Source organism: Capnocytophaga sp. oral taxon 336 str. F0502 (assembly GCF_000411575.1).
Lineage (GTDB): Bacteria > Bacteroidota > Bacteroidia > Flavobacteriales > Flavobacteriaceae > Capnocytophaga > Capnocytophaga ochracea.
In genome coordinates, this window is record NZ_KE150490.1 from 1 (window position 1) to 57,671 (window position 57,671).

General features: G+C 41.0%; 43 protein-coding genes (1 of these 43 running past the window's edge). 24 read left to right on the plus strand and 19 right to left on the minus strand.

What is annotated here, in order from left to right:
* Positions 1 to 3,872: hypothetical protein (locus tag HMPREF1528_RS05900; protein ID WP_157464893.1), on the minus strand; the 3,872-nt coding region annotated here is incomplete at its 3' end.
* A 564-nt stretch (positions 3,873 to 4,436) separates the two neighbouring features.
* Between HMPREF1528_RS05900 and HMPREF1528_RS05905 the strand changes: the two genes are divergently transcribed.
* Entirely contained in the window at positions 4,437 to 5,231 is a 795-nt protein-coding gene (locus HMPREF1528_RS05905) for a DUF2797 domain-containing protein (RefSeq protein ID WP_016479024.1), read from the plus strand.
* 40 nt (positions 5,232 to 5,271) lie between these two features.
* Here HMPREF1528_RS05905 and yaaA read toward each other — a convergent pair whose 3' ends face one another.
* Positions 5,272 to 6,030, minus strand: a complete 759-nt coding sequence (yaaA, locus tag HMPREF1528_RS05910; RefSeq protein WP_016479025.1) for a peroxide stress protein YaaA — start codon at positions 6,028 to 6,030, stop codon at positions 5,272 to 5,274.
* Between the two features lie 314 nt (positions 6,031 to 6,344).
* Between yaaA and HMPREF1528_RS05915 the strand changes: the two genes are divergently transcribed.
* The 8 genes from HMPREF1528_RS05915 (at position 6,345) to rsgA (ending at position 19,210) form a co-directional block, all read left to right on the plus strand.
* Entirely contained in the window at positions 6,345 to 8,216 is a 1,872-nt protein-coding gene (locus tag HMPREF1528_RS05915) for a glycoside hydrolase family 13 protein (protein WP_016479026.1), read from the plus strand.
* A gap of 12 nt (positions 8,217 to 8,228) precedes the next feature.
* Positions 8,229 to 8,474, plus strand: a complete 246-nt coding sequence (locus tag HMPREF1528_RS05920) for a hypothetical protein (protein WP_009417563.1) — start codon at positions 8,229 to 8,231, stop codon at positions 8,472 to 8,474.
* Positions 8,461 to 9,273 carry a zeta toxin family protein gene (locus HMPREF1528_RS05925; RefSeq protein WP_016479027.1) on the plus strand — a complete coding sequence of 271 codons (813 nt, stop codon included), beginning with the start codon at positions 8,461 to 8,463 and terminating at the stop codon, positions 9,271 to 9,273. The genes HMPREF1528_RS05920 and HMPREF1528_RS05925 overlap by 14 nt, the downstream gene beginning before the upstream one ends.
* Positions 9,274 to 9,276: 3 nt before the next feature.
* On the plus strand, positions 9,277 to 12,303 hold the full coding sequence (locus HMPREF1528_RS05930; RefSeq protein WP_016479028.1) for a reprolysin-like metallopeptidase: 3,027 nt from the start codon (positions 9,277 to 9,279) through the stop codon (positions 12,301 to 12,303).
* 68 nt (positions 12,304 to 12,371) lie between these two features.
* The gene (locus HMPREF1528_RS05935; protein ID WP_016479029.1) at positions 12,372 to 14,705 is read left to right on the plus strand and encodes a reprolysin-like metallopeptidase; all 2,334 of its coding nucleotides are present in this window, start codon (positions 12,372 to 12,374) and stop codon (positions 14,703 to 14,705) included.
* A gap of 50 nt (positions 14,706 to 14,755) precedes the next feature.
* Positions 14,756 to 17,734, plus strand: a complete 2,979-nt coding sequence (locus HMPREF1528_RS05940; protein ID WP_016479030.1) for a reprolysin-like metallopeptidase — start codon at positions 14,756 to 14,758, stop codon at positions 17,732 to 17,734.
* Positions 17,735 to 17,758: 24 nt separating this feature from the next.
* Positions 17,759 to 18,268: a CvpA family protein gene (locus tag HMPREF1528_RS05945; protein ID WP_016479031.1), complete on the plus strand. Its 510-nt coding sequence runs from the start codon at positions 17,759 to 17,761 to the stop codon at positions 18,266 to 18,268.
* A gap of 3 nt (positions 18,269 to 18,271) precedes the next feature.
* Positions 18,272 to 19,210, plus strand: coding sequence for a ribosome small subunit-dependent GTPase A (gene rsgA / locus HMPREF1528_RS05950; protein WP_016479032.1), 939 nt, complete (start codon positions 18,272 to 18,274; stop codon positions 19,208 to 19,210).
* Between the two features lie 211 nt (positions 19,211 to 19,421).
* On the opposite strand, the gene HMPREF1528_RS05955 is transcribed toward rsgA, so the two are convergent.
* Positions 19,422 to 20,417, minus strand: a complete 996-nt coding sequence (locus tag HMPREF1528_RS05955) for a glycosyltransferase (protein WP_016479033.1) — start codon at positions 20,415 to 20,417, stop codon at positions 19,422 to 19,424.
* Between the two features lie 101 nt (positions 20,418 to 20,518).
* Here HMPREF1528_RS05955 and HMPREF1528_RS05960 point away from each other — a divergent pair, with 101 nt between their 5' ends.
* Together HMPREF1528_RS05960 and recJ are read left to right on the plus strand one after the other, a co-directional pair.
* Positions 20,519 to 21,382: an RNA polymerase sigma factor RpoD/SigA gene (locus HMPREF1528_RS05960; protein WP_002673542.1), complete on the plus strand. Its 864-nt coding sequence runs from the start codon at positions 20,519 to 20,521 to the stop codon at positions 21,380 to 21,382.
* A 93-nt stretch (positions 21,383 to 21,475) separates the two neighbouring features.
* Complete coding sequence (gene recJ / locus HMPREF1528_RS05965) at positions 21,476 to 23,170, plus strand: single-stranded-DNA-specific exonuclease RecJ (RefSeq protein ID WP_016479034.1); 1,695 nt, start codon at positions 21,476 to 21,478, stop codon at positions 23,168 to 23,170.
* Positions 23,171 to 23,225: 55 nt separating this feature from the next.
* Here recJ and tpx read toward each other — a convergent pair whose 3' ends face one another.
* The 15 genes from tpx to HMPREF1528_RS06035 all read right to left on the minus strand — a co-directional run bounded on the left by tpx (position 23,226) and on the right by HMPREF1528_RS06035 (position 40,544).
* Positions 23,226 to 23,723, minus strand: coding sequence for a thiol peroxidase (gene tpx / locus HMPREF1528_RS05970; protein WP_016479035.1), 498 nt, complete (start codon positions 23,721 to 23,723; stop codon positions 23,226 to 23,228).
* Positions 23,724 to 23,795: 72 nt separating this feature from the next.
* A complete protein-coding gene (locus tag HMPREF1528_RS05975; protein WP_016479036.1) occupies positions 23,796 to 25,025 on the minus strand; it encodes an NAD(P)/FAD-dependent oxidoreductase in 1,230 nt (409 codons plus the stop codon).
* A 2-nt stretch (positions 25,026 to 25,027) separates the two neighbouring features.
* A complete protein-coding gene (locus HMPREF1528_RS05980) occupies positions 25,028 to 25,462 on the minus strand; it encodes a PepSY-like domain-containing protein (protein WP_016479037.1) in 435 nt (144 codons plus the stop codon).
* A 1-nt stretch (position 25,463) separates the two neighbouring features.
* On the minus strand, positions 25,464 to 25,910 hold the full coding sequence (locus HMPREF1528_RS05985; protein ID WP_016479038.1) for a PepSY-like domain-containing protein: 447 nt from the start codon (positions 25,908 to 25,910) through the stop codon (positions 25,464 to 25,466).
* 76 nt (positions 25,911 to 25,986) lie between these two features.
* On the minus strand, positions 25,987 to 26,430 hold the full coding sequence (locus HMPREF1528_RS05990; protein WP_016479039.1) for a PepSY-like domain-containing protein: 444 nt from the start codon (positions 26,428 to 26,430) through the stop codon (positions 25,987 to 25,989).
* Positions 26,431 to 26,471: 41 nt separating this feature from the next.
* The gene (locus HMPREF1528_RS05995; RefSeq protein ID WP_016479040.1) at positions 26,472 to 27,152 is read right to left on the minus strand and encodes an ABC transporter ATP-binding protein; all 681 of its coding nucleotides are present in this window, start codon (positions 27,150 to 27,152) and stop codon (positions 26,472 to 26,474) included.
* On the minus strand, positions 27,153 to 27,698 hold the full coding sequence (locus tag HMPREF1528_RS06000) for a Smr/MutS family protein (RefSeq protein ID WP_016479041.1): 546 nt from the start codon (positions 27,696 to 27,698) through the stop codon (positions 27,153 to 27,155). It lies immediately after the preceding gene.
* Between the two features lie 58 nt (positions 27,699 to 27,756).
* Complete coding sequence (locus HMPREF1528_RS12230) at positions 27,757 to 27,957, minus strand: hypothetical protein (RefSeq protein ID WP_002673515.1); 201 nt, start codon at positions 27,955 to 27,957, stop codon at positions 27,757 to 27,759.
* Between the two features lie 32 nt (positions 27,958 to 27,989).
* The gene (pncB, locus tag HMPREF1528_RS06005) at positions 27,990 to 29,162 is read right to left on the minus strand and encodes a nicotinate phosphoribosyltransferase (RefSeq protein WP_016479042.1); all 1,173 of its coding nucleotides are present in this window, start codon (positions 29,160 to 29,162) and stop codon (positions 27,990 to 27,992) included.
* 179 nt (positions 29,163 to 29,341) lie between these two features.
* Positions 29,342 to 30,535, minus strand: coding sequence for an aspartate aminotransferase family protein (locus HMPREF1528_RS06010; protein WP_016479043.1), 1,194 nt, complete (start codon positions 30,533 to 30,535; stop codon positions 29,342 to 29,344).
* Between the two features lie 30 nt (positions 30,536 to 30,565).
* Positions 30,566 to 32,971, minus strand: a complete 2,406-nt coding sequence (locus HMPREF1528_RS06015; RefSeq protein ID WP_016479044.1) for an FtsK/SpoIIIE family DNA translocase — start codon at positions 32,969 to 32,971, stop codon at positions 30,566 to 30,568.
* Between the two features lie 105 nt (positions 32,972 to 33,076).
* The gene (locus HMPREF1528_RS06020) at positions 33,077 to 34,843 is read right to left on the minus strand and encodes an ABC transporter ATP-binding protein (protein WP_015781661.1); all 1,767 of its coding nucleotides are present in this window, start codon (positions 34,841 to 34,843) and stop codon (positions 33,077 to 33,079) included.
* Positions 34,844 to 35,072: 229 nt separating this feature from the next.
* Positions 35,073 to 35,552 (minus strand): DUF5018-related domain-containing protein, encoded by a 480-nt coding sequence (locus HMPREF1528_RS06025; protein WP_009417582.1) that lies wholly within the window; start codon positions 35,550 to 35,552, stop codon positions 35,073 to 35,075.
* A gap of 21 nt (positions 35,553 to 35,573) precedes the next feature.
* The gene (locus HMPREF1528_RS06030; protein WP_016479045.1) at positions 35,574 to 37,451 is read right to left on the minus strand and encodes a RagB/SusD family nutrient uptake outer membrane protein; all 1,878 of its coding nucleotides are present in this window, start codon (positions 37,449 to 37,451) and stop codon (positions 35,574 to 35,576) included.
* A gap of 12 nt (positions 37,452 to 37,463) precedes the next feature.
* Positions 37,464 to 40,544, minus strand: a complete 3,081-nt coding sequence (locus HMPREF1528_RS06035; RefSeq protein ID WP_016479046.1) for a SusC/RagA family TonB-linked outer membrane protein — start codon at positions 40,542 to 40,544, stop codon at positions 37,464 to 37,466.
* Between the two features lie 782 nt (positions 40,545 to 41,326).
* Here HMPREF1528_RS06035 and HMPREF1528_RS06040 point away from each other — a divergent pair.
* The 7 genes from HMPREF1528_RS06040 (at position 41,327) to rpe (ending at position 48,580) form a co-directional block, all read left to right on the plus strand.
* Entirely contained in the window at positions 41,327 to 41,806 is a 480-nt protein-coding gene (locus tag HMPREF1528_RS06040) for a Dps family protein (protein WP_016479047.1), read from the plus strand.
* Positions 41,807 to 41,936: 130 nt separating this feature from the next.
* Entirely contained in the window at positions 41,937 to 42,791 is an 855-nt protein-coding gene (locus tag HMPREF1528_RS06045) for a hypothetical protein (protein WP_009410596.1), read from the plus strand.
* Entirely contained in the window at positions 42,784 to 45,072 is a 2,289-nt protein-coding gene (locus HMPREF1528_RS06050; protein WP_016479048.1) for a DUF5682 family protein, read from the plus strand. The genes HMPREF1528_RS06045 and HMPREF1528_RS06050 overlap by 8 nt, the downstream gene beginning before the upstream one ends.
* A gap of 4 nt (positions 45,073 to 45,076) precedes the next feature.
* Positions 45,077 to 45,550: a DinB family protein gene (locus HMPREF1528_RS06055; protein ID WP_002676733.1), complete on the plus strand. Its 474-nt coding sequence runs from the start codon at positions 45,077 to 45,079 to the stop codon at positions 45,548 to 45,550.
* A 119-nt stretch (positions 45,551 to 45,669) separates the two neighbouring features.
* On the plus strand, positions 45,670 to 46,224 hold the full coding sequence (locus HMPREF1528_RS06060; protein ID WP_002673497.1) for a TlpA family protein disulfide reductase: 555 nt from the start codon (positions 45,670 to 45,672) through the stop codon (positions 46,222 to 46,224).
* Positions 46,225 to 46,384: 160 nt separating this feature from the next.
* A complete protein-coding gene (sufB, locus tag HMPREF1528_RS06065) occupies positions 46,385 to 47,854 on the plus strand; it encodes a Fe-S cluster assembly protein SufB (protein WP_016479049.1) in 1,470 nt (489 codons plus the stop codon).
* A gap of 75 nt (positions 47,855 to 47,929) precedes the next feature.
* Complete coding sequence (rpe, locus tag HMPREF1528_RS06070) at positions 47,930 to 48,580, plus strand: ribulose-phosphate 3-epimerase (protein WP_016479050.1); 651 nt, start codon at positions 47,930 to 47,932, stop codon at positions 48,578 to 48,580.
* Between the two features lie 75 nt (positions 48,581 to 48,655).
* Here the strand turns inward: rpe and topA are convergent, their stop codons facing one another.
* Positions 48,656 to 51,133, minus strand: coding sequence for a type I DNA topoisomerase (gene topA, locus HMPREF1528_RS06075; protein ID WP_016479051.1), 2,478 nt, complete (start codon positions 51,131 to 51,133; stop codon positions 48,656 to 48,658).
* A gap of 1,086 nt (positions 51,134 to 52,219) precedes the next feature.
* Between topA and HMPREF1528_RS06080 the strand changes: the two genes are divergently transcribed.
* The 6 genes from HMPREF1528_RS06080 to HMPREF1528_RS06105 all read left to right on the plus strand — a co-directional run.
* Positions 52,220 to 53,008, plus strand: coding sequence for a tetratricopeptide repeat protein (locus HMPREF1528_RS06080; RefSeq protein WP_016479052.1), 789 nt, complete (start codon positions 52,220 to 52,222; stop codon positions 53,006 to 53,008).
* Positions 53,009 to 53,011: 3 nt separating this feature from the next.
* A complete protein-coding gene (ribH, locus tag HMPREF1528_RS06085) occupies positions 53,012 to 53,497 on the plus strand; it encodes a 6,7-dimethyl-8-ribityllumazine synthase (protein ID WP_016479053.1) in 486 nt (161 codons plus the stop codon).
* A gap of 94 nt (positions 53,498 to 53,591) precedes the next feature.
* Complete coding sequence (locus HMPREF1528_RS06090; protein WP_012797063.1) at positions 53,592 to 54,305, plus strand: DUF4294 domain-containing protein; 714 nt, start codon at positions 53,592 to 53,594, stop codon at positions 54,303 to 54,305.
* A gap of 55 nt (positions 54,306 to 54,360) precedes the next feature.
* A complete protein-coding gene (locus tag HMPREF1528_RS06095) occupies positions 54,361 to 55,665 on the plus strand; it encodes a cation:proton antiporter (RefSeq protein WP_016479054.1) in 1,305 nt (434 codons plus the stop codon).
* 14 nt (positions 55,666 to 55,679) lie between these two features.
* Positions 55,680 to 57,515, plus strand: coding sequence for a GNAT family N-acyltransferase (locus tag HMPREF1528_RS06100; protein ID WP_016479055.1), 1,836 nt, complete (start codon positions 55,680 to 55,682; stop codon positions 57,513 to 57,515).
* Positions 57,516 to 57,528: 13 nt separating this feature from the next.
* On the plus strand, positions 57,529 to 57,671 hold the beginning of the coding sequence (locus tag HMPREF1528_RS06105) for a hypothetical protein (RefSeq protein ID WP_016479056.1). It continues 604 nt past the right edge of the window; only the first 143 of its 747 coding nucleotides appear in the window; the start codon lies at positions 57,529 to 57,531; the stop codon falls past the right edge of the window.

Genomic DNA, 57,671 nt, shown 5'->3' on the forward strand with positions numbered 1-57,671 from the left:
GTTGGTGTATGACCGTTTAGGCTATCGTTAGCCAAAACGCTGGTGGTAGTTTGAGTAGCTAATCCGTCAGGTATGTTAAAGGTATCGTCTTTCACTACTAAAGGAGTTACTCCTAAATGAATAGTAGAAGTACCTGTTTTTGTGTTACCAAAAGTGTCTTTGGCTACAAAAGTAACTGTAATAATACCGCCTGGTACTGTACAAAGGTCAGCGGGAGTTGTATAGTTATTTGTAATAGTAGCTATCGCACCACAAGTATCGGTGGCGGTAGCTGTGCCGAGCCAATTGTTGATAGCCGTAGTAGCCGTAGTTGAGTTGCACACTATATTTAAAGGAGTAGGTGCTGTGAAAGTAGGAGCAGTAGTATCGTCTACTGTTAAGGTAACGGTTACGATACCGCTAGTACAGCCCGCAGTGCTAAGAGCGCGTACATAAGCCGTTTGGGTAGTGCGAGTGGTTACTTGAGTATTGATAACAGGTGCCGTAGTGCTTGAAACAGTAGCTGCAGGGGCAGTGTACCAAAGCAAGGTAGTACCCGTAGGGGCAGTTACATAGTTAGCAAACGATACTGTATTGTTAGTTGCTGTTGGACAAAGAGTTTTACTGCCGGTAATAAGTGTAGGTAAGGCTACAGGAGGTAATTTGGTAAGCGTTGCTTCTTGAGAAGTAGCTGTAACTACGATGCCTTGTGCAAACTGGTAACTATACACAACTCTATATTTATAGTTAGTAGTTCCAGCTATTGTTAAAGAGGCAGTTCCTCCACTTGCGATAGATCCCGTAGAAGCAAGGATATCTGTCCAATTAGTTCCGTTATCAGACTTTTGTTGCCATTTGTACTGAATATCACCTGTAGCATCTTTCAATTGAGCTTTAGAGGTGAAAGTAACTTTCTTATCAGCACAAATAGTTTGGCTTTGCGGTTGTGTAGTGATACTAATAGTCTCAGCAGGAGTGATAGAAGTAGGACAGAGTTCTACTAATACCCCTGAAGAACCTGGATGAATATCTTCTACTATCAGTTGAGTAAAAGGAGTATTAGAGGTTACGCGCACCGCCACATCAGTTACAATGTGAGGTTGTGAGGTAACTACTCCCGTATTACTTAAGGTAGCTCCTGTTAGTCCTTTCCCTTCGGCACAATCGTACACTTTAGTAAAAGTAGGTGTACCATTATTAATTGAAAGTCTTACTTCATCATTCACAGTTGAAGGGCTACCCATTACCATTAGCCATACTTCAGCATTAGTAACTGGCTGACTAAAAGTGTAAATTACTTTAGGGCTAAAGTTAGGTTTCGTATGTATAATTGTATAATTGTGATAAGGAGTTCCACTGCAGTAACCATCATTATCTATAGTGCCATATACTAAAGTAGCTGTTGTAGAAGGGTTCGAATAGGTACGTGTTACCGTAACACCATTCATTACCGCTGTTCGTCCGTTAGGAGAAGAGGTAGGGAACTGAGGAGCAGGTTTAGTGGTACAATCGGCTAAAGAGGTAAGTACTTTAGCTTTTTTATCGGTATAAAAATATTCACAAGCACCTAATTTTACTTTACTTACATTGATTTCGGTAGTTTGAGTAGTGGTTATTGTTACAATGTGTTTTCCTGCGCTATTGAGGGTAGCTGTTTTTGTAGTGCCTCCTGTGATCGTATAGGTAATCTCGGCATCAGGAGTACCCGTAATTGTAAAGGTTACCGTAGTATTTGTACCTTGTCTAAATACAAGAGGAGTAGCCGTAACTGAGGTTACTTCAGCCACAGGATTTATAGTAACGGTTTGTGTATGGGTACAAATATCCGCTTCTTGGGTAATTAAGATATCATCAATGGCAAAGTCGTTTGCACTTTCTTCATTAGTAAGATCTTTAAAACGCAATTGTAAATTGGTTGCATTTCCTGGGTTAAAAGTGTGAGTTACTTCTCTCCAATCATTAGTATTTGCGTGCCCTTGAATACCTCCAGTTACTTTTGTAGCAGCTGATACTACTGAATTAGTTGCTTTATTGACAAAAGTAACTTCTATATTAGGATAGTACTTATTTTGATTAGGTCCTGCAACAAATTTATTAATGTTATATATATAATACTTTATAGTAACAGGCTTGTTAGGCTCAACTTTTATATCTTGTAAATAGAAATGATGAGCTGCATTAGCTCCATAATTGAAAGCTAAATAACGCCCTTGTGGATTAGAGCCATTAGAAGTATGATCTATAGGAGCTTCCCAATTCCAAACATTTCTTTGGATTATAGGGTCATTCATTTTTGTCAAATTCTTTATATTTGCTACCTGATAATGATTTTCTGGTAACACATCAGCAGGATATCCTAATAGAGATGCTTTACACACAAAAGGATTAGGGACTACTGAAGTAGGTAACAAATAGGGAGCACCTGAACCAAAATCTTCTTTAAAAATAACTTTATTTGCGATATCTTTATAAGTGATTGTAATAGTATGAATTCCTACATTTACATTATCAAATATATTAGAAGACTGAGGAGTTCCATTATTTAAAGTATAAGTATAGGTATATCCTGAAGTAACTGAAGGATTTACCGTGATTTTTGCAGTTTTATTAGTACAATTATAAGCTACTGTTGTTGTGAAAGTATTAGGGTTGGCTACTACATTAATAGGTACTTCTTGTGAAATAGGACAACTTTGTGAAGATTGAGTAACTAAAATATTATCTAAGGCAATGTCATTACCTATCAGCTGAACAGTAGAACTTCCACTACTTGGTACATATCCCCATCTATTGAACATTCTCACTACAAAAATTAGTTCTGTATAATTACCCGTATTTGCAGTAAGACTAAGAGGGTACCAATCATCTCTACCATTATCCTTTACTCTAGGAACATCTAAAACGTAAGATTTAAACAAAGGTGTTTTTGCTGTTACCTGAGCTTCATTTGCATAAATTTCAAGTACAAGAGAAGGAATAGCTCTCTCATAACCATTCCCTGAAGAAACTTTTACTGTGTTAAATACAAAAGCTGAAAAATCTACTTGTGAATTCTTTCTAACAGCTTCTTTGCGTTTATATAGAACTTCTCCTTTATCTATCAAACTGTTGTAGTACATCACTCGACCATTAGGGTCATTATCTTTATCATTAGGCAGTAACCAAATGTTGTGATTTTTAGCATTATCATAATCAGCATCTATCATTCTTGCTACTGTATAACAATAGTCGTCTGCCAATGTTTTTCCTGTTTGGATATTTCCAGCTAATACGTGGGTTTTATTCAAAGGAGCAAAATAGATATTAGGATTAGCATAAGGGCTTTTTACAGCTTTAGGTTGTCCTGTTTTCCATTTACCAAAGTCTTCATAAAAAACTACCGATTTAGTTGTAGGAGGAGCTATATAGTTTACTGTAAGGGTATGTTGTCCAATAGAAAGTGTTGAAAAATATGGACTGCTATTAGTCACCCCTTTATAAGTATAACTATACTGATAAGAAGGCTGATTATTAGTAAGGTTTACATTACCTGTTCCATTACAGTTATAAATAATTTTAGAATTATAGGTAGGTGCAGTAGCTTTTGCAGGGACTGTAATAGATAACGTATAATTCTCAGTTCCTCGCTTTACTTGAACAGTATGATTCCCTGCTGTAAGCCAAGCTTTATTGGCATTTCCCCAGCCTCCTCCAAAATTATATTGGTAACCCGATAGACTTTCATCTACACTTACAGTTACCTCTGCCTTATTAACATTATTACCTGTTCCACAGCCTATTAATTGAGTAATTCCCACTTTGGGAGTACTTTGCGCATTCAGGTGGTTTACAGCAAATAAAAATGCTACCACAAAAATAATCTTATAAGCCATTTTCGCTATTAAATTATTCATCTTCTCTGTAAAAAACATCGTTAGTGATTTATTTTGGGTGCAAAATTAGTAAAGATTTTTTACATCTCTCTACACTGATATAATAATTAACACATTTTTAACAAGTTTAGGGATAAAAATAACCGTTTTTAATTCTTTTTAAATCTCTTTTTCTTTACACTTTCTAGTCTTTACCTTTCCTTACTTGTGTAAAAAATAACACTGTTATATCTTCTGTTTCTGCTGTAATCTGTTTTTTCTTTCAAAGGTAGGTACGAGCTATAAGAAACGCACCAGCGGAGAGGGAAAAGGTAGCTTCGCTACAAAGAGTCTCGCACAGATTTCACGGAACACACGGATTTTTCACAGACAAATTTTAGATGCTATTCATTTTATCCACAGAATTTAGCAACAAGTTGCTTAGATTTCACAGAAGTATACTGTAAAAAGGAACTGTAAATCAGAATTATATATTGAACGGACATTAACTCTTAATTTTGTGCGTTTGCTCTATTTGCTAATCGTTTTGCTTGTTGTGTTACGACTTTTTTTGTATCTTTGTCCCCTCATTTCACTGTTAAAACTATGTTTCAAGGAGTACTTCAAAAAATGCTTACCGAATGGGCTGACCCCATACGATATTATTTGCCAATGGAAGGCGATTTTGTGCTGATGAACCAACTCATCGGAAAGGATATAACACTCCAATTTGTGCGCTTTCAGTGTATGAATTGTGGGGAAAACAAGCCTATTTTCCGTCAGGGTTATTGCAAAGAGTGCTTTTTTGAAGTCCCTCAAACCGCCGATTGGGTGATGCACCCCGAACTTAGCAAAGCGCATTTAAACATCGAAGAGCGCGATTTAGGCTATGAGCAACAAATGCAGTTGCAACCGCATTATGTGTATCTTGCCAATTCCAGCGACGTAAAAGTGGGGGTAACACGCAAATCACAAGCTCCAACACGCTGGATCGACCAAGGGGCGCACGAAGCCCTTATACTTGCCGAAGTACCCAATCGCTATTTGGCAGGCATTGCCGAAGTCGCCCTTAAAGCTCATATAGCCGATAAAACTAACTGGCGCAAAATGCTTACCAACCAAATCACCCCCGTAGATTTATTGCGAGTAAAATTAGAGGTGCGCGACTTTGTGCCCGACCAAGTACAGCCCTACATCACCGAAGATATCACCCCCTTGCACATTCATTTTCCCGTAGAAAAATACCCTACCCAAGTACGTTCTCTGCAACTGGTGCAAACCCCTACGTATAGTGGTAAACTAATGGGCATCAAAGGGCAATACCTTATTTTTAGCGACAACACCGTCTTTAATGTGCGAGGTAACGAAGGACTCGTAATCCAATTGACAATTAACAATTGACAATTGATAATTTAAAAAAAGCTCAGTGGGCTTGTTTTTTTTATCTAATAAAAACAAGTGTATTTCCTTTCGAGAACTTTTCTGAAAACGCATATCCATCAGTGTTAAACCCTTTTAAATCTTCTACTGAACGAATCTCATTTTCTGCTAAAAAACGCACCATACGACCCCGCGCTTTCTTCGCATAAAAGCTAACGACTTTCAGCGTGTCTCCTTTATAATCTTTGAAGATAGGTGTAATCACGGGTACTTTTAGCTTTGTGGTATCAATTGCTTTAAAATATTCTTCACTGGCAAGATTGATAAACAATTCTCCTTCTTGCAATTCGTCGTTCAATGCCTGAGTGATTTTGTCTTTCCAAAAAGCATATAGATTTGTAGCCTTCCCTACGGGTAGTTTGATGCTCATTTCCAACCGATAAGGCGCGATAAGGTCTAAGGGTTTAAGCAGTCCGTACAACCCCGAGAGAATACGCAAAGACTTTTGTAACTTGTCAATTTGCATTTTAGAGAGTGAATAAGCATCGAGTCCCTCATACACATCGCCATTGTAAGCAAAGAGCGCCGGACGCGCATTTTGTGAGGTAAAAGGCAATGAGAGCTGTTGGTGTCGTTGCCAATTCAGGTCGGCGAGCTTTTGGGAGATATGCATCAGGTTTATAAGTTGCTTTGGAGAGAGTGCTTTAAGGGCAGTGCTTACCTCGCCAATTTCCTTTGAAAAAATAGCCGAAGAGTGTACGGTAGTAGGTAGGGCTGATATTTCGTTAATGGTTTTGGCGGGAGAGATAACGATTTTCATAGTGATATATAATTAACGGGGCAAAGTTACAAAACAATTGACAATTCACAATTGATAATTGACAATTGAATAGGAGTGAGACATTTGATAGACTTTAAACGGAACTATGATGGTTTTATAGTGGCTCTTCAGTGGGTCTACAGTGGGTCTACAGTGGCTCTACAGTGGATCTACAATGAAGACTAACCAAAGATTAATAGAATACTAATAGAACTTACAATGTTGTTGCAATCAACTGTATCTCTCGTTCTGTGGGTCGAACTTGCCCGACCTAAAATAACTAACTACTATTTTTCATTGTTATTTAAAAAGAAATGCTTATCTTTGCGCGAATAAACATCCGTGTAACTTGCACTATGAAATACATTATTACCCTTATGGGATTATTTACTTTTGGAATGACTCACGCTCAGATTCAGCGTGTAGAACCGCCTTTTTGGTGGGAAGGAATGCACTACAGCCAAGTGCAGGTATTGCTCTATGACAAAAATATCGCTCAGTACAATGTGGAGAGCGATTTGCCTATTGTAAACATACTGAAAACAGAGAACCCTAACTATCTGTTTGTAACCGTCGATACCAAAGATAAAAAAGCGGGCAACTATACCATTTCGCTATTGCAAAAGAAAAAGAAAGTGGGCAGTGTTCGCTATGAATTAAAAGCGCGTCGTGAGGGCTCGGCTTACCGCAAGAGTTTCGACAGTAGCGATGTGGTTTACCTGATTATGCCCGACCGCTTTGCCAATGGTAAACCCGACAACGATTCGCGCCCCGCACTTACTGATAAGCTCAACCGCTCAGATTCTTTCGGTCGTCACGGGGGGGACATTCAGGGGATTATCGACCATTTGGATTATATACAATCCTTAGGTGCTACGGCTATATGGAGTACGCCCTTATGTGAGGACAATGAACCACAACATTCTTATCACACTTATGCCCAAACCGATGTGTACAAAATAGACCCGCGTTATGGTACTAATGAAGAGTACCGACAGCTCTCAGCGGCTTTGCACAAGCGCGGTATGAAGCTCATCAAAGATTATGTAACCAACCACTGGGGCAGTCAGCATTGGATGCTGAAAGACCTGCCTTGCTACGACTGGTTACACCAATTTCCTGGTTATGGACAGAGCTCTTTTAGGATAACTACTCAGATGGACAGCAATGCCTCGGAATGGGACAAAAAGTACTGCGAAAAAGGTTGGTTTGCACGCTCTTTGTCTGACCTCAACCAAGCGAACCCATTGGTACTAAACTACCTCACCCAGAACGCGATTTGGTGGATAGAATACGCCGACCTCGACGGTTTGCGTGTGGATACTTATCCGTATAACGACAAAGCAGGCATTGCCCAATGGACGAAAGCTATTACTGATGAATATCCTTATTTCAACATTATGGGCGAGGTATGGCTTACTCAAAGCGCACAAGTGTCGTATTGGCAAAAGGATAGCCCTATTAGTGCGATACAAAGCTATAACACTTACTTGCCTACGGTAATGGACTTCCCGCTCTTCGGTGCAATAGGTGAGGCTTTCCGTACCACACCTTCGTGGGACAAAGGTATGATGCAACTCTACGACAACTTTGCGAATGACTTTCTGTATAAAGACATCAACAATCTGCTCATCTTTGCAGAAAATCACGATACGGCACGTATCAATCACGTATATCCTAAGATAGAGGATTATAAGATGATTATCACATTGCTGGCAACGGCACGAGGTATTCCACAACTGTACTACGGTAGTGAGATAGCAATGGCAGGCGACAAGAGTAAGGGCGATGGCGATATACGTCAGGATTTTCCTGGTGGCTGGGCAGGCGATACGCAGAACGCTTTTAGCGCTTCGGGGCGTACGGCTACTCAGAAAGAGTATTACGATTTTACGGCTAAACTCTTCAATTGGCGTAAGGACAAAGCTGTAATTCACTACGGGAAGACCAAGCAATACTTACCTGAAAATGAAGTGTATGTCTATTTCCGTTACAACGATACCAAGAGCCTAATGGTTATCCTCAACAACAGCGAAAAGAGCCAAACGCTCCACCTAAACCGCTTTGCCGAGAGTTTGGCGGGATTTTTGAGAGGGAGAGATATTATCTCGGGGAAAGAGGTCTCTCTGAGCGGTGACACTTTAGAAATATCTGCTAAAACCGCTATGCTCATTGAATTAAAATAACAAAGATATATGATGAAAGAACCTATTAGTTTAGATACAGCCTTACAGATTGTAGGCTCATTAAAAGTAAGGGCTATTAAAGAAAAATCTACTTTAACTAATTTGGTAGAGAAGGATGCGTTAGACCAAAAAATTAAAATGTATTTAAAGGAAGAAAAAATGTTATATGGTACTGATGATATGGCAAGGCTTTCTGTTATGGATAAAGTAGTACATTATTATAGTCCGCTAATAAAACAAATGAATGGAGTACTATAAAGTTGAGGATATTTTTGAAAGAGAGAAAACAGACCTTTTATCAGGTTTAAAATCTCAAGAAAATCCTATTGCCTTTATATTAGGAGGACAGCCTGCATCAGGAAAGAGTGGGCTAGCAAAAGCTATCCTAAGACAATTTCCTGACAAAGATTTTCTTTTTGTAAATGGAGATATTTACAGAGAGTTTCATCCTAAGGCTAATGAGCTTATAAAATATCCTGAGAGATACTCAACAGAGACGCAAATATTCTCTAACTTTTTTACAGAAGCACTCATACAAGAGGCTATTATCCATAAATACAATATCATTGTAGAGGGTACTATGCGAAATCCTGAAGTACCTTTGCGTACGGCATTGTCTTTTAGAGAAAACGGTTTTAATGTGGAAGCTTTTGCGATTGCAGCTCCTGCACTCTTTACCGAATTAGGTTTTTATTTGCGCTATCAAGAAGAAAAAGATTTTCAAGGATATGGACGATTGTCAGATAAAAATTCCCACGACAGAGCAGTAGAAGGCTTACTTCACTCATTAGACCGTTTGTACAACGAAAAGGCGGTAGATAAAATACATCTTTACAATTATCAAGCTGAAAAACATTTAGAAACTTTCTCATTGAGGGAACAGCAATGGGATATAAATATTTTGCCTTCTACAGAAGTTATAAAAGCAAGGAGACAACAATTTCAGGATAAGACACTTCGTTTGCAACTGATAGCACGAGCTTACTCTGTTATACCGCGAATGTCCCCACCTATAAAAGCTATAGTAGAAGCACTTATAGAGCAGTTAAAAGACTAAAGAATGAAGAACATCATTACAATAGGATTACTAATAGGGTGTGTTTTCTTTGGGAAAGCACAGAGCGAGGCGGATAAATGGCTAAAAGCAGTATCGACACAACAGGGTATTGCCATTGAGTGGCAGGAGCGCAAAACCTCTCTTGCCTCAGAGGGAATTCGCTCTTTTGTGGGTTACTACCAAGACAATTTTGTAGCGACCCTTTCGGTAGGAGGACAGAGCGTGTCGGGGAGTTTCCACTACCGAGATGCATCGTTTGAGATAAACGTGCAAAAAGGACAATTGGTCTTTTCGCCTAATAAAGATTTCCGATGTGGCACTACCGATACGCCTCATTCGCACCCAAGCCGTTCGACAGCACGTCCTGCGATATTAGCCGAAGAAACCACTCCTACCATTGCCAACACACAAACACTAAGAATATACCGCTTGGCGATGCATATCCCTTATAGCACGTTTAGCACAGAACACTTAGGGAAAAACATACAAAAAGTAAAAACGTTTTGGGCAGATACTGAAAACTTCCTAAATGAAGTGTACCTACGCGATTTGGGAGTGCGTTTTGAATTGGTAAACGATGAGCGTCTCATCATCAAAGACGAAAGCAAAGAGACTTTTGCAAGTTTTCACAATGCCGATTACGTTAAGGATCATTCAACAAAGGTTATCAACGGACTTATAGGAGAAAATAGTTATGACGTGGGTATCTCTCTTGCATATACCGCTTCCTTAAAAAAAGGAGTCAGAGGATTGGCTTATCTTAAAGGTGTTTATCAGGCTAATACCAAAGGTGATGCCGTAGCAGTACTTACCAAAGAAGTCATAGCTCACGAGATAGGACACTTATTCGGTGGTAAACACACTTTTGGTAGCTATAAGGGCTCAGAAGCCTACGATAGTGAAAAGACAGAGTATGACAGAGGTACTTCGGTGATGAGCTATGGCAGTCCGCGTGACTTCTTCTCGCTGTCGAGCATTCAGCGCATACGGGAACTATTGACGAAAGTACCCGTGAAAGCTCACGACAAGACTTTCACTACTCAAGCTCCTCGCATAGACCACAGCAAGATTAAAAGTCATTATACTATCCCCAAGGGTACTTTCTTTCAATTCTATATTCCTGCTATCGACCCCGATAGTGCAGAACTGCTATACGCCGTAAACCAACACGATGTACGCAATGGTGCTGAATCCCCTATAACGCAATACATTATCTACAAACCTACTCCTGCTAACCCTGTAACTATTAAAACAGAGTACCACAAAGACTCAGGTAGTGTAATAGCCAATAGTGGCTTAGCACAACAAACTACGGGTACTTTTACCTTTTGGCTGGGAGTGAGCGATGCCCCACTCCAACCGTCAGCCGACTATATAGTACAATATGATTTGGCTGAAACCAAAGTAACGGTAAAAGACGGTACCCCCTTCAAAATTACGACTACCCCAAAAAGCGAATACAAAGGGGGTGCTCAACTCACCCTTAGTTGGAATGTAGATAATACTATTTTCAAAGACACCAAAGTGCGTATCCTGCTCTCAGATGATTTAGGTAAGACGTTTAAACATATGGTAGTAGCAGAAGCTGATAACAACGGCAGTAAAGAAATTACCTTGCCTAATATCAGCACTACCCAAGCCGTCTTAAAAGTAGAAGTAATCGATGGTTTAGCCTTTGACCTTACTAACTACAACCCTAAAAGCGGTGGTTTTACCATTGAAAAGAACCCCGCCCTTCCCGAACCTCTCCTTTGGGCATCACTCCCTAATCATCTTACCCTTTCGTGTGAGCAATCTATTCCAGCAGTAGTATTGCCTACAGTTACAGGGGGGTGTACTCCTGTGGTTACCCTTCAAAAAGAAGAACGCATCAAAAGCAATTGTGACTATACTTATACTCTCAAACGCATTTTTATAGCTACCGACACTTGTAACCAAACGCTTACTTATACTCAAACTATTAACGTAATAGATAAAACTCGCCCTACTTTTGTAGAGGCTTTACCCCAAAATATGAGTATTAAAGAAGGCGAAACAATCCCTACCCAAGTAACGCTCACCGCTACTGATAATTGTGGCACCGCTACTGTTACGCCTTCTCATAAAGAAGTAAAAACTAATGGGAAAGTCTCTCAGCTTATCTATATGTGGGAAGCTAAAGATGCTTGTGGCAATGTTACTACCCACCAGCAAATTATTACCATTGTACCTAAAACAACTCCTATACCTCTCACTTGGGCAACACTTCCTAACAATATAACCGTCGATTGTGCCAAAGCTATTCCAGCTGTGCAAACCCCTACAACACAAGGAGGCTGTGCTAAGGTAGTGATTACTCGCGCCGATAAAGAACTCAACAAGCGATGCCTTAATAACTTCACGTTAGAGCGTACTTTTACCGCTTCCGATGGTTGCACAACTCTTACCCATACCCAGCGTATTACCGTAGCCGATACCACCCCACCTACTTTTGTAGGGACTTTACCTCAAGACCTCACGATTAAAGAAGGAACACCTGTCCCTCAACAACAGAGTATTTCAGCAGAAGATACTTGTGCAGGACAACCTACCGTTACAAAGTCTCCAAAAGAAGAAACCCTCACTAACGGAAAGCTCTCTAAAGTCGTTTATAAGTGGGTAGCGCGTGATGTGTGTGGCAACGAAAGAGTGTATACGCAAACTATTATCATTACCCCAGTAATACCACAACCACCTACACCGCCAATAGTTCCTTCTGTTAAAGAAGTAGTGATTTACAATGCCGTTTCTACTGAAAAAGGCTCTGATAACTATTTCAGAATAGAAAATACAGATGAAAACCGACCTATTACCTTACTTATTTTTGATGAAATGGGCTTGAAAGTATATGAAAGTAACCATTATCAACAAAAAGGTGAATATTTTAGAGGCTATCCTAATGTAAGAGGAGTGATAGGTAGCAAACGCTTAGCAGGTACTTATTTCTATGTGGTTACCTACTATTTCAAAGGACAGCAAGAAACAAAAAAGGGATTCCTATATGTAAGATAACTTGTTAAATTTTGCTTGCTATTTGTTAATTGTTTTGTACCTTTGCGCCGTTTTTTTAAGCCAAACTAATGAAACATATACTACACTACTTACTTTGGCTATGCCTAAGCATAGAGGTAGCCAATGCACAAACTAATATCCAAAGTGTTATAGCTCTTTTTGCTGAAAAACCTTCTGTAGAATGGGCACCCCCTATTCCTAACTCACCTTCTATGCTCGTACAATGGCAAGCGCGAACTACTTCTAAGGAATTTTGCTCGTTTGTAGGTTACTACCAAGACCATTTTGTGGGCGTTATCAGCTTTGATAAACAGCAGTTAAGCGGTGAAGTGTTTTACAGAGGAAACTCCTATGTATTGGGAACTTCTGCCCAAGGAATGCTCACTGTCGAGGCAGTAACCGATGAACACGATTGTGGTGCGAGTTCTTTGGGAAAACAAGCCCTCACTGCCCGCAATTTCTTTCCCGAAGGCAATGAAGATAAGAACGACCCTCCTATCGAGCAACCCGAGATTTACAATTCACTTTATCCTAAAGCGCTCATTCACACTGATGGGGTGTTTAGGCATTACCGCTTGGCAATACCAGTAGATTATAGTTATTACAACTCTAAGCGTTTCAATAGAGATGTACATAAAATCAAAACGTTTTGGTATGCTACTATTACCTTTTTGAATGAGTTATATCGGAATGATGTAGGTGTAGATTTCACCTTAGTAGACGATGAAGCGCTTATCATCACTACCCCTGAAAAAGAAATGTTCCGCCGAGGCACTCCTGCTAATGATGTGGTGAATGACGGTACTATCACTCTCAACAAACGTTACGATAAAAACAAATACGATATAGCGGTGATTATCACCGATTATCGCGAGAACTACAACGGTTTAGCAGCGGTTTATGCGGCTTATGAACAACACCAAAAAGCCAATGCGGCAGCACGCCCCATAAAGCCTTCTACCATTGCCCACGAAATAGGACATATGTTTGGGGCAGACCATACATTCTCTAACGGAGGACAGTATTCCAGTAAAACCGAAACTGGATCAGGTCAATCGATTATGAGTTACGGTCACGAGCACCCGCGCGATTTCTTTTCGCTTATAAGTCTGCAAGAAATACGCAAATTCTTGGGTAACTCTATGGCGTATTACGCCGATGAAGCGCGCACCCAAGAAGCAGGTAAGCGTGTAGAGGGCACAGGCTCTAACCTTGTTTATGGAGTAAAGAGTAACAATCGCCCCCCTGTGCTTGATAGAACGCACATTAAGAAAACCTACACTATCCCTGAAGATACTTATTTTCAATTCTATCTGAACGCTACTGACCCCGAAGGCGATGCGCTTACTTATATAGCTCACCCCGCTGATAGGCGTTTTCACTCTACCAAATCCAACGCTCGCTTTATAACCTATAAGGGAAAAGCTGAAAGAAATATACGCTTTGAAACTACTTGGTTTGAGAGTGAGCGCAATACCTTTGTACCTATAGGAGCTGCCGATTCTTACAAAGAAGGTACTTTCACTTTTTGGTTAGCTGCCGCCGATCATAACAAAGACAATAGCAACCACGTAGTGAAATACGATGTAGAAGAGGTACAAGTGAAAATAGTCAAAGGTAAACCTTTTGAAATACAAAATTTCGACAATGGTAGTTGGGAGCAGAACAAGACCTACAAAGGAGGTCAGACAATTTTGCTTCATTGGCAGGTAGATGAGGCTATTTTTACCAAAGATAGTAAGGTGCGTATCCTTCTTTCAACTGACTCTGGTAAAACCTATAAGTATGTATTGAAAAAAGAAGTAGCTAATAATGGCACTTGCCAAGTAGAGCTTCCCAATATATCCGTAGGTACTACTCGCGGACATTTTGGCAAACAAAGAGGACAAGGCATCATCAAAATAGAAGTGATTGATGGCTTGGCTTATGCATTGTCTTGTACAAAGCCTTATCACGTAGGAGGTTTTATGATACAAAAAGACCCTACAAAACCTGAAACTACGCCAGAACCAGAACCTCAGCCCAACCCTCAACCCCAACCTAACCCACAACCACAGCCTAGCCCGCAACCTCAACCCGGTCCGTCAGACTCTTCTGACTCATCAACATTACCTAATGCAACAGCAATCATATACAATGCTGTCTCAACCACTAACCCCGAGAACTATTTTAAAATAGAAAATGCTGACGAAGATCGCCCTATCTCGGTGCTCATCTTCGATGAAATGGGACTCAAAGTATACGAGAACAACTATTACGGCAAAAACGGTGAAGTGTTTAGGGGCTACTCTAATCTAAAAACTATAAGTAACAAACCTCTTGCAGGTACTTATTTCTATATAGTTACCTATTATAAAGATGGTAACTTAGAAGAAAAGAAAGGATTCCTATATGTAAGATAATCGGAATTCTTACCTCTTACCTAATACTAACGACTAATAACTAACAACAAATGAAAATATCACGACTTTTACTACTCTGGTCCTTCGTAGCAGGAACCATAAATGCACAACAAAAAGCTACTGAGGTGATACGCCTTTTTGGTACAAACACCTCAGTACAATGGAATGTTCCTATCGAAGGAAAATCTATATCGCTCAACTGGCAAGCACGCCCCAATAGCCTTGCCCAAGAAGGCTTCCGCACTTTTGTAGCCTATCACAATGGCAATTTTGCAGGAACGCTCTCAATGAATAAAACTACCTTATCAGGTGAAGTATGGCACAACGGTCATTCTTATTTCATCAATACTGAAAACGGAATGCTCAAAGTTACTACTAATAAAGAGCACTTCACTTGTGGCACTTGCGCCGATGGACAGTGCACCCAAGCCACAACGTCCACTTCCCAAAAACTACCTATGCAAATAGTACCTACTAACGCAATGACTGCACGTGGGGCAATACTGCACGAAGAGACACTTCCGTCTGACGACAAAAGAGTGCTTTACAATACTAATGTACTCAGAACCTATCGTTTGGCTATGCTCATCGATTACAGTTTCTACAAGGAACGTTGTTATGGTGATATAAATAAGGTAAAAGAATTTATGACAAAAGTAGAGGCAGGACTCAACGAGGTATGTGGTAGAGAGATTGGTTGTCAATTTGCTTTGGTGAACGACCCTCGCCTTATCATCACTACTAAAGACAAAGAAGTATACGATCACCCTGTGGTGAGAGAGGTATTGAATAGAGCGACTTCAGATTTTAATAATCTTATAGGCGAAGAGAATTACGATGCAGGTATTGTCTTTTCTATATACAGTGATAACCGTGGTTTGGCGCATTTGGGTGAAATTACAGGAAAGCTAAAAGGAGGCTGTATCGCCAATCACGAGTTTTATATCATCCTTCACGAATTAGGACACTTATTAGGCTCCGCACACACTTTTACCATAGGAGGAGCAACAGCTTCTTCTCATACCGAGCCCGATAGAGGGAACTCTATTATGAGTTACATCAACGACCCTAACGGCACATATTTCTCACTTCCGTCTATATACACCATCCGCAATCGTACCAATTTGCACGATGCTTATTATAGCGATAAAGCCCGTACTCAGTTGGTAGGCTTGCCACAGGACAATATCCCTTACGGTGAAGTTTCTACTAACCGTGCCCCTGTGATCCAACGTTCTACATTAAAGAAGGAATACAAACTGCCCCCTAACACTTACTTTCAATTCAATATAGAAGCAATCGACCCCGATGGCGACCCCCTTCTCTATATGGCACATCAAGCCGATTTTAATCAATTTGGCAAAGCGCGTTTCCCTTCTAATCGCCCTACCGAAAGCAACCATATAGAGTTTTATCAACCCTATAGAAAAAATAATAACACTAATGAATGGGAAGCTGTTCCTTATAAGTTCACCAAAGAAAATGAAACCGGTGTCTTTACCTTTTGGTTAGGTGTATCCGATGGTAAAATAGGAGCTTACAAAAACGGAAAACCTCACGTAGCGCTCTATGATGTCTATGAAACCAAAGTGAATATAGTAGGGGGAACGCCTTTTAGGATTACTTCTGTAAGTAAAAGTAGTGTTAGATACAAACGAGGTAAAGAAGTTACTATTAATTGGAGTGTAGATAAAAATGTTTTTGGCAACGATAGCAAAGTGCGTATTCTCTTTTCAGATGATTATGGAAAAACCTACAAATATGTATTAGCTGATGGAATACCTAATAACGGAAAAGCTACTGTCATTTTCCCTACACAAGCTAAAGGGTGGAAAAATTATAATCTTTTTGTAGAAGGACTCTTTAAAATAGAAGTACTCAACCATATTGCCTATGCTGTGAGCACTGACACTCCAGGCATTTTGGATATGCAAAGCCCTGATATTACCTTTAAAAATTTGCCTGAGCCTGTGATAACTGTTAAAAAGAATGCTATTCCCGAAAAACCTAACGTTATCGCCGAATCTCATTATTGTGGTACTAATAAAAAAGCTGAGGTAACTTTTTCAGAAGAAGACCATACTACCTATTTATTGCGCAAATGGGTAGCAAAAGATAAATGCAACTATTCTGCTACAGCACAGCAATTTATCTATTACGAAAAAGAAGCGCCTACTAAAACCTTGCGTTTTGTAGCCCCTCTCCCTGAGGATAAACACGTACAATGTCGAGGCGATATCCCTGCCAAAGCTGAAGTAAAAGCAGAGGGTGCCGATGATATTCACATAGACTATGAAGAAGAGTTTAGAGAAGGCGACCGTAAGTCCTATAAACTCACTCGCTCTTGGATAGCCTATGCCGATGGAGCTTTGCCTATCCGTTATACCCAACAAATTTTCCTCAGGGACACTCAAAAACCAGTGCTCTCGTCTTACCCTCCAAGTATGACCGTAAAGAGCGACGCCGATGTACCTGTAAGAGAAAACCTCACTGCAACCGATAATTGTGATGGGGCTTTACAAGTAGTATCTAGCCAAAGCAGTGAAGACAAAGACGGTAAAAAAATAGTGCGCTACGTGTGGTTCGTAGAAGATAGCGCTCATAACGAAAACCGTTATGAACAAGTAATCACTATTGACCCTAACGCTCAAAATCCTCAACCTCAACCACAACCTCAACCACAACCTCAACCCAACCCACAACCGCAACCTAATCCGTCCGACCCGTCCAAATCACCCTCTGCAGCACTTATAATATATAATGCTGTCTCAACTACTAATCCCGAGAACTATTTCAAGGTAGAAAATGCCGATGAAGATCGCCCTATCTCATTACTTATTTTTGATGAAATGGGCTTAAAAGTGTACGAAAATAACCACTATCAGCAAAATGGTGACTATTTCAGGGGCTACCCTAACGTAAAAGGAGTGGTAGGTAGCAAACGCTTAGCAGGTACTTATTTCTATGTGGTTACCTATTATTTCAAAGGACAACAACAAACCAAAAAAGGAATTTTATACGTAAAATAGATACTACTAAAATATAATTGATGAATGAATAAGATAGATATTTTATTACTGGTAATTCTGGCTTTCGGAGCTGTACGTGGCTTTATGCGAGGGGTTATCATCGAAATGGCATCGCTATTAGCTATTGTGATAGGTATCTATGGGGCAATACACTTTTCGTTCTTTACAGCCTCGTTGTTAGACAAGATTCTACCTGCCGAAAAGCAAACCTTGGAGATCTTTGCATTTGGTATTACTCTCATTGTATTAATGTTGGGGGTAATGCTCTTAGCTAAAGTCCTTACCCAGATGCTTAAAATTGCCGAACTCGGTCTTCTGAACCGTTTAGCAGGAGCCTTGTTTGGCTTACTCAAAGTGGCTGTAATTGCAGGGTCGATGTTCTTGTTTTTAGAGCGTACCTTTCAAACCGAAAAGTGGCTCTCAGTCTCCGCTTTGAGTGAATCTCTTCTGTACAAACCCGTAAAGAGTATCAGTCAAGTAGTATACGCCAATGTATTTCCCGAGAAAGAGAAAAAAGAAGAGAAAAGTGAATAATAAATGGAAGGGTTAGTCTATAAATCTACAGGAAGCTGGTATACAGTGAAGGACGTCGCTACGGGGCAATTCTACGAGTGTCGCATCAAAGGCAAATTCCGCCTAAAAGGCATTAAGAACACAAATCCCATAGCCGTGGGCGACCGCGTGCTCTTTCGTTTGGAAGAGAGCAACAGAGGCGTCATTACCGAGATAAAAGAACGTGATAACTACATCATTCGTAAATCAGTAAACCTCTCTAAGCAAACTCATATCATCGCTTCCAATATCAACCTCGCTTTCTTGGTAGTAACCCTCAACAATCCGCCTACCTCTACTACTTTCATCGACCGTTTTTTGGTAACTGCCGAAGCCTATGGTATCAAAACCGTATTGCTTTTCAACAAAGTAGATACTTATACAGAAGATGAGCTCACCGAAGTGAAATACCTTGCTTCAATATACCGCAAGGCAGGTTATGAATGTATAGGTATTTCGGCTACTACGGGCGAAAATATCGATAAGGTAAAAGCTACTATGGAAGGAAAAACCTGCGTGGTATCAGGGCATTCTGGTGCGGGCAAGTCTACCCTCATCAATGCCATAGCTCCCAATTTACATCTCAAAACTGCCGAAATCTCTCAGCAACATCAGCAAGGTCAGCACACTACCACTTTTGCCGAGATGTTTGATTTGCCTTTTGGGGCACGCATTATCGATACTCCAGGTATCAAAGGCTTTGGTATGGTAGAAATCGAAAAAGAAGAACTCACCGACTATTTTCCCGAGTTTTTCGCTCTCAAACACCAATGTAAGTTCAATAATTGTCTCCATACCGATGAACCCCAATGCGCTGTAAAAGCCGCCTTAGACCGCGATGAAATCGCTTGGTCGCGCTACAAAAGCTATCTCCAAATCCTAAAAGGTGAAGAAAGCGTATACCGAGAAGGCGAAGGAGAGTAACGCAAAAAACAATATTAAAATAAAACACCTCCCTCTTACAAACAACAGACCTCCTATTGGAGGTCTGTTTTCTTTCGTTTTATTTCTGTGTAAATATCCTTTATAGCAGTTTGAAAATCAAATCTTTATATAGCTATCCTATACCAATCGTCCAAGATTCGTATAAGCTTCCTATAAGCTTTCTATAAGCTCCCTACTACTAAAAAAGAGGTTATTTAAAGAATAAATGTGGGAAAAGAGTTTCGATTGATTTCTTAACGAAAGCTATTTTTAATGTTGCTCTGAGAAATCCCCAACCATAACTAAAAAACTGTACCAAAAGCGCCCAAACCGATAAAAATCCTATCTTCACACTGCGGTTCTCTCGGGCACTGTCCCACCCTATCAATATAAAATAAGAAACGTATACAAGCAAGGGAGCGATGTGTCCAAAAAAGACTAACAGTATAGCGCCACAAAGTCCCAAGGCAAAGCAAGTAGGCAACCAAAAAGTCAGCTTGCGCGTTTGTGGGTGCCAATGGTTAAGGATAGCCCGCGTTTGTCCAAATTTACTCACTTGGGTACGGAATTTCGCCCACGAAATGCGCCGTTTGTGAAACACAAAAGCGGTAGGAATAAAAGCCGAATCAAAACCCTTTTCCCAAAGGCGTATCACTAAATCAGGGTCTTCACCAGGGTGTATTTTCCCAAAACCTCCCGTCGCCTCAAAAGCTTTACGCGATAAACCCATATTAAAACTGCGAGGTTCAAACCGCTGAATACGCTTTTGGCTACCGCGAATGCCCCCCGTAGTCAGCAAAGAAGTCATCGTATAGTTAATAGCTTTCTGAATATTGGTAAAGTCATCAGTAGCAGTATCCGAGCCCCCAAAACAATCTACGTAATGGGCTTGCAAGAAGTCATCTACTGCTTCCAAATAATGAGAAGGCAAAATGCAATCGGAATCTAAAATGAGAAAATAATCGTGTTGAGCGCGTTGCATACCGTAATTGCGCGAGTCGCCCGGACCTGTATTAGGTTTAGAAAGATAAGTAATCGACAAATCGTTTTGGTATTTTTCACATATCTGCTCTGAGGTAATAGTAGAACCGTCCTCTATTACTACTACTTCAAAATCACCTTCGTAAGTTTGTGATGCAAGGCTGTTTAGCAGTTCGTCAAGTTCCTCAGGGCGATTGTATATAGGGATAATAAAACTATATTTCATCTGTTAAAGTAATGTTAAAATTAAAAGATTTTGTAACATCTCTATAATACCATACGTATAATATGCGTATAAGAATCGACAAAATTAAGGATTTTTTCTGAATGAGACAACTAAAAATTACCAAACAGGTAACCAACCGTGAAACTGCGTCTCTTGATAAGTATTTGCAAGAGATTGGTCGTGTAGATTTGATTACTGCTGATGAAGAGGTAGAATTGGCACAACGCATTAAGGCAGGCGATGTAGCCGCCTTAGAAAAACTTACCAAAGCCAATTTGCGCTTCGTGGTATCAGTAGCTAAACAATACCAAAACCAAGGGCTTACCCTGCCCGACCTTATCAACGAAGGGAACTTAGGGCTCATCAAAGCAGCACAACGCTTCGACGAAACCCGTGGATTCAAATTCATTTCCTACGCCGTATGGTGGATTCGCCAATCTATTCTCCAAGCCTTAGCCGAACAATCCCGTATTGTGCGCTTACCGCTGAATAAAATAGGTTCTATCAACAAAATTAACAAGATGTATGCTTACCTCGAGCAGGCGAACGAGCGTGTACCTTCAGCCGAAGAGATTGCACGCGAACTTGATATGTCGGTAAATGATGTGAAGGAATCTATGAAGAATGCAGGTCGCCACATTTCTATGGACGCACCTTTGGTAGAAGGAGAAGACTCTAACCTTTACGACGTGATTCGCAGTAACGAGTCACCTAACCCCGATAAAGCTTTAATATTAGATTCTTTGCGCACCGAGATAGAGCGCGCGCTCGAAACGCTTACCCCTCGCGAAGCCGATGTAGTTCGTTTGTATTTTGGTCTTTCCGACCAGCACGCAATGACCCTCGAAGAAATAGGTGAAACCTTCGACCTCACCCGCGAACGTGTACGTCAAATCAAAGAAAAAGCAATACGTCGCCTTAAACACACTTCCCGTAGTAAAATTCTAAAAACATACTTAGGCTAAGTGCGAGCCACACAAGCAATAATATCACACACTTTGCCAAAGTTTCACACTTTGGCAAAGTTTTTTTCTTACCTCTTATCTCTTACCTAAATAATGGACTACACTTGGAACTTTAAACCACTACCACCGCAAGCCATTGTCGCTACTTTGCAACAAGAGCTCAACATCAGTAAGCCTTTGGCGATTCTTTTAGCACAACGAGGCGTGACGACCTTTCAGCAAGCAAAAGATTTTTTCCGTCCTACACTCTCACAATTACATAATCCTTTTCTGATGAAAGGAATGAAAGAAGCCGTTGCTCGTTTAGATCGAGCCTTAAAAAGTAATGAAACAATCCTTATCTATGGCGATTACGATGTTGATGGTACTAGTGCCGTTTCCTTAATGGAGCGCTATCTTAGCAACTTCACTTCTAAATTGCACACCTACGTCCCTGACCGATATACCGAAGGCTATGGTATTTCTTTTCAAGGAATAGACTATGCCGAGGCGCAAGGTTGTACCCTCATCATTGCGCTCGACTGCGGTATCAAAGCCATTGATAAAGTAGAATATGCCAAAGAAAAAGGGATTGATTTTATCATTGCCGACCACCACCGTCCTTCGGAACAAGTGCCAGATGCTATTGCCGTGCTCGACCCCCAGCAAGCTGATTGTCCGTACCCATATAAAGAACTCTGTGGTTGTGGTTTAGGGTTTAAATTAGCCCAAGCTTATCACGAGTATTTACAACGCCCGTTCAGCGAACTCATTCCTCTTTTAGACTTAGTAGCCGTTGCTACTGCTGCCGATATCGTACCAATGGACGGTGAGAACCGTTGCTTGACGTACTTTGGGTTAGAAGTACTCAATAATAATCCATCGGCAGGCGTAAAAGCGCTTTTTGGTGAGCATCAAGGTAAAATTACCATAACCGATGTAGTGTTTAAAGCAGCACCTCGTGTGAATGCAGCAGGACGTATAGAACACGGCAAATACGCCGTTGCTCTCCTCACCGAAACCGATGAAGAACAAGCCGTACTTAAAGCTAAGGAAATAGACGCACTCAATACACATAGGAAAGAGCTGGACAGCAGTATCGCCGCCGAAGCTCTCAACCAAATAGAGGCAAATGGCGAGCAAGAACACTATACGTCGGTAGTGTTTAATGAAGAATGGCATAAAGGGGTGATAGGCATTGTCGCCTCTCGCCTTATAGAGCATTATTATCGTCCTACGGTAGTCTTTACTAAGAGTGGTAATAAGTATGCTGCTTCAGCGCGTTCGGTACAAGGATTTGATATTTACGAAGCTTTGGAACAATGCAGTGAGTATTTGGAGCAGTTTGGTGGTCATAAATACGCTGCCGGACTCACTTTGCGCCCTGAACAGTATCCGCTTTTCAAAAATGCCTTTGAAGAAGTAGTAAAGCAAACCATAGACTCTTCGCTTCGTATTCCCAAACTCTTTATAGATACCGCTTTGCCATTGAGCAAACTTACCCAAAAGTTGTATAACGTACTCAAACAGTTCGAGCCTTTCGGTCCTCTGAATCTCCCTCCGCTTTTCTATGCCGAAAGCGTAATAGATACCGGCTTTGCCAAACGTATCGGTAAAGATGAAGAACACTTAAAACTCACCTTAAAAGAAGTAGGTACTACCTCGTATTACGATGCAGTGGGCTTTGGCTTAGCACATAAACTCCCCATAGTAACCTCTGGCAGACCTTTCAGCATAGTATATTCAATAGAAGAAAATCAGTGGAATGGCAGAGTAAGTTTGCAGTTACAAATAAGAGATATAAAATAAAAAAGAGGTTATTAGAATACTATTCCAATAACCTCTTTTTTATTTGTTCCTCTACCTATTTCAAAGCCTCTAACGCTTTAACGTAGTTAGGTTCGTCTGTGGTTTCAGCTACTTGTTCTGTATAAACCACTTTCCCTTGCTCATCTAAAACTATTACACAACGTGATAATAACCCTTTTAAGGGAGTATCAGTAAAGACAATAGGGTAATGCTTTGCAAAATCACCTCTAAAGTCTGAAAGCATAGTGAGATTATCTATTCCTTCAGCAGCACAAAAGCGAGTAAGTGCAAAAGGAAGGTCTTTAGATACACAAAGGATAGCTACATTACTGAATTTAGAAGCTTCCACGTGAAATTTGCGCACAGAAGCTGCACATACCCCCGTATCTACACTCGGAAAAATATTTAGTACAACTTTCTTCCCTTGAAAGTCTTTGAGTGTTACTTCAGCTAAATCATTCCTTACAGCTGAAAAATTAGGAGCTATAGTACCCACTTTGGGAAGTTCTCCAACAGTATGAGCTGGTTGTTCGTGAAACGTAATATTTGCCATAAAATATAGTTATTATTAATAATATGAAAATAAACAAAAATAATGCCAAGGATTAAGTTTATAATAGGATTATTATTGAATACTTTCTGCAATGATATAACCACCCGTCCACGCATTTTGGAAGTTAAACCCTCCAGTAATAGCATCAATATCGAGTACTTCTCCTGCCAAATAGAGCTGAGGATGTAGCTTGCTCTCATAAGTCTTAAAGTTGATTTCAGAGAGTTTTACACCACCTGCTGTTACAAATTCTTCTTTGAAGGTAGCTTTGCCCTCTATGGGAAAACGATATTGGGTAAGAGCTTCAGCAAGCCGACGCAATTGTGCTTTGTTGATTTCTGCCCACACTTGTTCAGGAGCGATACCTGCATTTTCTAAAAGAGCAGACCATAAGCGTTTGGGGAGTTCAAAAAGTGAGAAGCTTTGCATTGCTTTGCGTCCGTTGTTTTGTTTAAACTCTTGGAGAACAGAGAGCGTTTCGTCATAAGAAAGCGCCTCTACGACGTTAGCAGTGAAATTTACTTCCATTAAGCATTGGTAGTTACATTCAGCAAGCACACGAGCCCCCCAAGCCGAGGCGCGCAATACCGCAGGTCCGCTAAAACCTGTATGGGTGAAGAGTAGTGGAGCAGTCTCAGTTATTTTTAGTGATTTTCCTTCTTTGCTAAGCAAACGTATAGAGGCATTTACAGCAATACCCGATAGTTCTTTTGTCCATTGGGTGGAAGTATGAAAGGTAAATAACGAAGGGACTGGTGCTATGATAGTATGCCCCAAATTAGCTAACAATTGCCATATTTTAGGGTTACTGCCGGTGGTAAAGACTACATTTCGAGCAATGTAGGTCTGCTTGGGCGTACTTACTTGCCAACCTCCGGGAGTAGGAGAGAAGGCTTGTACATTCTGCTCAGTGAAGAGCTCTATATGGTGTCTTTTTATTTCGTTGAGGAAGCAATTTACAATGCTCTCCGAAGTATTAGAAATAGGAAATACACGACCATCAGCTTCAGTTTTGAGAGGGACACCGTGAGCTTTAAACCAGTTCATTGTATCACCACACATAAAACGGTAGAAGGGACTGAGGAGTTCCTTATTGCCACGAGGATAGTTCTTTACAAGTTCTTGAGGAGTAAAAGTAGCGTTGGTGAGGTTACAGCGTCCTCCGCCCGAAATGCGCACTTTGTGGAGTACTTCTTTGCTTTTTTCGAGGATAGCAATCTTAAAGTTAGGGTGTTTTTCAGCAGTATTAATAGCGGTGAAGAAGCCAGCAGCTCCTCCACCGATAATAAGAAGGTCGTACATAGTTATTTTACCCCAATAAAGTTGAACTTATCGTCAAATTTGAGTTCTTGATCGTCGGTAAGTTCTGCTTCATATTTCTTTTTACTAAGGTTGCGCGATACTTCTTTAATAGATTCAAAAGGGAAAGTGGCACGTACGTGTGCTAATATTTTTTCGGGTACTACGTGATCGGGCACTTTGCCGTGACGAGCTTTAAGCTCTTTCCAATCGCCATCTCCGTTAAACTCTATTTCAAGCCCATCGCGAAAGATGACGGTATACTCTTCGTCCTTGTAATCGGTGTCTTTCCATACCGAAGCGATGTGGTCTACCAAGAAATGCTCGCGCACAAAGTTGATAGCATCGGCAGGAAGGTCGTTAAAAGTTACTTTTTTGTCTTGTGCTGAGGATACGCTGAAGGTAAGTGTAGCAGCAATGAGTAATAAAAAACGTTTCATTTTAGTCGTCTATTTTTAAGAATTTACCATTTAAGTTAAAAATGAGTTCTACCCCGTTAGAAAGGTCTACTTCGTATTTAATATGCCCTTTTTTAATTTCTTTAACGATTACATTAGGGTAGTTTTTGTGCACGTACTTAGTAATTTTTGTAGGAACAATCTTGGGTGAAACTTGTCCGTTGCGTGATTTCACTTCTTTCCAATTGCCATCAGCACGAAACTCTATTTCTGTGCCATCAGCAAAGAGCACGGTGTAGTCCTCTACTTTGCCTTTCTCGGTATCTTGCCATACCGAAACGATGCTATTAGCAGAAAAATGTTGCTTAATAAAACTTTGTGCATTGGCAGGCAAAGTACTTATAGGTACGAGGCCTTCGTCTTGAGCGGTAGCCACTCCAAAAGCAAGTAAAGAGAGGACTACTGTTGATAATGTTTTGAATGTATTCATCTTTTTATAATTGATATGTTTAAGGCGACAAAGGTAGCTAAAAATAAAAAAAGTACCAAATGAATGGTACTTTTTATTAGTCGTCTATTCTTAAAAATTGTCCTTTAGCATTGAATTCCAAATCGAGTCCGTTAGCGAGCTCTACCTCATAGCCATAGCGTTTCTTTTGGATTTTGTAGATATCCGTTTGAGGGTAGGTTTTCTTTACGTACTGAGCGATACCATTAGGAATAAGTTTTGCAGGTACAGCCTGAGTGCGAGTTTTCACTTCTTCCCAGTCGCCATTGCTATAGAATTCAATTTGAGTGCCATCATTAAAATACACTTTGTAATCTTGGTCGTGGAAATCGTCGTCTTTCCATACCGATGCGATATCATTTACTTTAAAGTGTTGTTTCACGAAAGCTTGCACCTTAGCTGGCAATTGTCCAAAAGTAATAGGAGTGTCTTTAGCTGACAAATCTTGTACTGCTATTACAGTCAATAAAAAAGTGGCGATAATTGATACTAATTTTTTCATCGTTTAATCTGTTTTTAAGTTTAACGGGGCAAAGATACTACCTAATTTGGGAAAGAATTGGGAATAATTATCCTTCCATCTACCATCACTAGCTTTCTATCTGCCATAGTAGCCAATTCTTCGTTATGGGTGACGATTACAAATGTCTGCTGGAATTCATTACGCAGTTGGAAAAAGAGTTGGTGTAGTTTTTCAGCACTTTCGGAATCGAGGTTCCCACTGGGTTCATCAGCGAATACTACCGAAGGGTGGTTCATCAGGGCACGTGCTACCGACACTCGTTGTTGTTCGCCTCCTGAAAGGGCATTGGGCTTATGGTCGGCACGCGAGGTGAGGTGCAAAAAGTCTAAGAGCTCCATCGCGCGCTTTTCGGCTTCTTTCTTACTTATCCCTTTGATGAGTGCAGGAATACAGATATTCTCCAAAGCAGTGAACTCAGGCAACAACTGGTGAAATTGAAAGATAAATCCGATATGTTCATTGCGGAATTTTGCTAAGGCTTTGGAGGATAACGACAATATATCCGTACCATTAATCACCAACGACGATGGTTTATTGGTATCTGGACTCTCCAAAGTACCTAAGATGTGTAACAGGGTAGTTTTTCCTGCTCCTGAAGCTCCTACTATTGATACGATTTCGCCTTTGGAAACGTTCACCGATACGCCTTTGAGCACTTCTAAATCTTTATAAGTTTTATGAATATTGGTAGCTTGAATCATTTATTTGGCATTTTGATAGATATATACTTCGGTAGCACCTATGCCGTATTTGGCATATTCGGCATCGTAGAAAGTAACGTTAGAATAACGCCCCAACAGGAATTCTAATTCGGTGCGCAACACGCCTTCACCTACTCCGTGAATAAACACAACCCGCTGGATACGCTGTGCAATGGCAAACTCTAACTGCCGGCGAGCGGTTTCGAGTTGTAGGGTAAGCATATCGTAGTTGGTCATATTCCTAGTAGAATTGACCAGTTGCTCAATGTGCAAATCTACTTCCATTGGAGGAATGTTACGCTCTTTTTTAGTGAGTGGCGATTTGTTCTTGCGCTTGCTCACCACATCTTTGCGCAAACTCTCTTCATCTATATTCGTAAAAGCATCTTTTAAAGGCGCTTCCTCTTCAATAACTATTATTTCCTCAGGGCGAAAAGTGAGCTCAAACCCTTCAGTGGTAAGCACTGTTACCTGCTGAGGCGTAAGGCGCACGATGTGTCCTTTAATGGTATCGTCTAATACTTCTATGTGATCTCCTATGTTCACAGTGCGAGGTGCGAGGTGCGAGCCGCACGGGCAGTTTATTTGTTAATTTGTTAATTTGCTAATTATCTTCTGGGTTTCTTATTTTCGTCGCTGGGTCTTGAAAATCTTCCTCATTTCTTGAGGATAGGTTGCGCGAAATGCGATAGATACCTATCATCAGTAGGCTTATGCCTATGATGAGTAACGCTTGGTCGTATTTGGGAAAAAGATAACGCGACAGTGCTACCAATATCCCTAAAATCATTAATATATAATTCATAAATTCGATTTATCAATTTGCTCATTTGCTAATTAGCTAATTGCTAATATTCCTTTTGCGAGTTCAATCATTCTTGGGTCGCCCGTGTGCTTATTAGGCTCATCTGAAAGTTTTACAGTAGGTACCCACTCGTTATCGCTGGTAAGTACTCCAGTGAGCTTCATCACTATGTTCATCGGACGTAAGCCTACATCATTAGTGAGGTCGGTACCTATCCCAAATGAAATACCTATTTTACCTTTACAAGCTTCGGTAATTGCTTGTACTTTTTTAGGGTTAAGTCCGTCAGAGAAGATAATGTATTTAGAGAGTGGGTCTATACCCATCTTCTTGTAGTGTGCTATTGTCTTTTCGGCAAAGACTATAGGGTCACCACTGTCGTGACGCACACCGTCGAACAACTTGCTGAACTTCTTGTCGAATTGCTTGAAAAACACATCGGTAGTATACGTATCGGATAGTGCTACCCCAAGGTCACCACGGTACACATCTACCCAGTGTTCGAGAGAGAGTGCATTAGCCATTTTGTAGCTGTACTCAGCTGCGTGGAACATAAACCACTCGTGAGCGTGAGTACCTATGGGTTTTACCTTGTATTTCATCGCAAAATGCACGTTGCTAGAGCCTATAAAAGTTTGGTTGTAGCCTTCCATTAAGGTATGCATCACGATGTCGTGCACGTGATACGAATGGCGACGACGGGTGCCAAATTCGGCAAATACCACTCCTAATTCTTTGTATAACAGTTCTTTTTCACGAGTATTAGCTATCACCTGCTCGTCTGTCCAAGCGGTCGCTTTGGTGAGTTTATAGAAGAGCTCGCTAATTATAGAAAGCAGGGGTACTTCCCAAAGTATCGTGCGATACCAGTAGCCCTCAACAGTTACCTGCAAGTCGCTACCGTTTTGTTCGATATGCACTTCCGAAGGGTCATAGCGATACCCTTCTAAAAAGTCTAAATACAGCGGACTCAAATAGGGGCAGTTATCTATCAAAAACTGCTTTTCAGCTTTGGTGAGTTTTAGTTTTGCCATATTGTTCACCTCTTCTCTCAAAGCCTCAGCAAAGCCATTGGGAAACTCGTGTTTGCCACGGTTGATAAAAGTGTAACGTGCCTTGTTTTTAGGAAATAACTGCACTACGCCACATTGCATAGTGAATTTGTAAAAATCGTTGTCTAATAATGAGTTTAGGATTGCAGACATATATTTTCAATTAACAATTTACAATGGATAATTAGTAAGTTCAAAAAACTTATTTTGGGCAAAGATAATAAATAAATTGCAATTATAACCGATTGCTTCCTAATTCTATTCCACCTATTTTTCGTCTTAGCTTTGGTTTAGATTCGATTAAAAAGAAATTAAATGTAGATAGCAATAATTTAGAATGATTTCTCTACCTGATTCAATGCTTCAATAATAATATCACAGCCTTCTTTTATTTCTTCTTCTGTAAGAGTAAGTGGAGGAGAAAGTCGTACGGCGCGGTGTTCAAACAAGAGCCAATACACAATGAGTCCTCTATCCTGACAGTAATTCACTACAAAATCGGCGATTTCGGCAGTCTTAACGATAACCGCTAACATCAATCCTTTACCATTTACGCTCTCAATGAGTGGGTGTTGCAAATACTTGCGGAAGAGTTTTTCTTTCTCCAAAGTTTGAGCTATCAGGTCAGTAGTGAGGAGCTGGTTGAGAGTTGCCAACGAGGCTGCTGCTATCACGGGGTTGCCTCCAAAGGTAGTGATATGCCCCATTTTAGGACTGTGTGCCAAGAGTTGCATACGCTCATACGACGACACGAATGCCCCTACCGGCATACCGCTTGCCATACCCTTGCCTATTGCGATAATATCAGGGGTAAAGCCATAGTTTTGGAAACCAAAGAGCTTTCCGGTGCGCCCGAAACCTGGTTGTATCTCGTCGATGATAAGCAGGGCTCCCACTTCTTCACAACGGCGTTTTACCTTGATGAGATAGTCGTTTTGGGGTTCGATAAACCCTGCTCCCCCTTGGATACTTTCCAAGACCACACCTGCTGTGCGTTCGGTGATTTTCAGGATATCGGCTTCGTTGTTGAACTCTATAAAATCTACATCGGGAATCAGCGGACGATAAGCGCGTTTGCGTTCTTCATAACCCATTAGGCTCATTGAGCCTTGTGTATTCCCGTGGTAGGCATTTTTGGCAGCAATGAGTTGAGTGCGACCCGTAGCGCGTTTGGCTAATTTCACCGAGCCCTCAATAGCTTCCGTACCCGAGTTTACCAAATAAGTAGTATTGAGCTCTGGTGGTAACTGCTCGGCGAGGAGTTTGCAGAAGTCTACCGCCGGTTTTTGTACATACTCGCCGTAGACCATTACGTGCATATAGGTAGCGCACTGCTCTTGGATAGCCTTCACCACCGCAGGGTGACAATGCCCTAAGGTGCAAGCCGATACGCCTGCCACAAAATCTAAATAACGTTTGCCATCGGTAGTATAGATATAGCTACCCTCAGCGCGTTCTACTTCCAACAATTGTGGATAAGGCGAGGTGGGGGCTTGATATTTTAAAAAATCTTGCTGTTGATTCATACTTTTCATTCTTAACTTTTTCATTTTTCACTATTGCCCGTCTAATAATCTATCCAAGCTTACAATGTCTTGAATAAGCACTTGTCTTGCCTTACTGCCTTCAAACGGACCTACTACACCGGCGTGTTCTAATTGGTCGATAAGGCGACCCGCGCGGTTGTAACCTAATTTCAGTTTGCGTTGCAAGAGGGAAGCTGAACCTTGTTGCGCATTCACTACCACTTCGGCAGCTTCGCGGAACATAGGGTCACGCTCCGAGGGGTCGAAGTCTAAATCTACACCCTCTCCCTCAGGTCCTACATACTCAGGAAGCAAGTACGCATCGGGGTAAGCGCGCTGTGCCCCAATGAAGTCAGTAATGTGTTTTATTTCGGGGGTATCTACAAAAGCACATTGTATACGTACGGGTTCATTTCCTTGCGAGTAGAGCATATCACCTCGTCCAATGAGCTGTTCTGCTCCTGAGCCGTCCAAGATGATTTTAGAGTCGATTTTAGAGCTTACCTTAAAGGCAATACGCGTAGGAAAGTTGGCTTTAATAATACCAGTAATCACATTGGTCGATGGACGTTGAGTAGCGATAATCAAGTGAATACCAATGGCACGGGCAAGCTGTGCCAATCGTGCAATAGGAAGTTCTACCTCCTTGCCTGCTGTCATTATCAGGTCGGCAAACTCATCTACCACCAATACGATGTAAGGTAAGAAGCGGTGTCCCTCGTTAGGGTTTAGCTGTCGCGCTTTAAACTTAGCATTGTACTCTTTGATGTTGCGCACTTGGGCATTTTTCAGCAGTTCGTAGCGGTTGTCCATCTCTATACAGAGGGAGTTTAGCGTGTTCACCACCTTTTTGTTATCGGTAATAATTGCTTCTTCACTATCGGGCAATTTAGCGAGGAAGTGACGTTCTATACGCTCAAATATCGAGAGTTCTACCTTTTTAGGGTCTACTAACACAAACTTCACTTCGGCTGGGTGCTTCTTGTAGAGTAGCGAACTGAGCACTACATTTATCCCTACTGATTTACCTTGTCCGGTTGCTCCCGCCATTAGTAGGTGAGGCATTTTGGTAAGGTCGGCTACAAAAGTTTCGTTGCTAATTGTTTTTCCGAAGGCGATAGGCAGTTCCATTTCGGCGTGTTGGAATCGCGGTGCGGTAATCATCGTGCGCATATACACCATTGTAGGCTTCTTGTTTGGCACTTCAATACCTATCGTACCTTTTCCTGGAATAGGTGCGATAATACGAATACCAAGTGCTGCCAATGAAAGAGCTATGTCGTCTTCTAAGTTCTTGATTTTTGCAATACGTGTCCCCGCTTCGGGTACAATTTCGTAAAGAGTAACGGTAGGACCTATGGTCGCCTTTATCTTCTCTATTTTAATTTTGTAATCGTTCAGCGTTTGTACGATTGTATTCTTGTTTTCCTCCAATTCCTCTTGGTTAATAACAATACCACTGTCTTTGGGGTCGTCTAAGAGGTCGAGTGTAGGGAAACGGTAATCGCTAAGTTCTAACGTTGGGTCATACTCTCCATAGTTCTCTACCAATTGCTTAGCCAGAGCCTCGGGGTCTATTGCCTCTGTTGGCTGAGTAGGCGTTACCGTAAAATCAGGTTGTTCCTCTTCGGGAATATTAGTGATTTCCAATCCTCCCTCTTGTCCATCAAGGCGCGGAATTTCCTTTTTATGGGTAAAAGGGTCTAACTTTTCATTTTCACCCTGTGGAATGATAAAGTCTAAATCGCCCTCATCAGTAGTAAATTCTATGGAATTAGGCTCTTTTTCTATACTTTCAAAGCTGTTTTCCTCCTCATCGCCTTGCTCCTGTTCTTCTTCTCCTTCGCGTTTCAGTTTAGAAAATGTGTTTTGGAAGAAACTAACAGTCTTTTCAGTAGTGAGATTTAGTTTGAAAATGGCATAGAGTACCACTATAAGTACCAAAAGAAGTATAGTGCCCAATTTGCCCAAATAGTCTTGTAGAAAATGGTTTAGTTCATAGCCCGAAACACCTGCTAATATGGTAGCTTTCCCTCCCAAAAATCCTAAGGCGGTTGAAGTGAATACCATTAACAGAATCCCCCAGAACCAGCGGTTTAGCAATGACTTTTTCATATTCAGGATAAGTTTCATCCCTGAGAGAAATAGAAGCCACACAGGAAAGATAACTGCCAGTCCAAAACCTTTATATACAAATAACTGCCCCAAATAGGCTCCTATCTTACTGCCTATATTGTCAGCAATTTCTTCCCGATTGCTCAAATCTGCCCATCCACTTTGGTCAGTCTGCCACGAGAAGAAGAATGACGAAAAGGTAAATACCAAATACAGCGATAGCAGTACTAAAAATACGCCAAAAGCCAATTTGCGCTGTTGAGGTTTATTAGTATCCTTCTTCTTCTTTTGTGTTTCTTGTGGTTGTTTCTTTTTAGCCATTTATAGTTAAGCGTTTTTTCAATTAAATTTTATATAATGTCAGTTCAATTGCGTTTTATCTGCTTGATTCTGAACCTCATTTATGTTAATTTCTGAGATGCAGTCTCACTCCTTGTATTTCACTTCTTCCAAAAACTGCACCTCATACAAGTTGCGGTAATAGCCGTTTTCTATTTGCAACAACTCCTCGTGATTGCCTATTTCCACTATCTTCCCTTTGTCTAATACTATTATTCTATCAGCTTTTTTCACGGTGGTAAGGCGGTGCGCAATGATGATGGACGTGCGCCCTTCGGTCATCTTATCGGTAGCCTCTTGTATGAGCTTTTCCGAATGCGAATCTACTGAAGACGTTGCCTCGTCCAAAATAAGAATTTGCGGTTTGTGTACATAGGCGCGCAAGAAAGCTATCAGCTGGCGTTGTCCTGCCGAAAGCATAACCCCACGCTCTTTCACGTTGTAATGATATCCCTCTGGCAAACTCATCAAAAAGTTGTGAACTCCTATACTCTTAGCAGCCGCAATCACTTCCTCTTCGGTGATAGCAGGATTTTTCAAGGTGATATTGTTGTAAATACTATCGGCAAATAGGAATACGTCTTGCAACACGGTAGCAATGTGCTCTCGTAGCGAACTGAGAGTATACTCCTCAATGTTCACCCCATCTATGTAAATCGCCCCCGAAGTCAAGTCGTAAAAACGGTTTAGCAAATTAGTGATAGTGGTCTTCCCTGCACCCGTTGCCCCTACAATCGCAATGGTTTCGCCTTCTTTTACCTCAAAACTAATGCCGTGCAAGATTTCTTCTCCTGCTACGTATTCAAAACGGACGTCTTCAAACTTAATATTACCTTTCACCTCCTTCAACTCTTTCTCTCCTCCGGTTTCAGTATCCGTTTCAGTATCCAAAATAGCAAATACGCGGTCAGAAGCGATAATGCCCATCTGCAAAGTGTTGAACTTATCGGCTATATGCCTAATGGGTCGGAATAACTGTTGCGAAAGTTGTATGAAAAGGAAGATATTCCCTAAGTCGTACACGTTCTCTCCTATAATTTGCCGACCGCCAAACCACACAATCAGCGCAATGGTAATCGATACACACAAGTCGCCAATCGGAAAGAAAATAGAGTTGTACCATATCGTTTTCAGCCACGCCTGTTTGTGTTTCTCGTTTATCTTTTTGAAATTCTCCAATTCTTCGCGCTCTTGCGCAAAAAGTTGTAGTACTTTAATACCCGAAATGCGCTCTTGTACAAAAGCGTTTAGGTTTGCTACTTCGTGACGTACCTCCACAAAAGCTGCCTTCATTGAACGTTGAAACCAACGCGTAAAGTACAAAATCAGAGGCATCGTAGCATAGCTGATAAGCGCCAATTTCCAATCAATCACAAACATTACAATCGTGATAACAAACATTTTCAGTATATCGCTTGCCATCTCAAAAAGCCCCGAACTGAAAATTTCGCCTATCCGTTCCATATCGTTCACCGCACGCGTTACCAATACACCTATGGACGATTTGTCAAAATACCGCATCTTAAAGCGCAACAAGTGCGCAAAAAGCTTTTCGCGTACATCGCGTATTACCGTTTGTCCCAGCCAGTTAGAGTAATAAGAAAACAGAAACTGCATCGTTACTTCCGCACATAGCAAAGCTATGAGTATGTACACAATGCGCACTAACCCCTCGTAATCCTTAGGAGTGATATAATTGTCAATCGCTACTTTTATCAGGTAAGGTTGTGCGGTCGAAAAGATAGACGATAGCACTGCAAAGAGAGCTACGGCTATAAATACCCCACGATAAGGTTTTACAAAGCGCGACAGCTGACGAAAAGTATGTTTAGTCCGAGATGTTTTTTCTGACATTGTTTTCTTTTAAGGTGGCAAAATTACGAACTAATTCCCAAATCCCCAAATTTAACACTCGTCATTTATTCCCCGTTTCTTCTATCTCACCCCAGTTCTACCTCGTCCCACCAGTCCTCATTTGCTAATTTTCAAATCTGCTAATTAAATTGTCTTTCGTGCTACGACTATATAAAAAAATCGCTACAACCTGTGTAGCGATTTTCCTTATAAAAATTTAATAACCAAGTTACTTAGTAACGTTTGTTACTTCTACTGTCCACTCAGCGGTATTGCCATTAGCTGCCTCAATCTTGTATTTATGTGGGTTTGTCCAGTCTCCTGGAGTGCCCAATCGTGGTGCATCGCCTATCGGGAATACACGAGCAGCGGTGGAAACCGATAGAATAACAGTGAGATTAGCTTTGCTTACTTTATCTCTTTCCACGGTCGGGAAATCGCTATTGGCAGCAGGTACTGTTACTTCTATTTTTACAGTTTTATCGGTCTTGTTAATCTCCTTCTTGTTCACTGTTAAATTGATGAATTTCACAATCTTTTGGTTACTTGCCTTCGATATTTCATCGCTGATAAACCGATATTCCACTCTGTCTACATTGGTAACATCATTTTCTTCAAAGGCAGGCAACTCTTCCAAATTGCTTTTCAAACAACTGTTAAAGCCTATCGCTAAGATAGCAAAAAGTGCATATAATATATATCTTTTCATTTTTCTTTCGTTTTTAAGTTATTACCAACCTGGGTTTTGTGCGTCGTTTATACCACTTGCCGAGCGCTGGTCTAAAGTACCTTGTGGGATAGGCATCAAGTAGCGTTTAGTAGTAAAAGTGCGTTCCCACGCCCCGTTGCGGGTAATTTGGGCTACCATAAACTGCTTGCGGTCTTTGGTGATTTGTATTTTGTGCACAGGGGTGTTAAGTGCGTTTATCACTGCTCCTGCTGCAGCTCCGTCATTAGCATCGCCTCCGTATTGTCCCCAGCGCAAGAAACTCCAGTATAGGTCACCTTCGTAAGCCATTTCCACACGGCGTTCGCGTATGTAATCTTTCCAAGCATCGGCTAAGGTGGCTGCTGTCGAAGCAGGTAAGTTTCCGTGGGTTACGCGTGTTCTGTTAAGAGCGGTAACCGCTTGTGCCACATCACCTTTTAGCAAATAGGCTTCTGCCAAGTTCATATACATTTCACCCAATCGCGCTATTACAAAATGGTAATCTGTATTATTGCTTACGTACACGCGGGGTTCAACTTGCACCACAGCTTTGCGCCAGTAGTACCCCGAAGCGGTAGTATACCAAGAGTCCGATTGCCCTTCACGCACTCCTGCCCATAGGTTACCGCAAATATTGGTTTCCACCTCTTCTTTTAGCCAATTGCTTTGGTCGTATACAACGGTTTGATAGAAACGGGCATCGCGGTGCTGATACATTAGGTTGCTGATGTTAGTCTCTGTGGCACTACTTTTTATCTTCCCGTAACGGGTGATGATATTTCCTTTGGCATTGGTTCCCAAATCGGCAGCCTCAGGTACATTGTGGCGCACGGTGTTTAAAGCGCCTTCAGTAAGCGATGAAATATCTCTGTTTTCCACATTGTTGAGGAACTGTGAAGTTTCATACCAAGGTTTAGCAGTGTGGTCTGCTTGGTCTACCACCAAATATTGGTCTATTAAATCTTGTGTAGGGAAGTAACTTGCCCAACCTTCAAACGAACGTCCTTTGGCATCGGCAAATTCTTTACCGCCTACAAATTTCACTTCGTTATTGTTGATATTCGGTACAACTCTTATCATCTCGTTAAAATTACCTACCGTTGTATTGAGGCTCAAGCGATAATGAGCTAAGATAATCTCCTTGTCATACTTGCCTGCCTCTACAAACATATTGCCGAAGTTTTCTGCCGAAGTAAGGGCGTATTTGCCTGAGTTAATCACTGCTTTTGCCGATTCAATAGCGATATCTAAATAATGAGCGTCTTTGGTATAAGCGTAGGCTTGCAAGGCAGCACGACTTCTAAAAGCGTGAGCTGCGTACTTGTTGGCTCTCCCTGGTGCCGAAGTCTCTGGCATTCCTTGGGTGGCTTTGGTCAAATCGTCCATTACATATTTGTAGCTCTCGGTAGGATTTTTGGTGTAGAGTGTCCTAAAAGCCTCTTTGTCTTTGGTGTTGAGCACCCTTAAAATGGGTACAAAACGTCCTTGCCAGCGTGTTTGGTGGAAAAATAATACCCCTCTTAGCAAATAACCTTCGGCTTTTAACGCCTCAGTAGGAGCTTTCTCTATAATCATATTGCACTCGCGCAAGTTGGCAAAAAAGTCATCAAGCCCTTGTGCCGAACCTGTAAATCTATCAAATCGCTCCACAGGAAATACATCTAAGTTGTTTAAATCGCTGTGGATACCATTAGGCGTAATACTTTCTGAATAAGCATAACCCGTAAAGTTGGTAATAGTGCCGTTATAAGAGTTGATTACAAACGACTCAGCCGACTCTTTACTGCCCCAAACCGTCTCGTCGTCATAACTCTCAAATGGTTTGGTATCAAGTTCATTACAAGCAGTGAGCCCTGTTAGAACTACCGCTATACTGATATATTCGATATATTTTTTCATATACTCTTGTTTTTATAGTGCGACATTTAAACCTAATGAAAACATTCGCTCATTAGGATATCCAAAGAAATCACTGTTCACTATTTCAGGATCCATACCGTACTTAGTGGCTTCCGAAATAGTAAATACATTTTGTCCGCTAAGGGTAAGCTTCATAGCGTATATCCACTTGTAGTCCTTCAAAGCGGCTTTCTTCAAATCATAAGAAATTGAAAAGTCTTTCAATCGCAAATAAGCCCCATTGATGAGCCAATGGTCACTACTTGCCACGTTATTATTGCCGTTTACTGAATGCGAGGATACTAATCGTGGAAACTTAGCTCCTGTATTGTCGGGGCGCCAGTAATCCAATTGGAACTTGTAGAAAGGCGTAGTACCCGCATTGGCACTTTGTCCCAAAATAGTACTACCTAAATAAATATCAAAACGTGTAGCCCCTTGTAAAAGCATATTAAACGAAAAAGCTTTATAGCTCACTCCTAAATTGATTCCATAGTTAGCTCGTGGGAAACCGTTTTTACCGATACGCGCAAAATCAGCTCCATCAATCTTACCGTCTCCGTTGAAGTCTTCGTATTTGATGTCTCCTCCTGTTAAGTGATGTGAGTTCACGCGCTTAGGATTGTTGTACACATCGTTAGCGTCTTGGTAATACCCCAAGGTGCGATAACCTGTACCGTAGTAACCTACTTGTTGAGTGGTACGCAAATACGGGTTTTTACGGTTTTCCAAGCTCTCATCAGGGTTATTAGCCCATAATTGGTCAAAGAAAGTAGTGTTCACCGAAATACTGTATTTCAGTTCGCCTATGTTGTCTTTCCAACCCAATTGCACTTCGTAACCCGCACGGCGGTGTTCTTTGTTAGAGAGTACTTTAGGTAACGACTTTCCAAGAGGGGCGGTATACCCTACTTCCAATGGGTCTGGTGCGGTAAGATAACCAGTAGTTTTGTAGAAAAAGTAGTCAAACGAACCGTACAAGCGATTGCTGAGCGACTCAAAATCAAAACCTATGTCGGTTTGTTTGGTGGTATACCACGTAATATCGGACGAAGGAATATCGCCTTCCGAAAAACCTTGATAAAACTTGCCGTCAATCACATAACTTGTATTATTCAGGTTATAAGAGGGCAAATAAGCAAAACGCCCTACACCACTGTCCAAACCCACTTCTCCATAAGAACCGCGTAGTTTAAGCAAGTCGAAAATATGGCGCTCTTTAAGTGTTTTCATAAACACCTCATCCGAGAGTATCCAGCCGAATGAACCTGAGAAGAAGGTACCCCAACGCCTATCCTTAGGAAAGAGGTCTGACGCATCGTGGCGCATACTGCCTTCCACAAAATAGCGTTTGGCATAATTGTATTTCACTTGTCCCACAACACCAGCTCTACCGTTTTCGCTCTCTCCACCGCCTCCGTCCATACCTTCTTTAGGTCCTGGATTAAATTGGTCGATAGGAAAATTGTAGTTAATTCGCTTATGCCATAGGTTATTGTTAAAACCATAAGAGGCTTCATAACCCGCAAGTGCTGAAATACCGTGCTTGTTAAAATCCTTAACGTACTCAGCAAAAGCTTGATAAGTATACGTATATGCATTGCCAACCGATTTGTTGAGTTGCGGTTTAGCTACAGCTGCGGGCGTAGTGCTATCCCAGTCGTACTGTTTAGCATCTTTACGCCAAGACTTATCTTCTGAGCTCATATAACGATAGTTGAAGTTACCTCTCACTTTTAAACCGCTTACCCAAGGCAATGCCCATTGCAAGCCTATCTGTCCGTTAATATGTTTGTAGTTTTGGCGTGAATACCCTGCATCTCTCGAAGTCTCGGCTACAGGGTTATCGGTAGTGTTTACATAAGGAAGTCCGTATTTATTCACCGCAGGAGTCAGCGGATTGTGGTTTACCAAAGTATGGCTAAACACTTGGTAATAGCCACTTGCAGTCGATGAATAAGGGTGTTCGTTTTCTTTTAAATAACCGTCGATAGAAGTATTACCTGAAAGTCCTGTACCGGGTATGTTGAACTCTTGGTTCACACGGAAGTTAATCGTTTCCATATGGTGCGTACCACTGCGGTAGAGTGAACCCTTATGCAAATAACCTAACGAAGCCAAATACTTGTTGTGTTCTTTACCTCCTGTTATCTGCAAATTGTGCCGATATTGCTGTGCAAATTCTTTTAAGATAAGTTTTTGCCAATCGGTATTGGGGTAATTCAGCTGGTCGCTACCATCTAAAATCTTTTGCAATTTGTCATCGGTATAGGTAATGGGCAAATTGTCGTTCTGTTTAGCGATATTGTTTTGCACCGCCCACTGATAGGCATCTAAGCGTTTAGGAAGAAACGAAGGCTGTGAAATGGTTACAGAGTGATTGTACTCAATGGTAGTGATCCCCTCTTTACCACGCATAGTGGTCACTTGCAAAATACCATTAGCAGCACGCGCTCCATACACCGCCGTTGCCGAAGCGTCTTTCAATACCGAAATAGATGCGATGTCCTCGGGAAGCAGATTTACAAAATCGTCGTAATCGCGTATAATGCCATCAATTACTACCAATGGCGTACCTCCCCCGCGAATAGAAATCGTACTGCGGTTGTCAAGCCCAGCCGAGCCTTTCACTATCAACCCTGGTGAACGCCCTGCCAATCCTTGCGTGATATTAGTTACAGGAATTTCTTTTAACTCCTCTGTCTTAACAGAAGATACTGCAGAAACAAGAGATCTTTTAGTAGATGTGGTATAACCTACCACCACCACATCGCCCAACTCTTGTACTTGAGATTTTAGTAAAGTGTTGATTGTAAGGGATTTACCCCCCCCATTTACGGCTACTTTCTTAGTCTGTGTTTCGTAACCTACTGAACTAAACTCCAATACAGCATTATTAGGTACATCAATGCTGTAATTACCGTCAAAGTCCGTTGCTACCCCGTGAGTAGTCCCTTTTATCAGTACACTTACTCCAGGAAGTGGACTTTTATGCTCATCGGTAACAACACCGGTTACCTTTATTTGAGCCCTACCTACTTGTGTACAGAAGACCAGCACAAGCAGTAACAAACAATAAATGCATTTGTTCATATAACAAGAAAAATTTTGGTTAACTAAATCAGGAAATTTTCAACGCTACAAAAGTATAACACTTTTTTAACACGTACAAGTTTTTTACCAAATATTTTTACGAAAACTTTCTCTATTCTTTCCTTATTATTCATTTATAAGCAATTATACGAACGCTTTTCTTCTTATTTATCTAAAAACAACCACTACCAAAAATCCTTTTTCCCATCGCTATACCCCCATCTTAGGTTCGCCTTACCGTCACCTCATCGACGAGGTTTTCACCACATTACCCTCGACTTTCCCGTTGCTATATTCCCCCTTTGAAGGTAGCCAGCGACAGCTGGGTATGTGTAAAAGGGGATGTTATCCCCTAGTGCCTATGGCCTAAGGCCTAACACCTATTTCTCTTTCTTTCGCCTCGAAACCCCGTTTTTAACATTTTTAGTGTTGTTGTATTATATTATGAATCAACTATTTATATACCCTTTCTATACCAATCGTCCAAGATTCGTATAAGCTTCCTATAAGCTCTCTATAAGCTAACCCCACCCTCCTAATAGCCTTTTCTCACGAAAATCCCTCTCAGCTCCCTTCTGATATCTTTCGTTTTTCTCCGCCTCCATTTACTAATCTGCTAATTTTCTAATTTTCTCATTCTCTCATTTTCTAATTTTCTAATTTTCTCATTCTCTACTATTAATTACCGTTATTTTAAAATTAAAAAAATCTATAAATCCAGTACCTCTTCTTTGCAAAAAAACTGCTACCTTTGCACCGTAGAATTTTTAAAATAACAAATTATGAGTTTAAATACCTTAGGGCTTGATAAAGCTAAAGTAGAAAAAGAAATCGGCTTGCTAAATGTACTGCTTGCCAATTATCAAACGTATTATCAAAACTTGCGCGGTGTACACTGGAACGTAAAAGGAAAACGCTTCTTTGAACTACACGTGAAGTTCGAAGAACTTTATAATACCGCACAAGAACAAGTCGACGAAATAGCTGAGCGTATTCTTACCCTCGGTGGCGTGCCTTTTCACACTCTCGAAAGCTATGTAAAGCACACTTCTGTTCCCGTAGGCGAAAACATTTTCGACGATGATAAAACCGTACGCCTGATAATCAATACCATTAGCACTTTATTACCTTTGGAAAGAGAATTGTTAGACTTCTCTGATGAAATAGGTGATGAAGGTACTAATTCTTTAATGAGTGACTTTATATCCGGACAAGAGAAAACCGTTTGGATGCTCAAAGCCTACCTCAATGAAGTAATTTAATACTGAATTTTGATTAAACGAGGAAGAGGAATTGACTAAAAATAATCAATTCCTCTTTCTTTTTTTGCCAATTCATAATTAATCCCTACCTTTGCACAACTCATAACTCTTAATTGATAACTCATAACTAATGAAATATTTAATCACATCTATCCTATTCATCGCAACCACTATCCTCACCGCTCAACACAAAGCCCCTACCGATTGGGAACTCTCAGGACTCAAAGGAAAAGTGAAAAGTCAGCGCAGTATCCCTTATGAGGTAGTTACCCAAGGAAAAACATTCGTAAAAGGAGCCATCGACCGCGATTTGGATACAGTAGTCAAGATAGGTAACCTCGACAATCTTCAAAAAGATTTCAACCCCAATGGGTATCTCACTCAAATGCGTTTTTTCTTCAAAAACGGTGAATTGTACAGTCGTATGGAATACTATTATAATCCGCAAGGGCAACTGTTTGAAACCCGTTACAATTCCGATAAAACCCTTTATGTCTACAACCCCGAAGGATATCTTATCAAAGATGCGACCTACTCACCTGGGGGCTTCTTAAAAACGCATTATAACTATCAAGTAGATACCAATGGCAAAGTGCTAAAAGAGGAAACTTATCACGCCAATCAGTTAGAGTCTACCATAGCTTATACTTACAACAAACAAGGCGACCCTGTCGAGATGCGCTACTACGATGCTCAGGGCAATTTGTTGCAAAGGGTAGAAAGCAAGTTCAATAAACAGCATTTAGCCGAACGCAATCGCACTTACGACAAAGACAATAAGTTGGTGAATATTACTACCAAAAAATACAATAGTCAAGGAGATTGTATCAAACTACAAGCAGAAAATAAACTACCTCAAAAACAGAAGAATGTAGCGACTTACGAGTATAAATACGATAATCGAGGTAATTGGATTGCCAAAACGACTTTCATCAACGGTGAACCCCGACAAATTATAGAACGCACCCTCAGTTATTATGAATAACATTCACTTTTTCGGTGTAAGGCATCTGTCGCCTTCGGCAGCCCATCATTTAATTACCTTCTTAGAGGAAAACAACCCCAAGTGTATTCTCATCGAAGGTCCTGCCGATGCTACCCCTCTGATATCTCAAATAGCGCAAAAAGGGGTAAAACCTCCTATCGCTATGCTGGGCTATACTACCGAATTGCCTATCGAAACAGTGCTCTATCCATTTGCGTCTTATTCTCCCGAATATCAAGCAATATGTTGGGGAGTAAAGAAGAAGGTAACACTTCGTTTCATCGATTTGCCTTCGGAGAATATGCTGAAATTGAAGCAGGAGCAACGCACGGAGGAAGAAGCCGAAAAAGCCAAAGATTTTTATCTCTACCACAATACCCTCTACAAGCAAATAGCCAAAGAGGGGGGCGAAACCGACTATGAAGATTATTGGGAACGCCATTTTGAACACAATATCAATCCCGATGCTTTTGCACCCACACTTGCCTTACAATCGGGTGAAATGCGCCAAATGGTCATAGATAAAGAATATGAAAACGCGCCTTTCGATTTCTCGTATAATCTCATTCGTGAGGCATATATGAAACGTGAGATTGCTAAGGCTTGCACCGAGTTCAAACCCGAAGAAATAGTAGTAATTGTAGGGGCTTACCACTTATCAGGTATCCAAAACAGCCTACCTGCTATAACTGATGACGAACTTAAAAAGCTCCCCAAAGCTACCTCTCAACTCACCCTAATGCCTTATTCCTATTTGCGTCTTAGCAGTCGTACGGGGTACGGAGCGGGCAATACGGCTCCTTATTACTTTGAACTGATGTGGCAAGCGATGCACGAAAACACCCTCAATCAGCTATCAGCTGTCTATCTTACTAAAGTAGCCAAAATCTTGCGTAATCAAGGGCAAAATGCCTCTTCTGCTAGCGTAATCGAAGCGGTGCGCCTTGCCAATGTGCTTTCGGCTATGAAAGGTGGTTCTTACCCTGTGTTGCAAGACCTCCACGATGCAGTGGTTACTTGTTTTGGTGGGGGAGACCTTGCTGTGGTAGCCGAAGCTATCAATAAGGTAGATATCGGTACGGCTATTGGGGTATTACCCGAAGGGGTGAGCCAGACGCCCGTACAAGAGGATATGAACCAAGAGTTGAAACGCTTAAAGCTCACCAACTACAAATCGGCGGTAGCGCAAGACCTCACCCTCGACCTGCGTGAGAACTTAAAGGTAAAGACCAAAGAAGCTGCTTTTATAGACCTAAATCGCTCTACATTCCTTCATCGCTTGGAAGTGTTGGGCATTCACTTTGCCACCCAGCAACACGTACAGCAGGATAAAGCCTCGTGGGCAGAGAAATGGGTGTTACAGTGGAGTCCTGAGGTCGAAATAGAAATTGTAGAAGCTAACCTTAAAGGTGAAACGCTTGAAATAGCCACAGCTTTTGTACTCAAAGAACAGCTCAACGAAAGCACCGACCTTTCGGTGGTGGCTAAAATCATTAGGCAGGCTTGCGAATGTCAGCTTACGCATATTTTTAGCAATGCGCTCAGCACCTTACAACGCCTTTTGGTAGATAGTAATAGTTTTGCTGAAACTGCCTTTGCCGCACACGAGCTCTCGGTGCTTATACAGTATGGTGACCTGCGTCAGTTCAATCTCGAACCGCTGAAACCTATCTTGCAACAGCTTTTCCTCCGTGCTTCGTTATTACTGATAGATGCTTCATCTTGTGATGACAAAGCCTCTAAGCAAATAGTAGAAGCTATCAATACTATGGAGTTCATAGCCGAACAGCAATACGAATTGGTAGATACCGAAACGTGGCAAAAAGAACTCACCCACCTTGCGTGGCGCGACGATGTGAACACCAAGCTCTCGGGGGTAGCCTTTGCTATATTGTTAGAGCACAATTTAGCTACTGAAGAACAATGTGGAAAAGAAGTGTCACGCCGTCTTTCAGCAGGTGTCCCCGCCGATTTAGGAGCCTCGTGGTTTGAAGGCTTTTCTGGAAGAAATAGATACGCATTGTTATCGCGTACGATTATATGGCAAGAGTTAGATAATTATGTACGCCAATTAGACGAAGAGCAGTTTATGCGCTCAGTAGTGTTCTTGCGCCGTGCTTTTTCGGATTTTGAGCCTAACCAAAAGAACAGTATCGCTGAACTTTTAGGAGACCTTTGGGGTACTGGTAAAGAAGCTACTGCCGAACTTTTGCAAGAAGTGCTTACGGAAGAAGAGAATACTAAATTAGACGAACTCAACGACTTTGATTTTGATTTTTAAATATATGAAAGAAGTATTTACTTTATACCGAAAATTGCGTGAGCGACAACTCAAATTGCTCAATAGCTTTACCCCCGAAGAATTAGCAATCATTCCTGCGGGCTTTAAAAACAATATCTTGTGGAATCTGGCTCACTGCGTGGTTACCCAGCAGAATTATTGCTATGCCAATAGCGACCTGCCTACCTACCTCACCCCTGAGTTTGTAGAACGTTATCGCAAAGGCACCATTCCTGATGGGCATATCCCTACTTCTGCCGAGATAGAGGAACTAAAAGACCTTCTCATCAGCACTGTAAATTGGCTCGAAACTGATTATCAAAAAGGAATTTTTAAGCATTATAATCATTATGTAACGGGCATAGAGTACGAACTCAATACTATTGAAGAAGCTATTTACTTCAATATTTCACACGAAGGAGTACATTTGGGAAGTGTATTAGCTTTAAAATGTGCAATTACAGGAAGTAAAAAGTAATTGATTATAAATTAAATAGATGAGTAACACAAAAAGCTATTTGATTTCTGATATTGAAGTAAGTTTCTCAATTAGAAAAAAAGTATTACCTTTGCAATCGCTATCAATAAAATTAGTTTATGAAAAAACGTACCATACTCAACCTACTACTTATTCTTTTTGTGCTCTCTTTCTTTGTAACTCCTTTGGGGTACGAAAGTAAGATATTACTACAGCGTATCTTCGCCGGCTCAGTAGATATTATTCCCGCTGATAAAGCTCGTAAAATAGACTTCGATTGGCAACTAAAAGACCGCAATAATGTACAGTTTAACTATTCCCAAACCGAAGGTAAGAAACCATCATTTGTATACTTCTTTTCTTCTTGGCGTGAAATCAGTGTAGCCGACCTTTATGCAGTCGAAAAACTCTACGATGCTTATAAGGATAAAGTGGATTTTTACATCATCACCAATGAGCTCCCTGAGCCAGTAGATGAAATGATGCAAAAGCGCAATTTTCATTTCAAAGTTACCTACCTCATTATCGAAGCTCCTAAAAAGCCTTTTGACCCCGATAAGATTCCTGCAGGTTACATAGTAGATAAAAACGGTTATGTACGCGCTCAGAAAGACGGTATTGCACGCTGGAATAGTGATGCAGTACATCAGTTGTTAGACAGTCTTACCCAATAGCTTAACTATAGGCAAACTCTATCTCTCAAACAAAATAATTATAAAGATAGTATTTTAGATTCAATTTAAAGTACTATCTTTGCGCTTTGTAAAATCGCATCTCGGTATAAATAAGAGGAGTTTTTACCTCTTATCTCTTACCTCTTATCTAAAAGGAATTATGGCTAAATATACAGAAGAAGAACTTAAAGAAGAATTAGAAAACAGCGAATACAAATACGGCTTTTATACAGATATCGAATCAGAAACTTTTCCTAAAGGGCTCAACGAGGAAGTGGTAATAGCCCTTTCTAAAAAGAAAAACGAACCCCAGTGGATGACTGATTGGCGTTTAGAAGCCTTCCGTGCGTGGCAAGCGATGGAAGAGCCTCCTCATTGGGCGAATCTCAAGTTTGAAACTCCCGACTTTCAAGATATTGCTTATTATTCTGCTCCTAAACAGAAACCTAAACTTAACAGCCTTGATGAGGTAGACCCTCAGCTATTGGAAACTTTCCAAAAACTCGGTATCTCTCTTGAAGAACAAAAACGCCTTGCGGGAGTAGAAGAAAAACCTGCCGTAGCAATGGACGTAGTGATGGACTCCGTTTCAGTAGCAACCACTTTTCAAAAAACATTAGCAGAACGAGGCATTATCTTCTGTTCCATCTCCGAAGCGATACAAAAACACCCCGACTTGGTGCGTAAGTACCTTGGTACCGTCGTACCTAAAACCGATAATTTCTACGCAGCTCTTAACTCAGCAGTCTTCTCTGATGGGTCTTTTTGCTATGTACCCAAAGGGGTGCGTTGCCCTATGGAGCTTTCTACTTATTTCCGTATCAATCAAGCAGGAACAGGACAGTTTGAGCGAACCCTCCTCATTGTTGATGAAGGCGCTTACGTCTCTTACCTCGAAGGTTGTACGGCGCCCAAACGCGACGAAAACCAATTGCACGCCGCAGTGGTAGAACTCATCGCAATGGAGGGAGGCGAAATTAAATACTCTACCGTTCAAAACTGGTTTCCTGGTGATAAAGACGGTAAAGGCGGTGTATATAACTTTGTAACCAAGCGCGCTTTGGCTGAGAAAAATGCCAAAATATCGTGGACACAAGTAGAAACAGGCTCTGCTATTACTTGGAAATACCCTTCAGTAGTGCTCAAAGGGGATAATTCTATAGGCGAATTTTACTCTATTGCGGTTACTAACCACTTCCAACAAGCCGATACGGGTACTAAGATGATACACTTAGGCAATAACACCAAATCTACGATTATCTCTAAGGGTATTTCGGCCGGGAAATCACAAAACAGCTACCGCGGATTGGTGAAAGTAGTGCCTAATGCTAAAAATGCACGCAATTTCTCTCAATGCGACTCCCTATTGATGGGTAACCTCTGTGGAGCGCACACTTTTCCTTATATAGAAGCTAAAAATCCTACTGCTCAAATAGAGCACGAAGCTACTACTTCTAAGATTGGTGAAGACCAGATTTTCTACTGCAATCAGCGGGGTATTGATACCGAGAAAGCGATTTCACTCATCGTAAATGGCTTTGGCAAAGAAGTGCTTAACAAATTGCCAATGGAGTTTGCTGTTGAAGCTCAAAAACTCTTAGAGATTTCACTAGAGGGCAGTGTTGGTTAATGACGATGGTATACTAAAAATTGCTTTTGCTTCATAAAATAAATCACTAAACATTAATCATTAAACATTAAAAATATGATTCTCGCTCCTTCATTATTAGCTGCCGATTTCGGCAACCTGCAACAAGCCGTGGAAATGGTAAACGCCAGCGAAGCCGATTGGTTTCATATTGATATTATGGACGGTGTTTTTGTGCCTAATATCTCTTATGGTATGCCTATACTCTCAGTGATTCACAAACACGCTACCAAACCGTTAGATGTTCACTTGATGATTATTGACCCCGACCGCTATATTAGCACTTTTGCTAAGCTCGGTAGTGATATTCTTACTGTGCATTACGAGGCGTGTACGCACTTGCATCGCACTATACAAGCAATTAAAGCAGAAGGAATGAAAGCAGGAGTAGCCCTCAATCCGCATACACCTGTCGCTTTGTTAGAAGATGTTATTCAAGATATAGACGTACTCTTGCTGATGAGTGTGAACCCTGGATTCGGTGGACAGTCATTTATTGAAAATACTTATAAGAAAGTGCGTCAAGCTAAAGCACTTATTGAACAAGTAGGGGCACACGCACTTATAGAAATAGATGGTGGAGTGAGTTTAAAGAATGCCAAAGCACTTGTAGAGGCAGGTGCTGATGCCTTAGTAGCAGGCAGTTTTATCTTCAATGCTACTAACCCTACCCAAACGATTGCGGAATTAAAAAAATCAGTATTATAAAAATACTTATTTTATGATACATAATAGGCTATCAAGAAAGAAATATTATCTTTTTGATAGCCTATTATTATTGTATTATTTCTTTTTAGAAGGGGCTTTTTTAGGTTTAGGCTCTTTCTCGGTAAGGAGGGCAAGAGCTTGTTCTTTGGTGAAAGTTGCTATATCGGTGTCTTTGGGGAGTTCTACTTTGGTTTTACCTTTGAGGAGGGTAAAACGTCCCCAGCGAGCTTTCTCTATACGGATAGCTCCTTCGTCCCATTCTTTCACTACCTTTTCTGATTCTTTTTTGAGCTTATCTTCTATAAGTTCTTCTACATCTTGCTGACTAAGATGGTCGAAATTGTACTTTTTGGTAACGTTTATATAGGTGTTGTTCCACTTAATAAAGGGGCCGAAACGACCTACACCTTTGGTAACTTCCACTCCTTGATAGGTGGCTATAGGAGCGTCAGCTTTTTTCTTCTCGCCGATGAGTTGCTTAGCCCGCTCGAGAGTTACACTGAAAACGTCTTCACCTTTATCAAGTGATATGAAAGCATCGCCGTAGCGCACATAGGGTCCGAAACGCCCTACATTCACTTCTACATTCTTACCATCGACAATGCCTAACTGACGAGGAAGCTCGAAGAGTTTGAGAGCTTCTTCAAAAGTAATCGTTTCGATAGACATACCTGCCAATAGACTTGCATAAATAGGCTTTTCGGCATCGTCGGGATTCCCTATTTGCGCCATAGCTCCATAACGACCTAAGCGTACGCTGAGAGGGCGACCTGATTTAGGGTCGGTACCCAGCACGCGTTCACCTGTTTCACGACCTGTATGCTTTTCAACATTTTCTACTACGGGGTGAAAATGATTGTAAAACTGTGTGAGCATCTTTGTCCAATTCTCAGTGCCTTCGGCTATTTCGTCGAAACTATTTTCTACTTTGGCAGTGAAATTATAGTCCATTATTGTATCGAAATGGGAAACGAGAAAATCGTTTACTACACTACCTATATCGGTGGGGACAAGCTTGCCTTTATCGGCACCTACTCGTTCGCTAAGAGTTTGCGTTTTGATACTATTACCTGTAACGGTGAGTTGCTGATAGGGGCGCACTTCACCTTCGAGTGTGCTACGTTCCACATATCCGCGGTTTTGAATTGTAGAAATGGTAGGAGCATAAGTAGATGGGCGTCCGATACCGAGTTCCTCTAACTTTTTCACCAGCGAAGCCTCAGTATAACGAGGTAATGGACGAGTGAAACGCTCGGTAGCAGTAATATAGCGATGCGTAAGAGCTTCTCCTTTTTTGAGATTGGGGAGCATTCCTTCTTGTTCTTCTTCCTCGTCGTCGGTACTTTCTAAATACACTTTTAAAAAGCCATCGAACTGTACCATTTCGCCGTTGGCTATAAAGTGTTCTTTGTGCTTATCGGCTTCTATTTTTACGGTAGTGCGCTCTATTTGAGCATCTGCCATTTGTGAGGCAAGGGTGCGTTTCCATATCAGTTCGTATAGCTTATTCTGGTCGGGTTCAGCAGCGATAGAGGAGCGACTCATATCGGTAGGACGAATGGCTTCGTGCGCCTCTTGTGCGCCTTTGCTTTTAGTGGCGAACTTGCGCACTTGACTGTACTGAGCTCCGAAGAGTTGCACGATAGCGTTTTTGGCAGTGTTGAGCGCTTCTTGTGAAAGATTCACGCTATCGGTACGCATATAGGTGATAAAACCAGATTCGTAGAGGCGTTGAGCTACCGTCATTGTTTTGCTTACTGAGAAGTGCAGTTTGCGTGCGGCTTCTTGTTGGAGGGTGGAAGTAGTGAAGGGGGGCGCAGGCATTTTCTTGGCTGGTTTGGTTTCTAATGATTGGACTTTGAAATGCGCTCCGATATTCTGTTGCAAGAAGTTTTCAGCTTCGGCTTGTGTGTTGAAATTCTTAGGCAAAGAGGCTTTTACAACTTTGCCTTCTGAGGTGATAAATTCAGCAGTAATTCGGTAAGAGGATTGCGTTTTGAAGTCTTGTATTTCGCGTTCGCGTTCTACGATAAGGCGTACTGCTACCGACTGTACGCGTCCTGCTGAGAGTCCGCTTTTAATTTTTTTCCACAGTACGGGAGAGAGTTCATAACCCACGAGGCGGTCGAGTACACGGCGTGCTTGCTGTGCATTCACCAGATTATAATCGATACCACGAGGGTTTTTAATAGCGTTTTCAATAGCCGATTTGGTAATGGAGTTAAAAACGATGCGCTTGGTATTTTCCTTTTTTAGTTTGAGTGTTTCGGAAAGATGAAACGCAATAGCTTCTCCTTCACGGTCTTCATCGGAAGCGAGCCATACTACTTCGGCTTTGGACGTGAGTGCTTTGAGTTCTTTTACAAGATTTTTTTTGTCGTTAGAGATGAGGTAATTAGGTTTAAAACCGTGCTGGATATCTACGCCCAGTTCATTGGAGGGCAAATCGACAATATGCCCATAGCTGGATACTACTTTGTAGTCCTTACCTAAGAACTTTTCAATGGTTTTAGCCTTGGCGGGCGACTCTACAATCACTACATTCTTAGCCATACGCTTGTTTGTTTTTTGAGTTATTGGGTGCAAAAGTACAAAATAATTGCAAAATAGCAATGAGGGAAATGCCAATAATGCCAATAATGCTAGTAACCAACTTTGCCAAAGGTGCGAGCCGCACAGGCAGTCGTAGCACGACGGGCAGTAATGGAGTTCTCGGACGATTCAGACTTGTCGGACAGAAGTAAGACGAGATTAAAGGATTTATTGGAAAGAGCTAAGGAGATAGAAAGATATCGGAGAGATTCGGAAGTGGTAATTCAGGGAAAAGGTAAAAAATGAGCTGTAAGATAGGTGGGGTTAGCTTATAGAGAGCTTATAGGAAGCTTATACGAATCTTGGACGATTGGTATAGAAAGGGTGTGTAAAAAGTTGATTCATAATATCATACAACAGCGCTAAAAATGTTAAAAATGGGGTTTCGAGGCGAAAGAAAGGGAAAGGCACTAGGCCTTAGGCCATAGGCACTAGGGAGGAGTATGACGGAAAAGGAGAAGGGATAATTAGGAAATTAGTAAATTAGAAAATTAGTAAATGGGGAAGTGTGAGATCTTAGGCCATAGGCAATAGGGGGAGTATGACGGAAAAGGAGAAGGGATAATTAGGAAATTAGTAAATTAGAAAATTAGTAAATGGGGAAGTGTGAGATCTTAGGCCATAGGCAATAGGGGGAGTATGACGGAAAAGGAGAAGGGATAATTAGGAAATTAGTAAATTAGAAAATTAGTAAATGGGGAAGTGTGAGATCTTAGGCCATAGGCAATAGGGGGAGTATGACGGAAAAGGAGAAGGGATAATTAGGAAATTAGTAAATTAGAAAATTAGTAAATGGGGAAGTGTGAGGTCTTAGGTCATAGGCAATAGGGGAAAACATACTCCTTTAAAGAGGGAGTGTAGCGATGGAAAAGGGAAGAAATGAGGAATGACAAGGGACGAATGACGGAGGAGATGTGGAGAAAACTCGCCGTATATTAACTAATAGATAAAATGGGAAAAATGACTAATAAGTAAATAATTTTTTGTGTTTTGCTTTCTAATTAAAATAAAAGTTGTACTTTTGCCGAACTTTAATGAAAATTATATATGGCAACTTACAAAAAGAACAACAACCGACCTAATAGACAAAAAGATACCGAGCATTTAGACGAAGCAAAACAGACCCAATTACACAAAGAAAGTACTACTGCTGAGGTGTTTGATGCCCTCGATGCAGGCGCTACTCGCACCGAAGATTGGGTAAAACGCAATCAGAAGATTATTATTGGAACTCTCATAGCCGTAGCTGTGATAGGCTTGGGTTATTTGCTTTACCAACAGTTTGTGAAAGCCCCTAGGGAAAAGAATGCTGCTAATGAGCTTTTCTTTGCACAACAGTTCTTTGATGAAGCGATGGAAGCTACTGATGCTAGAGCGCAGGATTCCCTCTTTAAAGTGGCTATCAACGGTGGAAAAGGAAAATATGGATTTAAGCAAATTGCTGAAAACTATAGCGGTACCAAAGCTGCTAACCTGGCTGAATACGGTATGGGTATGGCTTATATGCGTTTGCGTGACTATAACAACGCAATAAATCACCTCAAAGAGTTCGACTCTACCGATGATATTTTCGGAGCTTTGGCTTACGGAAATATAGGTGATGCTTACCTTCAACAGAAAAATAACGCTGAGGCATTGAAATATTATATCAAAGCCTTTGAACATAGTAAAAATGACTTCGTAACTCCATTATACCTGAAAAAAGCAGGAATAGTAGCTTCTTTGCAAGGTAAAAAAGACGATGCCTTGAAATATTACGAGCGCATCAAAGACGAGTACCCTACCTCAGAAGAAGCACGTACTATTGATATCCTTATAGGGAAAATTAGTCAATAATTAATGGCAACAGAAAACAAAAACTTATCACAATACGATAAAAATATAATCCCAAATGCGGAATCTCTTCGCTTTGGGATTATTACTTCTCAGTGGAATGAGCAGATAACTTACGGAATGCGCAATGGTGCCATCGAAACCCTTAAAGATTGTGGTGCTATTGATGACAATATACTCTTATGGGAAGTGCCAGGGAGCTTTGAATTAGTGCACGCTGCCAAGCGAATGCTCGATACTACCGAGGTAGACGCTATTATTGTAATAGGCTGTGTGATACAAGGAGAAACTCGTCATTTCGATTTCGTGTGCCAGGGTGTTACCCAAGGTATTGCCCAGCTCAATGCGGAACAAAGTAAAGTGCCTATTATCTTCTGCGTTCTCACTGATAATACCTTCCAGCAGTCGCTCGACCGCAGTGGTGGTAAGCTGGGTAATAAAGGCGTGGAGGCGGCTATTACTGCAATAAAAATGGCGGTGTTAGGGAAGTGAAAGATAAAAGTGAAACGTAAAAGGTTGGAACAATTTTTGCAATGCAAATGTTGTTAAAGTCGTTAGATTTTAAAAATAAATAAAGAAAATCAGAATGAAATACATCATTGCATCTATACAACATTACCTTTTATTCACTTACCCAGCTATCACTGTTTTTGTCTTTTACTTTTTACCTTTTACTTCTTTCTCGCAGAAGCGTGATACTATTTATATTTTTGACCAGCAATTTTATTCAGGAGATACTATTCGGCTTGCTGAGGTGAGTGTTTTCGGTAAAGAGCATTACTTTGGTGATGCAGAAGCTCAAAAGCGCTATTTGCTTCTCCGCAGTAGGGTGAAACGCGTGTATCCGTATGCCAAAATGGCTGCCGACCGGCTCTATACAATGGAACGTACGATGGATACTATGCAAAATAAACGACAAAAGAAGGTGTACGTAAAACGCACCCAACGCTATATTGAAGACCACTTCACCGACGAACTCAAAAAACTTTCCCGCTCACAAGGGCGTATTCTCATTAAACTCATTCACCGCCAAACTGGAAAAACGGCTTACGAATTGGTAAAAGACCTGCGCAATGGTTGGAATGCTTATTGGTATAACAAAACCGCGTGGCTGTACGACCTTTCTCTCAAAAAAGGCTATGACCCTATGAATGTAGAAGAGGACTATTGGATAGAGGAAATTATCTTGCGGGCTATCAATAGTGGTGAATTAGAATACCAAACCCCAGCTTTACTATATAACTTCTCAGACCTTGTAGAACAACGACAGAAAAGACTTCAAAAGCAATTAGCAAATTAGCAGATTTGCAAATTACCAAATTATTTGTACCTTTGCCGAAAATAAAATAGTACTAATGGAGTTATACTACGCTTTTTCAGTAATTATCGTCTTAGCAGCCTTGTTTTCGTACGTGAATGTTCGCTACGTAAAACTGCCTATGACCATAGGTATTATGGTGATTGCTATGATGATATCGGTAGGCGTACGTCTTTTCGGAGGTGAAGTATTTACAGGGCTTGCACACCGTCTTGAATCGCTTTTACAAGGCTTTGACTTCACCGAAATACTGATGGGAGCAATGTTGAACTTCCTTCTCTTTGCAGGAGCTCTCCACATCAATATCAACGACCTAAAAAACTACAAAATCTCCATTTTTACGTATGCAACTATCAGTGTAGTACTCTCAGCTTTCTTTATATCAGTTTTGCTGTACTACATTGCTCCTTTGGTAGAAATCCATATTCCTTACGTTTATTGTCTGCTTTTTGGTGCGCTTATTTCTCCAACCGACCCTATTGTAGTGTTGGGAGTGCTCAAACAAGTGAAAGTACCTAAACGTATTGAAACTAAGATTACGGGTGAATCGCTTTTTAACGATGGGGTAGCGGTAGTAATGTTTGCCGTAGTGCTGAAATTAGCTACTAATAGCACTTTTGAGCCTTCGTTCTTCACTATTACTAAGCTCTTTTTCTTGGAAGCAGGAGGAGGTATTTTACTAGGAGTGCTCTTGGGATGGATAGCTTCTCAAATGATGAAAAAAGCCGATGACTATCACGTGAGTGTACTTGTCACTTTGGCAGTGGTAATGGGTGGTTTTCTTATCACCAAAGCTTCTCACGTTTCTTCGCCTTTGGCAATGGTAATTGCAGGACTTTTTGTAGGAAATGTAGGCAAGAAAGCCAGCAGTGCAGAGAATAAAGATTACCTTGAAAAGTTTTGGGCAATCATAGACGAGATTATGAATGCTATCTTGTTCCTATTCATAGGATTTGAGATGCTACTGATAGACAATCTAACAGAGCAGTTCCTTTTAGGCGGGGTAGCTATTCTCGTATGCCTCTTGGGGCGTGCACTGGCGATTTATATTCCTGCCAAAACGATATTACGCAAGGTAGCTACCTATTCACGTGGCTCGCTCATCACGATGGTGTGGGGGGGTATTCGCGGGGGAGTATCCATTGCCTTGGTACTCTCTATCCCTGCTGATAAAGGAGGATTAAAAGAAACACTGTTGCAAATTACTTATATTGTAGTATTGTTTTCCATTTTAGTACAAGGTCTTACCGTAGGCAAAGTGGCTACCAGAGCCTTGTATCGCGATGAGGTGATGACACGCTTGAAAAGAATGAAACAACTGCAAAAAGGGAAACAATCATAAGACTTTAAAGAAGAATGAGAAAGCAAAAAGATAAAGGATTGGTAAGTGCCAAAGAAGTAGCCAAAGCGATTAATATTGATAAACTTGGCTTCTTGGGTACTTTTGGAGGATGGGCACTGATGAAGTTGCTCCGTATCTCCAAGCTCAATGCTATTTACAACCGAAATAAACACTTTGAAGGGTTAGACTTCCTCAACAAACTGTTAGATGAGTTTGAAATAAAGTTCGAAATACCCGAAGAGGATTTTAAGAATATCCCCAAAGAAGGGGCTTTTATCACCATTTCTAACCACCCACTGGGGGGAATTGATGGCATTCTGCTTCTCAAATTACTCTTAGAAAAACGTCCTGATTTCAAGATTATGGCGAATTTTCTCTTGCAACGTATTGAGCCTTTAGCACCTTATGTATTGCCGGTAAACCCCTTTGAAGACCGCAAAGATGCGAAATCTAGCGTGGTGGGCTTTAAGCATACCATTGCACACCTCAAAGAGGGCAAACCCTTAGGTCTTTTCCCTGCGGGGGAGGTATCGGTAACCAAAGAGGGGCAACTGATGGTGGATAAGCCTTGGGAAGAGGCAGCTATGAAACTTGCTAAGAAAGTGAAAGTGCCTATTGTGCCTATCTATTTTCACGCCAAAAACAGTAAGTTGTTTTACTTCTTGGCGAGCATCAGTGATACGTTGCGCACGGCTAAATTGCCCTCAGAACTGCTTACACAGAAAGAACGCACTATTTATATACGCATAGGTAAGCCTATTTCGGTAGCTATGCAAGATGAGCATACCGATTTGGAAGATTTTACCGAATTTTTACGTAAGAAAACTTATATATTAGCTAATGCTTTAGAGCAAGATAAGAAGTTTTTACCACTCACTAACGTGTTGAAATCAAGCAAGAGCGGTAGCAATCCTCAACAGATAGAAGCGCCTATTAAACAAGACCTCATAGAGAATGAAGTTGATAACATCACTAAAAAAGATTATCGACTGCTCAAAAACAACAACTACGAGGTATTCTTAGCACCTTATCAAGAGATTCCTAATATAATGAAGGAAATAGGACGCTTGCGTGAAATCACTTTCCGCGAAGTAGGGGAGGGGACTAACGCTTCGTCTGACTTAGATAAGTTTGACCTCTATTATCATCATCTTTTCCTTTGGGATAACGAAGCTAAGAAGATAGTAGGAGCTTACCGTATGGGCTTAGGGGCTGAAATATTCCCTAAATACGGTATCGAAGGCTTTTATACCCACGATTTGTTCCGTTTTGAGCCCGAATTATACGATATGATGAGTAAAACCATCGAGATGGGGCGTGCTTTTATCATTTCAGAATATCAGCAGAAACCTATGCCACTGTTTTTGCTGTGGAAAGGGATTGCTCATACCACTTTGCGTTATCCGGAACACTCATATTTGTTGGGTAGTGTGAGTATTAGTAACCAGTTCTCTGACTTTTCTAAATCGCTGATGATAGAGTTTATGAAGTCGAACTTTTATGACCCTTATATTGCACAGTATGTACGCCCTAAAAAAGAGTTCAAAGTAAAACTCAAAGACGAGGATAAAGATTTTATTTTCGACGAAACCAAAGCCGACCTCAATAAGTTCGACAAACTCATCGATGAACTCGAACCAGGAAACTTGCGTTTGCCGGTGCTCATTAAAAAGTACATCAAGCAAAACGCCAAAGTCATTGCTTTCAACGTCGACCCACTTTTCAACAACTCTGTAGATGGATTGATGTACATTCGCATTTCCGACCTCCCTGAAAGCACTATGAAACCCGTGATAGAAGAGTTTCAAGCTGAACTCGAAGCTCGAATGAAGAATAATGAATATGAATAAATATTAGAAACCAATGAAAAAGATATTATTTTTAGTAGCATTACTACCACTGACTCTTGTTGCACAAACTGTGATTGTGCCTAACCGTTATACTTTCCAAAAGGAAGATAATCAGTACCAGCTGAATGCACTTACGAAGTTTTTACTGGAAAAACA

What these genes read in the sequence shown, in the direction of transcription:
- HMPREF1528_RS05995 (WP_016479040.1), bottom strand. Translation starts at nt 27,152, where the DNA reads ATGATTCAAGCTACCAATATTCATAAAACTTATAAAGATTTAGAAGTG.
- HMPREF1528_RS05935 (WP_016479029.1), top strand. Translation starts at nt 12,372, where the DNA reads ATGAAACATATACTACACTACTTACTTTGGCTATGCCTAAGCATAGAG.
- HMPREF1528_RS05930 (WP_016479028.1), top strand. Translation starts at nt 9,277, where the DNA reads ATGAAGAACATCATTACAATAGGATTACTAATAGGGTGTGTTTTCTTT.
- HMPREF1528_RS05925 (WP_016479027.1), top strand. Translation starts at nt 8,461, where the DNA reads ATGGAGTACTATAAAGTTGAGGATATTTTTGAAAGAGAGAAAACAGAC.
- pncB (WP_016479042.1), bottom strand. Translation starts at nt 29,162, where the DNA reads ATGTCTGCAATCCTAAACTCATTATTAGACAACGATTTTTACAAATTC.
- HMPREF1528_RS05920 (WP_009417563.1), top strand. Translation starts at nt 8,229, where the DNA reads ATGAAAGAACCTATTAGTTTAGATACAGCCTTACAGATTGTAGGCTCA.
- HMPREF1528_RS05960 (WP_002673542.1), top strand. Translation starts at nt 20,519, where the DNA reads ATGAGACAACTAAAAATTACCAAACAGGTAACCAACCGTGAAACTGCG.
- HMPREF1528_RS06045 (WP_009410596.1), top strand. Translation starts at nt 41,937, where the DNA reads ATGAAATATTTAATCACATCTATCCTATTCATCGCAACCACTATCCTC.
- tpx (WP_016479035.1), bottom strand. Translation starts at nt 23,723, where the DNA reads ATGGCAAATATTACGTTTCACGAACAACCAGCTCATACTGTTGGAGAA.
- HMPREF1528_RS05915 (WP_016479026.1), top strand. Translation starts at nt 6,345, where the DNA reads ATGCTTATCTTTGCGCGAATAAACATCCGTGTAACTTGCACTATGAAA.
- HMPREF1528_RS06035 (WP_016479046.1), bottom strand. Translation starts at nt 40,544, where the DNA reads ATGAACAAATGCATTTATTGTTTGTTACTGCTTGTGCTGGTCTTCTGT.
- HMPREF1528_RS06100 (WP_016479055.1), top strand. Translation starts at nt 55,680, where the DNA reads ATGAGAAAGCAAAAAGATAAAGGATTGGTAAGTGCCAAAGAAGTAGCC.
- HMPREF1528_RS06015 (WP_016479044.1), bottom strand. Translation starts at nt 32,971, where the DNA reads ATGGCTAAAAAGAAACAACCACAAGAAACACAAAAGAAGAAGAAGGAT.
- rpe (WP_016479050.1), top strand. Translation starts at nt 47,930, where the DNA reads ATGATTCTCGCTCCTTCATTATTAGCTGCCGATTTCGGCAACCTGCAA.
- HMPREF1528_RS06055 (WP_002676733.1), top strand. Translation starts at nt 45,077, where the DNA reads ATGAAAGAAGTATTTACTTTATACCGAAAATTGCGTGAGCGACAACTC.
- HMPREF1528_RS05955 (WP_016479033.1), bottom strand. Translation starts at nt 20,417, where the DNA reads ATGAAATATAGTTTTATTATCCCTATATACAATCGCCCTGAGGAACTT.
- HMPREF1528_RS05975 (WP_016479036.1), bottom strand. Translation starts at nt 25,025, where the DNA reads ATGTACGACCTTCTTATTATCGGTGGAGGAGCTGCTGGCTTCTTCACC.
- HMPREF1528_RS06020 (WP_015781661.1), bottom strand. Translation starts at nt 34,843, where the DNA reads ATGTCAGAAAAAACATCTCGGACTAAACATACTTTTCGTCAGCTGTCG.
- HMPREF1528_RS06040 (WP_016479047.1), top strand. Translation starts at nt 41,327, where the DNA reads ATGAGTTTAAATACCTTAGGGCTTGATAAAGCTAAAGTAGAAAAAGAA.
- HMPREF1528_RS12230 (WP_002673515.1), bottom strand. Translation starts at nt 27,957, where the DNA reads ATGAATTATATATTAATGATTTTAGGGATATTGGTAGCACTGTCGCGT.
- HMPREF1528_RS05985 (WP_016479038.1), bottom strand. Translation starts at nt 25,910, where the DNA reads ATGAATACATTCAAAACATTATCAACAGTAGTCCTCTCTTTACTTGCT.
- HMPREF1528_RS06080 (WP_016479052.1), top strand. Translation starts at nt 52,220, where the DNA reads ATGGCAACTTACAAAAAGAACAACAACCGACCTAATAGACAAAAAGAT.
- HMPREF1528_RS06090 (WP_012797063.1), top strand. Translation starts at nt 53,592, where the DNA reads ATGAAATACATCATTGCATCTATACAACATTACCTTTTATTCACTTAC.
- HMPREF1528_RS05990 (WP_016479039.1), bottom strand. Translation starts at nt 26,430, where the DNA reads ATGAAAAAATTAGTATCAATTATCGCCACTTTTTTATTGACTGTAATA.
- HMPREF1528_RS06010 (WP_016479043.1), bottom strand. Translation starts at nt 30,535, where the DNA reads ATGAATCAACAGCAAGATTTTTTAAAATATCAAGCCCCCACCTCGCCT.
- HMPREF1528_RS05980 (WP_016479037.1), bottom strand. Translation starts at nt 25,462, where the DNA reads ATGAAACGTTTTTTATTACTCATTGCTGCTACACTTACCTTCAGCGTA.
- recJ (WP_016479034.1), top strand. Translation starts at nt 21,476, where the DNA reads ATGGACTACACTTGGAACTTTAAACCACTACCACCGCAAGCCATTGTC.
- rsgA (WP_016479032.1), top strand. Translation starts at nt 18,272, where the DNA reads ATGGAAGGGTTAGTCTATAAATCTACAGGAAGCTGGTATACAGTGAAG.
- HMPREF1528_RS05940 (WP_016479030.1), top strand. Translation starts at nt 14,756, where the DNA reads ATGAAAATATCACGACTTTTACTACTCTGGTCCTTCGTAGCAGGAACC.
- ribH (WP_016479053.1), top strand. Translation starts at nt 53,012, where the DNA reads ATGGCAACAGAAAACAAAAACTTATCACAATACGATAAAAATATAATC.
- HMPREF1528_RS06025 (WP_009417582.1), bottom strand. Translation starts at nt 35,552, where the DNA reads ATGAAAAGATATATATTATATGCACTTTTTGCTATCTTAGCGATAGGC.
- HMPREF1528_RS06050 (WP_016479048.1), top strand. Translation starts at nt 42,784, where the DNA reads ATGAATAACATTCACTTTTTCGGTGTAAGGCATCTGTCGCCTTCGGCA.
- HMPREF1528_RS06060 (WP_002673497.1), top strand. Translation starts at nt 45,670, where the DNA reads ATGAAAAAACGTACCATACTCAACCTACTACTTATTCTTTTTGTGCTC.
- yaaA (WP_016479025.1), bottom strand. Translation starts at nt 6,030, where the DNA reads ATGAAAATCGTTATCTCTCCCGCCAAAACCATTAACGAAATATCAGCC.
- topA (WP_016479051.1), bottom strand. Translation starts at nt 51,133, where the DNA reads ATGGCTAAGAATGTAGTGATTGTAGAGTCGCCCGCCAAGGCTAAAACC.
- HMPREF1528_RS06030 (WP_016479045.1), bottom strand. Translation starts at nt 37,451, where the DNA reads ATGAAAAAATATATCGAATATATCAGTATAGCGGTAGTTCTAACAGGG.
- sufB (WP_016479049.1), top strand. Translation starts at nt 46,385, where the DNA reads ATGGCTAAATATACAGAAGAAGAACTTAAAGAAGAATTAGAAAACAGC.
- HMPREF1528_RS05905 (WP_016479024.1), top strand. Translation starts at nt 4,437, where the DNA reads ATGTTTCAAGGAGTACTTCAAAAAATGCTTACCGAATGGGCTGACCCC.
- HMPREF1528_RS06095 (WP_016479054.1), top strand. Translation starts at nt 54,361, where the DNA reads ATGGAGTTATACTACGCTTTTTCAGTAATTATCGTCTTAGCAGCCTTG.
- HMPREF1528_RS05945 (WP_016479031.1), top strand. Translation starts at nt 17,759, where the DNA reads ATGAATAAGATAGATATTTTATTACTGGTAATTCTGGCTTTCGGAGCT.